At 55.7% G+C, this 50,837-nt stretch carries 53 protein-coding genes and 3 tRNA genes (1 of these 56 cut by a window edge); 17 read left to right on the top strand and 39 right to left on the bottom strand.

Annotated elements, in window-relative coordinates; translation table 11 throughout:
* Positions 1-451: 451 nt before the first annotated feature.
* From rlmB to CQ011_RS12420, 4 genes are all read right to left on the bottom strand, one after another.
* Complete coding sequence (rlmB, locus tag CQ011_RS12435; protein ID WP_096256191.1) at positions 452-1,435, bottom strand: 23S rRNA (guanosine(2251)-2'-O)-methyltransferase RlmB; 984 nt, start codon at positions 1,433-1,435, stop codon at positions 452-454.
* Positions 1,436-1,481: 46 nt separating this feature from the next.
* Complete coding sequence (gene cysS / locus CQ011_RS12430; RefSeq protein ID WP_105678021.1) at positions 1,482-2,933, bottom strand: cysteine--tRNA ligase; 1,452 nt, start codon at positions 2,931-2,933, stop codon at positions 1,482-1,484.
* A gap of 69 nt (positions 2,934-3,002) precedes the next feature.
* Positions 3,003-4,244 (bottom strand): 2-C-methyl-D-erythritol 4-phosphate cytidylyltransferase, encoded by a 1,242-nt coding sequence (gene ispD, locus CQ011_RS12425; RefSeq protein WP_105678020.1) that lies wholly within the window; start codon positions 4,242-4,244, stop codon positions 3,003-3,005.
* 115 nt (positions 4,245-4,359) lie between these two features.
* Positions 4,360-4,845 carry a CarD family transcriptional regulator gene (locus CQ011_RS12420; RefSeq protein WP_096256216.1) on the bottom strand — a complete coding sequence of 162 codons (486 nt, stop codon included), beginning with the start codon at positions 4,843-4,845 and terminating at the stop codon, positions 4,360-4,362.
* A gap of 348 nt (positions 4,846-5,193) precedes the next feature.
* Between CQ011_RS12420 and CQ011_RS12415 the strand changes: the two genes are divergently transcribed.
* Positions 5,194-5,733, top strand: coding sequence for a hypothetical protein (locus CQ011_RS12415; RefSeq protein ID WP_105678019.1), 540 nt, complete (start codon positions 5,194-5,196; stop codon positions 5,731-5,733).
* A gap of 104 nt (positions 5,734-5,837) precedes the next feature.
* On the opposite strand, the gene CQ011_RS12410 is transcribed toward CQ011_RS12415, so the two are convergent.
* Positions 5,838-6,518 (bottom strand): winged helix-turn-helix domain-containing protein, encoded by a 681-nt coding sequence (locus tag CQ011_RS12410; RefSeq protein WP_096256195.1) that lies wholly within the window; start codon positions 6,516-6,518, stop codon positions 5,838-5,840.
* Positions 6,515-7,729, bottom strand: coding sequence for a sensor histidine kinase (locus tag CQ011_RS12405; RefSeq protein WP_181148103.1), 1,215 nt, complete (start codon positions 7,727-7,729; stop codon positions 6,515-6,517). Before CQ011_RS12405 ends, CQ011_RS12410 begins: the two co-directional genes overlap by 4 nt.
* A gap of 192 nt (positions 7,730-7,921) precedes the next feature.
* On the opposite strand from CQ011_RS12405, the gene phoU reads away from it, so the two are divergent.
* Entirely contained in the window at positions 7,922-8,575 is a 654-nt protein-coding gene (gene phoU / locus CQ011_RS12400) for a phosphate signaling complex protein PhoU (RefSeq protein WP_105678018.1), read from the top strand.
* Between the two features lie 385 nt (positions 8,576-8,960).
* On the opposite strand, the gene CQ011_RS12395 is transcribed toward phoU, so the two are convergent.
* From CQ011_RS12395 to CQ011_RS12380, 4 genes are all read right to left on the bottom strand, one after another.
* Complete coding sequence (locus CQ011_RS12395) at positions 8,961-9,263, bottom strand: DUF4193 domain-containing protein (protein WP_105678017.1); 303 nt, start codon at positions 9,261-9,263, stop codon at positions 8,961-8,963.
* A gap of 202 nt (positions 9,264-9,465) precedes the next feature.
* The gene (locus tag CQ011_RS12390) at positions 9,466-10,212 is read right to left on the bottom strand and encodes a phosphoglyceromutase (RefSeq protein WP_105678016.1); all 747 of its coding nucleotides are present in this window, start codon (positions 10,210-10,212) and stop codon (positions 9,466-9,468) included.
* Positions 10,213-10,337: 125 nt separating this feature from the next.
* Positions 10,338-10,649 (bottom strand): DUF2516 family protein, encoded by a 312-nt coding sequence (locus CQ011_RS12385; protein WP_105678015.1) that lies wholly within the window; start codon positions 10,647-10,649, stop codon positions 10,338-10,340.
* Positions 10,650-10,704: 55 nt separating this feature from the next.
* Positions 10,705-11,862 (bottom strand): trans-sulfuration enzyme family protein, encoded by a 1,158-nt coding sequence (locus tag CQ011_RS12380; protein ID WP_105678014.1) that lies wholly within the window; start codon positions 11,860-11,862, stop codon positions 10,705-10,707.
* 145 nt (positions 11,863-12,007) lie between these two features.
* Between CQ011_RS12380 and tmk the strand changes: the two genes are divergently transcribed.
* The 4 genes from tmk to CQ011_RS12360 all read left to right on the top strand — a co-directional run bounded on the left by tmk (position 12,008) and on the right by CQ011_RS12360 (position 15,557).
* The gene (tmk, locus tag CQ011_RS12375; protein ID WP_105678013.1) at positions 12,008-12,661 is read left to right on the top strand and encodes a dTMP kinase; all 654 of its coding nucleotides are present in this window, start codon (positions 12,008-12,010) and stop codon (positions 12,659-12,661) included.
* A complete protein-coding gene (locus CQ011_RS12370; protein ID WP_105678012.1) occupies positions 12,658-13,812 on the top strand; it encodes a DNA polymerase III subunit delta' in 1,155 nt (384 codons plus the stop codon). Before tmk ends, CQ011_RS12370 begins: the two co-directional genes overlap by 4 nt.
* 160 nt (positions 13,813-13,972) lie before the next feature.
* Positions 13,973-15,400, top strand: a complete 1,428-nt coding sequence (locus tag CQ011_RS12365) for an alpha/beta hydrolase (RefSeq protein ID WP_286161184.1) — start codon at positions 13,973-13,975, stop codon at positions 15,398-15,400.
* 85 nt (positions 15,401-15,485) lie between these two features.
* Positions 15,486-15,557 (top strand) — tRNA-Thr (locus tag CQ011_RS12360).
* Positions 15,558-16,157: 600 nt separating this feature from the next.
* On the opposite strand, the gene CQ011_RS12350 is transcribed toward CQ011_RS12360, so the two are convergent.
* The 5 genes from CQ011_RS12350 to CQ011_RS12330 form a co-directional block, all read right to left on the bottom strand.
* The gene (locus tag CQ011_RS12350; RefSeq protein ID WP_105678010.1) at positions 16,158-17,000 is read right to left on the bottom strand and encodes an aldo/keto reductase; all 843 of its coding nucleotides are present in this window, start codon (positions 16,998-17,000) and stop codon (positions 16,158-16,160) included.
* A gap of 59 nt (positions 17,001-17,059) precedes the next feature.
* A complete protein-coding gene (locus tag CQ011_RS12345; protein ID WP_105678009.1) occupies positions 17,060-17,509 on the bottom strand; it encodes a hypothetical protein in 450 nt (149 codons plus the stop codon).
* A gap of 156 nt (positions 17,510-17,665) precedes the next feature.
* Positions 17,666-17,827, bottom strand: coding sequence for a YbdD/YjiX family protein (locus CQ011_RS12340; RefSeq protein ID WP_353616172.1), 162 nt, complete (start codon positions 17,825-17,827; stop codon positions 17,666-17,668).
* 31 nt (positions 17,828-17,858) lie between these two features.
* Positions 17,859-20,093: a carbon starvation CstA family protein gene (locus CQ011_RS12335; RefSeq protein WP_105678007.1), complete on the bottom strand. Its 2,235-nt coding sequence runs from the start codon at positions 20,091-20,093 to the stop codon at positions 17,859-17,861.
* Between the two features lie 111 nt (positions 20,094-20,204).
* Entirely contained in the window at positions 20,205-21,182 is a 978-nt protein-coding gene (locus CQ011_RS12330) for an NAD(P)H-quinone oxidoreductase (RefSeq protein ID WP_105678054.1), read from the bottom strand.
* 62 nt (positions 21,183-21,244) lie between these two features.
* On the opposite strand from CQ011_RS12330, the gene CQ011_RS12325 reads away from it, so the two are divergent.
* Positions 21,245-21,332, top strand: a tRNA-Ser gene (locus CQ011_RS12325).
* A 49-nt stretch (positions 21,333-21,381) separates the two neighbouring features.
* Here the strand turns inward: CQ011_RS12325 and CQ011_RS12320 are convergent.
* A complete protein-coding gene (locus tag CQ011_RS12320; protein ID WP_105678006.1) occupies positions 21,382-23,400 on the bottom strand; it encodes an FAD/NAD(P)-binding protein in 2,019 nt (672 codons plus the stop codon).
* A gap of 129 nt (positions 23,401-23,529) precedes the next feature.
* On the opposite strand from CQ011_RS12320, the gene CQ011_RS12315 reads away from it, so the two are divergent.
* From CQ011_RS12315 to CQ011_RS12310, 3 genes are all read left to right on the top strand, one after another.
* Entirely contained in the window at positions 23,530-24,909 is a 1,380-nt protein-coding gene (locus CQ011_RS12315) for a prolyl oligopeptidase family protein (RefSeq protein ID WP_286161183.1), read from the top strand.
* Between the two features lie 68 nt (positions 24,910-24,977).
* On the top strand, positions 24,978-25,619 hold the full coding sequence (locus CQ011_RS18075; RefSeq protein WP_286161182.1) for a prolyl oligopeptidase family serine peptidase: 642 nt from the start codon (positions 24,978-24,980) through the stop codon (positions 25,617-25,619).
* Positions 25,620-25,682: 63 nt separating this feature from the next.
* A tRNA-Ser gene (locus CQ011_RS12310) sits at positions 25,683-25,774 on the top strand.
* A gap of 132 nt (positions 25,775-25,906) precedes the next feature.
* Here CQ011_RS12310 and CQ011_RS17860 read toward each other — a convergent pair.
* From CQ011_RS17860 to CQ011_RS12300, 3 genes are all read right to left on the bottom strand, one after another.
* Positions 25,907-26,065, bottom strand: a complete 159-nt coding sequence (locus CQ011_RS17860; protein ID WP_181148102.1) for a hypothetical protein — start codon at positions 26,063-26,065, stop codon at positions 25,907-25,909.
* Between the two features lie 92 nt (positions 26,066-26,157).
* On the bottom strand, positions 26,158-27,084 hold the full coding sequence (locus tag CQ011_RS12305) for a heme exporter protein CcmD (RefSeq protein WP_105678005.1): 927 nt from the start codon (positions 27,082-27,084) through the stop codon (positions 26,158-26,160).
* A 30-nt stretch (positions 27,085-27,114) separates the two neighbouring features.
* Complete coding sequence (locus CQ011_RS12300) at positions 27,115-29,235, bottom strand: RecQ family ATP-dependent DNA helicase (RefSeq protein ID WP_105678004.1); 2,121 nt, start codon at positions 29,233-29,235, stop codon at positions 27,115-27,117.
* A gap of 145 nt (positions 29,236-29,380) precedes the next feature.
* Between CQ011_RS12300 and CQ011_RS12295 the strand changes: the two genes are divergently transcribed.
* From CQ011_RS12295 to CQ011_RS12280, 4 genes are all read left to right on the top strand, one after another.
* A complete protein-coding gene (locus tag CQ011_RS12295) occupies positions 29,381-30,805 on the top strand; it encodes a phosphomannomutase/phosphoglucomutase (RefSeq protein ID WP_286161181.1) in 1,425 nt (474 codons plus the stop codon).
* Between the two features lie 12 nt (positions 30,806-30,817).
* Positions 30,818-31,291 (top strand): hypothetical protein, encoded by a 474-nt coding sequence (locus CQ011_RS12290; protein WP_105678002.1) that lies wholly within the window; start codon positions 30,818-30,820, stop codon positions 31,289-31,291.
* Positions 31,292-31,300: 9 nt separating this feature from the next.
* Complete coding sequence (locus tag CQ011_RS12285) at positions 31,301-31,753, top strand: RrF2 family transcriptional regulator (RefSeq protein WP_105678001.1); 453 nt, start codon at positions 31,301-31,303, stop codon at positions 31,751-31,753.
* A gap of 121 nt (positions 31,754-31,874) precedes the next feature.
* Entirely contained in the window at positions 31,875-33,050 is a 1,176-nt protein-coding gene (locus CQ011_RS12280) for a globin domain-containing protein (RefSeq protein ID WP_105678000.1), read from the top strand.
* 72 nt (positions 33,051-33,122) lie between these two features.
* On the opposite strand, the gene CQ011_RS12275 is transcribed toward CQ011_RS12280, so the two are convergent.
* On the bottom strand, positions 33,123-34,094 hold the full coding sequence (locus CQ011_RS12275) for an alpha/beta fold hydrolase (protein ID WP_105677999.1): 972 nt from the start codon (positions 34,092-34,094) through the stop codon (positions 33,123-33,125).
* Positions 34,091-34,618, bottom strand: a complete 528-nt coding sequence (locus CQ011_RS12270) for a PadR family transcriptional regulator (protein ID WP_105677998.1) — start codon at positions 34,616-34,618, stop codon at positions 34,091-34,093. Before CQ011_RS12270 ends, CQ011_RS12275 begins: the two co-directional genes overlap by 4 nt.
* Positions 34,619-34,779: 161 nt before the next feature.
* On the opposite strand from CQ011_RS12270, the gene CQ011_RS12265 reads away from it, so the two are divergent.
* Both CQ011_RS12265 and CQ011_RS12260 read left to right on the top strand, forming a co-directional pair.
* Positions 34,780-35,703: an EamA family transporter gene (locus tag CQ011_RS12265; RefSeq protein WP_105677997.1), complete on the top strand. Its 924-nt coding sequence runs from the start codon at positions 34,780-34,782 to the stop codon at positions 35,701-35,703.
* Positions 35,704-35,733: 30 nt separating this feature from the next.
* A complete protein-coding gene (locus CQ011_RS12260; RefSeq protein ID WP_105677996.1) occupies positions 35,734-36,204 on the top strand; it encodes an MFS transporter in 471 nt (156 codons plus the stop codon).
* Positions 36,205-36,357: 153 nt separating this feature from the next.
* Here CQ011_RS12260 and CQ011_RS12255 read toward each other — a convergent pair whose 3' ends face one another.
* From CQ011_RS12255 to CQ011_RS12230, 7 genes are all read right to left on the bottom strand, one after another.
* Positions 36,358-36,603, bottom strand: coding sequence for a hypothetical protein (locus CQ011_RS12255; protein WP_105677995.1), 246 nt, complete (start codon positions 36,601-36,603; stop codon positions 36,358-36,360).
* A gap of 3 nt (positions 36,604-36,606) precedes the next feature.
* A complete protein-coding gene (locus CQ011_RS12250) occupies positions 36,607-37,656 on the bottom strand; it encodes an N-acetylmuramoyl-L-alanine amidase (RefSeq protein ID WP_105677994.1) in 1,050 nt (349 codons plus the stop codon).
* The gene (locus tag CQ011_RS17855) at positions 37,656-37,829 is read right to left on the bottom strand and encodes a hypothetical protein (RefSeq protein ID WP_181148101.1); all 174 of its coding nucleotides are present in this window, start codon (positions 37,827-37,829) and stop codon (positions 37,656-37,658) included. Before CQ011_RS17855 ends, CQ011_RS12250 begins: the two co-directional genes overlap by 1 nt.
* A 103-nt stretch (positions 37,830-37,932) precedes the next feature.
* On the bottom strand, positions 37,933-38,289 hold the full coding sequence (locus CQ011_RS12245) for a hypothetical protein (protein ID WP_105677993.1): 357 nt from the start codon (positions 38,287-38,289) through the stop codon (positions 37,933-37,935).
* An 83-nt stretch (positions 38,290-38,372) separates the two neighbouring features.
* Positions 38,373-40,355 (bottom strand): hypothetical protein, encoded by a 1,983-nt coding sequence (locus CQ011_RS12240; protein WP_105677992.1) that lies wholly within the window; start codon positions 40,353-40,355, stop codon positions 38,373-38,375.
* A gap of 3 nt (positions 40,356-40,358) precedes the next feature.
* Positions 40,359-42,179, bottom strand: a complete 1,821-nt coding sequence (locus tag CQ011_RS12235; RefSeq protein WP_105677991.1) for an SGNH/GDSL hydrolase family protein — start codon at positions 42,177-42,179, stop codon at positions 40,359-40,361.
* Between the two features lie 3 nt (positions 42,180-42,182).
* On the bottom strand, positions 42,183-42,629 hold the full coding sequence (locus CQ011_RS12230) for a hypothetical protein (protein ID WP_105677990.1): 447 nt from the start codon (positions 42,627-42,629) through the stop codon (positions 42,183-42,185).
* Positions 42,630-42,870: 241 nt separating this feature from the next.
* Here CQ011_RS12230 and CQ011_RS12220 point away from each other — a divergent pair, with 241 nt between their 5' ends.
* Positions 42,871-43,266, top strand: a complete 396-nt coding sequence (locus CQ011_RS12220; RefSeq protein ID WP_146112612.1) for a hypothetical protein — start codon at positions 42,871-42,873, stop codon at positions 43,264-43,266.
* On the opposite strand, the gene CQ011_RS12215 is transcribed toward CQ011_RS12220, so the two are convergent.
* The 11 genes in view from CQ011_RS12215 to CQ011_RS12175 are tightly spaced (at most 56 nt apart) and all read right to left on the bottom strand, a layout consistent with a single transcriptional unit that may run on beyond the window.
* Positions 43,263-44,117 carry a hypothetical protein gene (locus CQ011_RS12215; RefSeq protein ID WP_105677987.1) on the bottom strand — a complete coding sequence of 285 codons (855 nt, stop codon included), beginning with the start codon at positions 44,115-44,117 and terminating at the stop codon, positions 43,263-43,265. The two genes, CQ011_RS12220 and CQ011_RS12215, sit on opposite strands and share 4 nt — an antisense overlap.
* An 18-nt stretch (positions 44,118-44,135) precedes the next feature.
* Positions 44,136-45,203: a hypothetical protein gene (locus CQ011_RS12210; protein WP_105677986.1), complete on the bottom strand. Its 1,068-nt coding sequence runs from the start codon at positions 45,201-45,203 to the stop codon at positions 44,136-44,138.
* Between the two features lie 9 nt (positions 45,204-45,212).
* The gene (locus CQ011_RS12205) at positions 45,213-45,980 is read right to left on the bottom strand and encodes a hypothetical protein (protein WP_105677985.1); all 768 of its coding nucleotides are present in this window, start codon (positions 45,978-45,980) and stop codon (positions 45,213-45,215) included.
* Positions 45,970-47,961, bottom strand: a complete 1,992-nt coding sequence (locus CQ011_RS12200; protein ID WP_105677984.1) for a phage tail tape measure protein — start codon at positions 47,959-47,961, stop codon at positions 45,970-45,972. Before CQ011_RS12200 ends, CQ011_RS12205 begins: the two co-directional genes overlap by 11 nt.
* 18 nt (positions 47,962-47,979) lie before the next feature.
* A complete protein-coding gene (locus tag CQ011_RS17850; protein WP_181148100.1) occupies positions 47,980-48,126 on the bottom strand; it encodes a hypothetical protein in 147 nt (48 codons plus the stop codon).
* A gap of 56 nt (positions 48,127-48,182) precedes the next feature.
* Positions 48,183-48,554 (bottom strand): hypothetical protein, encoded by a 372-nt coding sequence (locus CQ011_RS12195; RefSeq protein WP_105677983.1) that lies wholly within the window; start codon positions 48,552-48,554, stop codon positions 48,183-48,185.
* Positions 48,554-49,135 carry a hypothetical protein gene (locus tag CQ011_RS12190; protein WP_105677982.1) on the bottom strand — a complete coding sequence of 194 codons (582 nt, stop codon included), beginning with the start codon at positions 49,133-49,135 and terminating at the stop codon, positions 48,554-48,556. Before CQ011_RS12190 ends, CQ011_RS12195 begins: the two co-directional genes overlap by 1 nt.
* Positions 49,135-50,160, bottom strand: coding sequence for a phage tail tube protein (locus CQ011_RS12185; RefSeq protein WP_105677981.1), 1,026 nt, complete (start codon positions 50,158-50,160; stop codon positions 49,135-49,137). Before CQ011_RS12185 ends, CQ011_RS12190 begins: the two co-directional genes overlap by 1 nt.
* 2 nt (positions 50,161-50,162) lie before the next feature.
* A complete protein-coding gene (locus CQ011_RS17845) occupies positions 50,163-50,327 on the bottom strand; it encodes a hypothetical protein (protein WP_181148099.1) in 165 nt (54 codons plus the stop codon).
* 9 nt (positions 50,328-50,336) lie between these two features.
* Complete coding sequence (locus CQ011_RS12180; RefSeq protein ID WP_105677980.1) at positions 50,337-50,810, bottom strand: hypothetical protein; 474 nt, start codon at positions 50,808-50,810, stop codon at positions 50,337-50,339.
* Positions 50,807-50,837: the 3' end of a hypothetical protein gene (locus CQ011_RS12175; protein WP_105677979.1), read on the bottom strand. The gene runs 740 nt beyond the window's last position; 31 of the gene's 771 nt are visible here — the last part of the coding sequence; the start codon falls outside the window, past its right edge; its stop codon occupies positions 50,807-50,809. The genes CQ011_RS12180 and CQ011_RS12175 overlap by 4 nt, the downstream gene beginning before the upstream one ends.

Raw genomic sequence — 50,837 nt, 5'->3', positions numbered from 1 at the left:
TTATATATCCACCAAATTAAAAATAATTCGGTATCAACAAACTTGGCACACTATTGAGTTCTCAAACAACAAACACTCTCGACACCACAACCACCAAAACTCGGTGACTGCTTCGCTCCGGAGCAACTTTACAAGCTTACCACCTTGTTGACCGTTGTCAACTGGATGTTTCCGACTTGTTCACGTCCCTTGAATTCGTATCCCTTGCGGGCAATCCGTTCAAGCGGCGCGAGAAGTAACTCTACACGTCTTGCGGGTGAACGCAAAATCGTCCATTACACCGGTTATTCATCGCGAATTTCCCGTAGTTCCGGGAAATTCTTGCGGATAAATCCTTAGAGACTGCCGCAATCAGCAAAAAACAATCTTATGAAGCAGCTCACGCTTAAAGTAGTTGGGCTGGTTTCCCCGCCAAATGACGGGGAAACCAGCCCAACTGTAATTTATGTGCCTACTTGCTTTCGGCGTTACGCAAACGAGAAACCTCGTATAGCGAGATTCCCACAGCCATCGAAGCGTTCAATGACTCCATCGCGGAGTCGATAGGAATCGAAACGATCGCATCGCAGTTTTCGCGAACCAAGCGGGACAGGCCCTTACCTTCGGAACCGACAACGATGCACAGTGGACCGGTGGCTAGTTCCAGATTTGGCAGATCCATGTTGCCGCCGGCGTCCAGGCCAATAACGAAGATTCCGGCAGACTTGATTTCTTTCAAGGCATTGGTCAGGTTGCTGCACTTAGCAACTGGTACTCGTACCGCTGCACCAGCACTGGTCTTCCAAGCCGAAGCGGTCATCCCGACACTGCGACGTTCTGGGATGATCACGCCGTCAGCACCGAAGGCCGAGGCGGAACGAATGATGGCGCCAAGGTTACGTGGATCGGTAATTCCGTCCAAAGCAATGAACAGTGGCTGGGTGCGCTTGTAGCCGCGGGCATAATCCTTCACGGATTTCTGCGCCAGCTGTACAGCGTCCTTGTACTCATATGGCGGGATCTGTAGGGCGAGGCCCTGGTGGATTGCACCGTCGGTCATCCGCTCAAGTTCTACCTTGTTGGCTTCCATCAAGGGGATGCCAAGCTCGTTAGCAAGCTTCAACGACTCACGTACGCGGTCATCAACCTCGATACGAATAGCAACGTGCAACGCCTTCGCCGGAATTCCAGCGCGCAAAGCTTCAACAACCGAGTTACGGCCGGTCACCATTTCCGCGTTCACCTTGATGCGGTCGTTGCGCTTAGCTGCGGTGCGCTTGTTAGCAGCGCGCTCGGCTAGCTCCTTGGTGCGGTAAGCCTTGTGGTAAGGACGATCCTCGGCTTTCGGGGTGGGGCCCTTGCCCTCTAGGGAGCGACGGCCTTTGCCGCCACTGCCCTTAGTTGGGCCCTTTTTGCCCTTGCGAACCGCTCCCGCGCGTTCTTGAGGAGTACTCATTTGATCTGTCCTTTGTTATGAATTCTTATATTGGCCGCGGGTGCGGTTATTTGGTCAGGATCCAGCGGGCACCGTCGGCTGAATCAGCCACGGTAATACCTGCCGAAGCTAGCGCGTCTCGGATTGCATCCGAACGCGCCCAGTCTTTCGCGGCACGCGCTTGGGTTCGCTCCGCTAGTTGCGCTTGAATCAAAGTGTCTAGCGCTTCGGCTTCCGCGCTGTGCGCAGCGTTGGAGCCGCTTCGTGCATCGTCGAGTCCAAGAACTTCGGTCATGGCCAGCACCTGGCCGAGGGATTCGTACACGATTGCGTCATCGTTCGCATCCAGCCCGGCATTTCCGCGGCGCACCGCTTCATGCAATGCGGCCAGCGCCATTGGTACGTTGAGGTCATCATCCATGGCCGCACCGAAAGCTTCGGGCACCGTGGTTGCTTGCACCGAGCTACTGCGGTTTGCAGCCCGGTATTTAGCGTTAGAAATGAACGTATCGATACGCTCTACCGCGGCGGCGGCCTCGGTCAACGAATCTGGGCGGTAATCCAACTGTGAACGGTATTGAGCCTGGCCCAGGAAGTATCGAACAACTCGGGCTTCAGCCAACTGCAACATTTCTTCCGGAGAAATCGTGTTGCCAATGGACTTGCTCATCTTTTCTCCGGCATAGGTGACCATGCCGTTGTGCATCCAGTAGTTGGCAAACCCTTGGCCGGCGGCAGTTGACTGCGCCAACTCATTTTCGTGATGCGGGAAGCGTAGGTCTAGTCCCCCACCATGAATGTCGAAGTGAGTACCCAGATATTTAGCCGCCATGGCCGAGCATTCCAAGTGCCATCCGGGACGTCCTCGTCCCCATGGGCTGGTCCAGGATGCGGTGATGGGGTCGCTTTCCTTGTGCCCCTTCCAGAGGGCGAAGTCACGCGGGTCGCGCTTGCCACGCGGATCTGCGTCGGTTGCAGCCTGCATGTCATCGATTTTCTGTCGGGTCAATGAACCGTAGGCTTCGAAGGAACGCACGTCGAAGTACACATCTCCGGAGTGATCGGTCGCCGGGTAGGCATGCCCCCGGGAGATCAACGTTTCGATCAGCTCATGCATTTCGGTGATATGCCCGGTCGCACGTGGCTCGTAAGTTGGCCTGCGTACCCCAAGTGCCGCATAGGCCTTAGCAAATTCTTGTTCAAAGCGGTAGGCCAGCGCGTACCAAGCTTCGCGTGGCTGATAATGCTGGTCAGCCGTGAAACCCTCGGCAAAGGAGTTCGCCGATTTTTCCAGAATCTTGTCATCGATATCCGTCACGTTACGCACGGTGGTGACGTTATATCCACGGTATTCGAGCCAACGCACCAAGATGTCATAGGCAATAGCGCTACGCACGTGACCTACGTGCGGCATTCCCTGCACGGTTGCGCCACAGTAGTACAGCTTCACTTCGCCGTCGGTTAACGGCTTAAAGTCTCGTACGGACGCAGTCTTGGTGTCATAAAATCGCAGGCTCACATCTTTAAGGTTATCCGAAGAAACTCATGGTTGTGCAGGGATGCGATAAGGAACGCACCGACGTGTTCACTACTGGCCCTCTGAAAGCACCGGATAGACCAGTGCGGTGGCATACGCGGTGACCCCGATTCCTTCGCCTTCGTAGCCCAATCCGTCGCTGGTTGTTGCGGTGACGCTCACCGGAGCACCGAGCACGTCGGAAAGCAATTGGTTAGCTTCTTCGCGGCGGGCAGCGAAGCGTGGACGGCGGGCCACAAACTGTACCGCGACGTTCCCGATTTCGAATCCGGCCTCGCGAACTAGCCGCGCGGCTTCTGCAAGCAGGCTCACACCGCTGGCACCAGCAAATTCTGCTCGATCCACCCCGAAGTGCGTGCCCAGATCACCTATACCGCTGGCGGAGAACAAGGCGTCGCAGGCTGCGTGAGCTACCGCATCCCCATCCGAATGCCCTGATAACCCAATGTCATCCGGGAAGAAAAGCCCAGCGAGCCACATCTGTCGTGTCGGATCGGTGCTGACCGCGTGAACATCGATGCCGTTGCCGATACGTGGGATGACCATATTTTGCTCCAGTTGATTGCGCGGTGCTGTCTCGAACAGTCGGTTGACCGCATCTAGATCCTCAGGATGGGTGACCTTAAGTGAGCGCGCATCGCCGGGAACGACATGTACTTCGATGTCACAAGCCCGAACAATCGACGCATCGTCGGTGACTCGCTCTAAATCTTTAAGACTGTAATGATCTAACCGTGCGTGAGCTTCCAGCAGCGTTTGCGCGGCGAATCCTTGCGGAGTTTGTACCGCACGCAGAGTACTTCGGTCCGGGGTCTGAACCAGGATCTGGCTGTCGGTTTCTGGGTCGTTGGCCACCACACTGATGGTGTCTGTCACCGCCAAGGCAGGGATGACCGCTTGCACTCCGGGCTTACCCAGTTCAGCAAGGATTGACTCATATTGGGCTACGGGTGCGAAGGCTCGGGCGGCGTCATGCACCAGAATATGACTGGCATCCGCGCTCACCTTGGCAAGCCCATTACGCACCGACGCGGCTCGGCTGCTTCCACCGGGGACCGTGCGCACCAGCTGCGGATAACCCGATAGCTTTTCGGTTAGCCGGGTATCTTCCGGAGGTACCACGACGATAATTTCCTTGATCCGTGGAACACAGAGCATGGTGTCTAAGGCGTGCTCGGCTAAAGATTTTCCGCGCACCTGAACTAACGCCTTGGGCATTCCGGCGCCTAGACGGGTTCCCGTCCCTGCTGCCACGAGGATTACTGCTACGGATTGTTCTTGTTGCTCGCTCACGAGGCTCAGCCTATCGCGCAACGCGGAACTGATTAAATGACTAAACCGTGGGTCGCTTTGCGGCGTCCCACGGTTACTTGTCTTTTAGCTTCTGTTGCTACTGACTCAACAAAATTTAGGCGGAAGCCAAAACTTCGTCCAGTAGAACTTCTGCCTTGGTCTCATCCAGATCCTTGGCCAGAGCCAATTCACTGATCAATACCTGACGGGCTTTGGAGAGCATACGCTTTTCGCCTGCGGACAGGCCACGGTCATTCTCGCGACGCCAAAGGTCGCGAACGACCTCTGCCACCTTGATGACATCACCGGAGGCAAGCTTTTCCAAGTTTGCCTTGTAGCGGCGCGACCAGTTGGTCGGCTCTTCAGTAAATTCAGCACGAAGGACATCGAACACATGGTCCAAGCCTTCCTGACCTACCACGTCACGCACGCCAACCAGATCAACGTTCTCAGCTGGAACCTCAATGGTCAGGTCACCCTGAGCCACCTTGAGCTTGAGATACATTTTCTCTTCGCCCTTGATCTTGCGCATTTTGATCTCTTCGATCATTGCCGCGCCGTGGTGCGGGTAGACAACAGTCTCGCCAACCTCAAAAACCATGTGAATAAACCCCTTTCCCACCTCCCAGTCTACCACGGGCAGGCCTGCGAAAATCTTCACTATGGCCCAAATAACCCCGAAAAGACGCGGAAGAACCTCTTCCACTTGCGGGAGAAACGTGGTATGAAGTTAACAGGTTGAGCGGACCACCCCTTTCCCACAAACCGCAACAATCTACTACAACTTGTCGAAATCGATGTGTTGCACGTCGCTAAATCACGTTCTAGGGCGAATTACGGTTAGGCTTAGTACTAGTCGTGGTCTTCGTGTTCCCCTGCGCCTTGGGTGCGGAACACCGAAAACGGCCGCGAATCCGCAACTCATTATTCTCACCGAGGAGTTAGTGCCGTGATCACCGCACGCATGACCGCTGGACGTCGTATTGCTACGTCCCTAGCCGTGGCTGCCCTGGCATTCGGTGTCACCAGCTGTGGCGCCATCAACCAGCAGTCAACTACTGACCACTACAACGCATCCGATGGCATCCATGTTGATGTTGCCAATGCCGAGGTTCGCAACCTGATGTTCGTCGCTAACACCGACGACTCCAAGGCCCGCCTCATCGGCTCGGTAGTCAACGATTCAGATAGCGCAGTCAGCGTGCAGATCAAGGCCGGTTCAGCCGCAGCCGTAAGCATCGACGTTCCTGCCAAGCAGGTCGTGAAGCTGGAAGATGACAAGAACGAAAAGGTCATCTCCTCACTGGGCGTCAAACCAGGTGAGCACGCACAGACTACCTTTACCGCAGCCGGCAAAAACGTTAACTTCAGCGTTCCAGTTGTCGATGGCACCCTTGCCGAATACCGCGACTTCGTTCCGGGCGGTTACGATTCAGCCACTACCGAGCACCTGAAGCCGGTCGAGCACGAGTCAACCTCGGGCCACTAAGCAACTCAAGCAATAAATAAAGGCTTCGGCCTTCGACGATTCCCTGCTTAGAGTGAATCGGTCGAAGACCGAAGCCTTTGCTGTTTCTCGGGTTACTCTGCTGTTTAGGCTACGAACTTATAGCCGAGCCCACGCACGGTAACCAGGTGTTCCGGGATTGCCGGATCCGCCTCAATCTTTGAACGTAGTCGCTTCACATGCACGTCAAGAGTTTTAGTGTCTCCCACATAATCACTGCCCCACACACGGTCGATCAGCTGACCACGAGTCAGCACCCGGCCGGCATTGCGCAGCAACATTTCTAGCAGCTCAAACTCTTTCAAAGGCATAGCCACCTCGGCATTACTCACCGAGACCACATGGCGTTCAACATCCATGCGTACCGGGCCGGCGGTGACCACATTGGTAATCAATTCCTCGGCCTCACCTTGCCGGCGAAGTACCGCACGGATGCGAGCCAGCAGTTCGCGTGAGGAGTATGGCTTGGTGACGTAGTCATCCGCGCCGAGCTCAAGTCCCACCACCTTGTCGATTTCCGAATCCTTGGCGGTGAGCATGATGACAGGGACCTGGCTGGTGGCACGGATCTGCCGAATCACCTCGGTGCCCGGTTGCCCGGGAAGCATCAAGTCAAGCAGCACCAAATCGGCGCCGTGGCGCTCAAAATCGGTGACAGCCACAATACCGTCGTCGGCGATGCGCACCTCAAAACCTTCACGTTCCAACAGGTAGGAAAGTGGGTCTGAGAGCGACTCTTCGTCCTCGACGATCAAAATGCGGGTCATCGGCGTTCTCCTTCACGATCCGCCACACTCGTGGCGCTCGCTTTATCATTCGTCGTATCGGTGGCCAATTCCGAGGGCTCGGCCCCTTCTTCATCCACTATGGGAAGTCTGAGTGTGAACGTGGATCCCTGTCCGGGCTGCGACCACAACGACACTTCGCCGCCATGGTTTGCCAGGACGTGCTTGACGATGCTCAACCCTAGGCCGGTGCCGCCGGTTTGCCTCGAACGTGCACCATCGACCCGGTAGAAACGTTCAAAGACACGTTCCTGTTCCTCGGCGGAGATTCCAGGTCCCTGGTCGGTGACCGAAATCTGTGCGTAGCCATCGCGCTGACGCAATCCAACCCCGACGGTAGTATTTGGCGGCGAGTAGCGGATCGCGTTGTCGATCAGGTTACGCAGGGCAGTCATCAGCAGATCGCCGTCGCCGTGGATTGCCACATCGAGCTTCCCGCCCACGGTAATGCTGATGCCCTTTTCCTCGGCCAGCAGCTTATTGCGATCAACCGCCTCACTGATCACCGCTTCAATCGCCACGTCTTCACCATGCAGGATCGAATCGCTGGACTGTAGCCGGGACAATTCGATAATGTCCTGGACCAAAGCTGCCAAGCGTTTTGATTCCTTTTGCATACGGGTAGAGAAACGACGTACCGCAACCGGGTCATCCGCGCCGTCATTGATCGCCTCGGCCAGCAGCGACATCGCACCGACCGGGGTTTTCAGCTCGTGGGAAACGTTCGCTACAAAGTCGTTACGCATCGCCTCGGTGCGGGTGATGTCGGTGCGATCATCGGCCAGCAGCAGGATGTATTCCTCGCCTAGCGGGGCCACGCGTACATGCACGATTAGTTGTCCCGCGCCTAGGGTGGCACGTTGCAACTCATATTGGCTTTCGGCAATAACCCCATCGGCGCGTACCTGACGCACTAACGTGGCAAGTTCCTCGTGGACCAGTGTGTGTCCGCGTACCAGCCCATAAGCATAGGAAGCGGGGTTGGCACGAACCACGCCGTCCACGTCGTCTAGGATCACAAACGCGCGACCAATGACCGAGAGTACCGAGGCGGCACCTTCGGGCAGTATCGGTTCGTCAACATCGGGAAGCCCGGAGGCACGCCGCTGCGAAAAGCGGTAGGCGGCCAGCCCAACTAGTCCCAAGGCTAAACCGATCAGGCCGGCGAGCAGGGTCGAAATCACTTCGTTCACATTATTAGACTAGCTTCCATGACACGTGGTGGAGGTGCCAAATGACGCTAATTAGCGCTTTTCTGTAGGCTGTTCACCAAACGTTCACTTTCCGTGGGATATTCGTTAATAACCCGCTGGCAAGGTGGAAGCAGACCCTCCGCCATGCCCAAAAACTGGGGCATAGGATTCCGTAACTCGAAAGGACCTTCAATGCGTAAGGTATTTCAGGCAGATCTGCAGCAAATCGGCGAAGAGCTGATCGAAATGTCCCGGTTGGTGGCCATCGCCATGGACCGCGCTTGGGATTCGCTGGCCAACGCCGACGTTGATCTGGCACAGGAAGTCATCGCGGCAGACGCGAAAATCGACTTCCTACAGAATCAGCTCGACGAGCGCGCCATCGACACCCTCGCTTTGCAGGGTCCGGTTGCCTCGGACCTGCGCATGATTGTTGGCTCGTTGCGCATGAGCGCCTCGCTGGAGCGCATGGGCGACCTCGCACGGCACTTAGCTCAGCTAACCCGACTACGCTTCCCTAATCATGCAATCCCGGAGCGGATTTCCGAGACCTTCGCACAGATGGCGGAGGTAGATATTCAGATTGCTAAGGAAGTCGGGCGTCTACTTGATACCCGCGATCTGGCGATCGCTAGGGAAATCATTGAATTGAACCACAAGCTGGACGGGCTGCACGCCAGCGTGTTCACCGTGATCGCTGACGAATCCTGGGATGCCACGGCGCCAACCACCGTAGATGTCTCGTTGACCAGCCGCTACCTTGAACGGTTCGGTGATCACGGGGTATCTGTAGCCCGCAAGGTGACTTACCTAGTAACCGGCGAATGGGATCCAGCTGAGTTCTAAACTCAATTCATTTGGACCATAAAATTTAACGGCGGTGCATGCTTTCGGTTCATTCCGATAGCCTGCACCGCCGTTTGTTTTCCCCGTTGCGCGCTGAAGGGAAAGTGTTTGCAAAAGATGACCAAGGCTCACTTCGAGATATGCGCCCTAAGCTCGTGTAGGTCCATTTCCCAGCCCCGCACCCCACTAGCCACCCCGTTGCCCGCGCAGGGCCTACGCGTCGATGGCACGGCATTGAGCGCAGGAATGGTCGACGCCTAAGCGTGCGACTTCTTAGCCGGCCGATTTAGAGGCTTAAAACGTTAGGGGATGGTGCATCAGTAGACGCACCATCCCCTAACTACTGTTGGGCCACAAGAATGTAGACCAACATCAAGATTGGGTATTACCCTTCGCATTCAACGCAGAAACCTACGTTGCCCTCTTCACGAACTAGCTGTGAGCGGTGACGAATCAAGAAGCACGAGCCACAGATGAACTCGTCTTCCTTCTGCGGAACAACCGTAACGGTTAGTTCCTCGTTGGACAGGTCTGCGCCTGGCAGGTCCATACCGTCGGTGTGATCAGCTTCGTCGAGCTCGCTCACGACGCTCTTGGCGTCTGGTGCGTTTGCGGACTTAACCGCGTCTAGAGAAGCCTTACGCGCCTCGGCAACGTCCGGGCGGACTTCATCGTAATCAGTTGCCACGAATTGCATTCCTAACGTGAGCCATTGAGCCTATTCGAAATAGGAGATTACAGCATACTAATACCAGAAACACAATCGTGTGGCGTTGTTTCGCTCACAGCCTGTCATTCATTTGGATTTTAGGCTTAAGAAACAACGAGACGGACCGGCGCTTTCAAGAAAAATGAAAGCACCGATCCGCCTCGGGAAAATCGAATAAGGACTACTTACGGCCCTGATTCGCTACGGCCTTGATCGCATCGGCAGCAGCATCTGGGTCCAAATAAGTTCCACCAGCGGTGATTGGCTGGAAGTTTTCATCCAGTTCATAAACCAGTGGGATGCCGGTAGGAATATTCAGTCCGGCGATGGCCTCGTCGCTGATTCCGTCCAGGTGTTTAACCAACGCACGCAACGAGTTGCCGTGCGCCGTGACCAAGACGGTTTTCCCTGCGGACAGGTCAGACTTAATCTCGTTTTCCCAGTACGGAAGCATCCGCTCAAGTACGTCCTTGAGGCACTCGGTGCGTGGAGCGTTCTCGCCTAGTTCGGCGTAACGCTCATCGTTTGCCTGGCTGAATTCCGAGGCGTCGTCCAGGGCCGGTGGCGGAGTGTCGTAGCTACGACGCCACTGCATGAACTGCTCTTCGCCGAACTCGGCCAAAGTCTGCGCCTTGTCCTTGCCCTGCAACGCACCGTAGTGACGTTCGTTCAGACGCCAGTCACGGTGTACTGGGATCCACCCGCGACCGGCAGCCTCAAGCGCGAGGTTGGCGGTAGTGATCGCGCGGGTCAGCAGCGAGGTATGCAGTACCTCAGGCTTGTAACCGGCCTCGGTCAGCAGTTCGCCACCACGTGCGGCTTCGGCGCGACCCTTGGCAGTTAGGTTCACGTCGTACCATCCGGTGAACAGGTTCTTTTCGTTCCATTCGCTCTGCCCGTGGCGAAGCAAGATCAAAGTATGGGTCATAGTCTCCATCCTAGCCAATCGCACACAACTACCGCGCGAAAGTTAAGCTGTCGCGCAAAAAAACAACACCCCGAACTTCATCTGGCGAAGTTCGGGGTGCTAAAAGTTTTATCTGCAGGCTTGGCCTAGTTGTACCAGTTGCCGCTCTGGCCACTCACCGCAGGTTTGACGTCAGCGAGGTACACGCAAGCGACACAAGCGGAAATTAGCTGCAGGAACCCGCCACTGCTCGCCGGGCCGGAGATCACGGTAAGTACCGAAATGATCGTGGCGCCACCGGTCAATGCCATCCACCAGCCCTTGGTGCGCTTACCCTCTTGGGTGTAGCGCGCCGCCTGGTGACGTACACAGTCAGCTAATGCCCAGATGGCGATTATGCCAACAACAATGCTGAGCGCATACATCATGTACGCCTCAATTAATAATGCTAAGCCCATGTCTACACTCTACCTTTTGTGCAGGTAGACACGGCAACCACTATTGCGCGAGTCTTCAGATCAGTTCCAAGGCTTGGTGCAGATCTAGCCACAGGTCTTCGACCGCCTCGATGCCTACCGAGAGGCGAATCAAATTGTCCGGAACACTGTCAGGCTCGTTGGCATGGCGGGCTCTGCGTTCGGCCAGAGTTTCTACCCCGCCCAGTGAGGTAGCACCGGTAATCAGCGCAAGCTCATCGATGAGCTTGTCCGCATCTGCGGCAGTTGTACCAACGGTAAAGGAAATCACCGATCCGTAACCGCTCATCTGCTCGGTAGCGCGCTGATGCCCGGGATCTGTGGAGAGCCCCGGATACCGCACGGAGGTCACCTTTGAATGTTCTGCAAGGCGCTCGGCCAAGATCTGACTGTTTGCCTGCGACCGTTCGATTCGCACCGAGAGCGTACGCACTCCACGCAAAGCCAAGAAGACGTCCATTGGCGAGGCGATAGCACCGTGCAAGGTGCGGTGCCCATGGAGTTTATTGCGCAATTGCTCATCGCTGGTAACCACCGCGCCGAGGATCAAATCCGAATGCCCCGAAAGGTACTTAGTCACCGAATGGACCACTAGATCTGCACCCAGGGTCAACGGCTGTTGCAGCAGGGGTGTAGCGAAGGTGTTATCCACAATGCTCAACACTCCTGCACCCTTCGCTGCGGCCAACAGGGCAGGAAGGTCCGCAACTTCCAACATCGGGTTGGTGGGTGATTCCAACCAGAGCACGTCGGCGCCACTGATCGCGCGGAGCACCTCATCGGTATCAGCAACATCAACGGGACGGACTGTGAAACGGCCTGCGGCTTGCAGTTCGGCACTCAAACCCAGTGATCCGTTATACGAATGTTTTGGTAAGACAAGCACGCCGCCCTCGGGGACCAAGGTCAACGCCGCGGAGATAGCCGCCATCCCGGAGGAAAAGACTAACGCCGGATAATCTGCCTGCTCTAGCTGACCTAATACTTCCTCGAAAGGATCCCAGCTGGGGTTCGAGAATCTTGCATACACGCGATCTCCCGCACCAGCCAAACCATGCGAATGATAGGTCGAGGTGAAGGTAATCGGATGATTGACCGGACCATCATTAATGTGCGCAGGGCGTCCCCCGGCGACGATCAGCGTCTTGGGGTCCCATGATGGCGTTGGTGTGGAAAGATCTTGCTGTTGACTCATGAGCACCAGATTACGCCCGTCAACCCTTGCATCGCACAAGCGTTAACGCACGAAGCACAGGATATGACTCGGCTTGTTCGTCACTCTTAGCTCTGTGGCCCGCAAAAGTGCCTTTTTACTCGGTCATGTTAGCTAGGGTAGAGGGGTGAGTATCGATTCGACTGCATCCCAGCGTGGCCTGTTCATCGTCTTTGAAGGCGGCGACGGTGCCGGCAAATCCACTCAAGTGGACATGACCCGCCAGTGGTTGGAAAATCGTGGCTCCCGCGTAGCCACCACCAGGGAGCCAGGTGGCACCCAAATCGGTGAGAAGTTACGTTCTTTAGTGCTTGAGCATGGTCACGGCGAGATTGATTCGCGGACCGAAGCACTGATGTATGCTGCTGCGCGCGCGGCCCACGTGCAACAGCTCATAAAGCCAAAGCTAGACTCCGGGACTCACGTCATCTGCGATCGCTTTGTGGATTCCTCATTGGCCTATCAGGGCATGGGACGAGCGCTCGGCTTTGAAGCCGTCGCCGCCATCAATGATTTTGCTACCTCAGGGCTGAAGCCAGATGTCACGATCATCTTGGATATTTCCGCTGCTGATGGCCGCGCCCGACGAATTGCAGCTACCGACGGAGTGGAGCAGGCCGATCGGCTAGAAGCTGAGCCAGATGAATTTCATGAGCGTATCCGCAACGCATTCTTGGAACTGGCAGCGAAGGACCCGCAGCGCTACTTGATTATTGATGCCACCGGCGGGATTGCGCAGCTCCAAGAGCAAATAACTACGCACCTTGCAGGCTTACTGTGAATCGGCCGGTCTTTGCCGAGCTCGCCGGCCAGCAGCGAGTGGCCGATTCACTGATTGCTGAAGTAGATCAGGGAAATCCGACTCATGCGTGGCTGGTGACCGGCCCACCGGGTTCCGGACGAACCACCGCGGCGCGAGCGTTTGCTGCGGCACTGCAATGCACCCAGACTCCAGCTGGCTGTGGTCAGTGCGAAGCCTGCAAGCAGGTCATGGCCGGCAATCACCCTGATGTGTCTTTTGTGTCGACGAATAAGGTCGCCTACCAGATCGAAGATGTTCGTCATTTGATTACCCGTGCCCAAGAACGCGCGGGAAAAGGTAAGTGGCGCATCATCATCATTGAAGATGCTGACCGGATGACTGAACGAACGACGAATGTTTTGTTGAAGGCCATTGAAGAGCCGCCAGCAATGATGATCTGGATTCTCTGCGCCCCCTCACCTGCTGACGTGCTGGTCACCATTCGTTCTCGCTGTCGAGCAGTTAATCTTTCGGTGCCCTCAGCAGCTGACGTAGCAGACCTCTTAGTTCGACGTGATGGTTTAGACCCGCAGATGGCACAGTTTGCGGCTCGTGTTTCACAATCGCATATCGGCGTAGCGCGTCTGTTGGCTCGTGACGAAAAAGCTCGTGAGCGCCGCGAGAAGGTTGTCACACTGCCGCTGCGACTTTCTACTCTTCCTCAAGCAATGGCTGCCGCCGCGGATATATCGACTCTGGTTAGTGAACAATCCGAGGCCATGACTGGTTCGCAACTCAACGCTCAAATAGCAGAATTACGCCATGCCAATGGGTTGGGTGAAGAGGAAAATATTCCACCTGGGTTGCGTAGCCAGTTTAAATCTTTGGAAGAAAATGCCAAACGTTTCGCCAGGCGTGCCACTTTTGATGCGCTTGACCGAACGCTGATAGATTTGACCACTTTTTTCCGGGATGTACTGAGCTTGCAACTACATTCGGGGATTGAGTTAATCAACGAACATCTTCGAGAGAAGCTAGAGCCTTATGCTGCTTCACAACGCAGCGAAAAGACCCTGGCCCAGCTGGACGCCATTAACGAAACCCGACAGCGACTGGCGGCCAACGTTAATCAACTTATTGCGTTGGAAGCCCTGATGGCTCGGTTGCTCCCTAAACCGGGCCGCCGATAGGCCTGCCGCCACTCATTTCTCACATTCCTTCTACTCAGGAGACGCAACAGTGCCTGCACGCTCTTCATTGCTCCGCTTAGCGTCCGCCGGCGCAGTCCTGTCCCTCGCTTTGGTTTCTTGTGCCGGAGGCGAGCCGACTAACAGCACGTCCGATTCTTCTGTGTCTCAGAATCAACCTAGTGCTTCTCCACAAGACCAAGGCGCCTTAGCCACGTACTACGAGCAGGACATCCATTGGGAGCCCTGCGAAAACGGTGTCGAGTGCGCAACGATCCAGGTCCCTTTGGACTACGCCAACCCCGAGGATCAGAACATTGATCTGGCGCTCAACCGTCGCGTATCCGAGGGCGCAAAGCGTAATCTTCTGATTAACCCCGGTGGCCCAGGCATATCTGGAATGGAAATGCTGACCGAAACGGCACCCTACATTTTTAGCGACAAGGTAAAACGCGAATTTAACACCGTCGGCTTTGACCCTCGTGGAGTGGGCGAAAGCTCCCCGGTTCAGTGCGAGACGGATGAGGAGAAAGACCAGAGCCGGCAAGAGAATTTGCGAGCGTGGGTCCCCGAAGACCGCGAAGAGCTAGTTGAGCAGAGTAAGGATTACGCCAAGGACTGCGCACAAGGCACTGGCGATCTCCTTGGACATGTTGATACCGTCTCCGCAGCCAAGGATTTAGATATCATTCGCGCAGTGTTGGGGAACGAAAAACTAGATTATCTCGGCTTTTCTTATGGCACATTCCTTGGCGCTACCTACGCAGATCTCTTTCCGCAACGTGTGGGTAGTTTTGTTCTAGACGGCGCGATGGATCCAACGATTACTACGGCAGAGCTAGATAAAGAGCAAGCAATTGGCTTTGAAGGAGAAATCGATGCTTGGCTCCAAAGTTGTTTGGACGGCGAGCAGTGTCCCTTCGACGGAACGCTTGAAGAAGCCAAGATGCAGTTGCAGCTCTTCTTTACCCAGATTGAAAATGAGCCGCTAGTATCCAGCGATGGACGAACTGTTCCCATCATCGACTTCGTCAATGGGTTCATCATTCCGCTCTACGACAACTCCAGCTGGCCAATGCTGAGCACCGCCATGACCGAAGCTATGTCCGGCAATGTTGACCCGATCCTGTCCTTTTCAGACCTTTCCAGCAGCCGAGACCAAGATGGGGTGTACACCTCAAACGCGGATGAAGCCTTTGTTGCGATCAATTGCCTTGACCGGCCTATGGATTCGGATCCCGAGACCATGCAGGCACAGGCCACTGAACTTATGCGCGTCGCCCCAACACTTGGCAAATACTTTTCCTACTACGCCCTAAATTGCAAAGAATGGGAATACCCAGCAACTGGTACTCCCCAGAAGCTAGAGGCAAAGGGCTCAGATAAAATCCTTGTCGTTGGTACCACCGAGGATCCAGCCACCCCTTACGAATGGTCAGAATCGCTGTCGAACCAGCTATCTAACGCCACCCTGCTAACTTTTGAAGGGCACGGACACACCGCTTACGGTCGCTCTAATGACTGTATCGATCAGGCGGTGGACGACTACCTGGTCGAGGGCAAAGCCCCCAAAGATGGAACTCGATGCTAAGCATTACAGCTTCACAACAAAGACTCGTTTTGACGATCTCTGACGTACTCAGATAAAGTTACGTGGTGCCTGTTTACAGGTATCGGCCTCCTTAGCTCAGGGGTAGAGCAGCTCCCTCGTAAAGAGCAGGTCGGCGGTTCAAATCCGCCAGGGGGCTCGGCTGAAGAAAAACCCCGGAACCGTGTGAAACACGTGGTTCCGGGGCTTTTTGTCTTTCTTCGTTTAACGACTTCGCGCATGCACCAAATAGATCATCATTGCGATGACTTTGTGCGTGACAACGATTCCAAAAATGAAGGAGACTAAAAAACAGCCGTACCCGGCGACTTCGAAGCAAGAGAGCGCTAAAACATTGCTGCCACCGTCTTCATACGACCGCTGCACGCCAACGGCTTGCAATAGGAATCCGATCACGCTGAGCGCAATCATTAACCAAAAAAGATCAAAGTATCGTTGCCTGGTTTTTTATTTATCAACTTATATCTTTCGAGTAAATAGCTTTGATTAGCTAAATCATAATCGAACTCTGTGTTATACGCTTTGAAATAGGTAGCGATTCAGCATGAATGATGCGCAGGCTCTCTTAGCTGATCCGTTATCGAGGTCGGGTGATGACTGCTCACTTGTTAATGTCGCCAGGTTGAGTGCACCCCGGGTTAGATCGTGGAAACGTCAGCATCACCGTTAAACAAAAAAGCCAAGGCCTGAACTTCTGTGCGAAGTTCAGGCCTTGGTTCAAGGTAGGACAGGTTAGGACTTACTCGAAATCAGAGACCGCAGGGTCCGCGGCGATACGACCCTCTGCACCGCGATCTAAGCCATTGATCGCTGCAAGATCTTCGTCATCAAGCTTCAGCTCAATCGCTTCGAAGTTCTCAATGATCCGTGAATCGGTGACCGACTTAGGAATCACTACGTTACCCAAGGCGAGGTGCCAGGCGATTACTACCTGCGCTGCGCTGGCCTGATGTTTCTGGGCGATCTCAACAATGACTGGGTCCGTGAGCAATTCCCCGCCATGGCCAAGAGGAGACCATGACTCGTGCGCGATGCCATGCTTAGCTTCATACACACGAAGTTCGGTTTGCGGGAAGTACGGGTGAGTTTCCACCTGGTTTATCACCGGACGCACGCCGGTCTGCTCGTAGAGTTCTTCTAACGCTTCAACGGTGAAGTTGCAGACTCCGATGGAGGTAGCTTTTTCGTCCTTCTGAAGCTGGATCAGAGCCTTCCACGTGTCCACGTAAGTGCCACGCTTTGGCTGTAACCAGTGAATCAGGTACAGATCAACATAATCCAACCCCAACCGCTCTAAAGAAGCCTCGGCTGCGGCGATCGTTTTGTCGTAACCCTGATCAGAGTTCCAGACCTTGGTAGTTACGAAGATTTCACTACGCGGGATGCCACTGCTGGCAATAGCCCGTCCGACGCCTTCTTCGTTTCCGTAGATACGTGCGGTGTCAATGTGTCGGTATCCGGCATTTAATGCCTTGCCTACGGCAACTTCAGCTTCAGCGTCTGCAACCTTCCAGACGCCATAGCCGATCTGGTCGATGCAGTTACCATCATGGAAATTAGTTTGTGGAACAGTTTGGATCATGCAACTAATTTAGTGCATGAATCTGGATGGACGGGTGACCGGCACCACGATTTTCTCTTTTACTTGACGTCAGCAAGCAATTTAGCCGCCTGCGAAACATCATCTTTAACGATTTGGGCTCTGTGCTCGACAGGCTTCAAATTAGTTTCTTCGCCATCTTTAGTTTGCATACGCATCATCGCAATCACCTGGGCCGTGGTTGCCAAGTCATTGGCTGACTTTGTCAGTGCTCGGTGTACTTGAGATGTCGTCTGCGGGATGTGCTCATCATCGCTGGGAGTCAGCTTCTGCGCATCGATGCACAGCTGGCGCACCTGCGGAAGCAAATCGGCTAGTTCGTTAGCGCGCACGACAACTTCGTTGTACAAGTCGTTGTCTTCGATTCCTTCTAGAACCTGAAAAACACGGTCCAAAGAGCGCACAAACCTATCGTGGGCACGCCGCCAGACGCCTTGCCCAAGATCACGGCTAATTGCACGTTGATCGCGTAAACGCGAGAAAAAACCCATCACACTCTTTTTGCTAGGTTGCTACCCAATAAACTAGTACCAGACTACCGGCCACCGCCAAATCTTCCCGGTCGATTGCATGGCGTGACGCTAAAGGAGCCTTGGAATTCGAATTACTTCGAGTTCCAAGGCTCCTTTACTAAAGTGACTTACCGGTTAGCAGCAACGCCCTTGCGGGTTGTGCTCCTGCCAGTTGGTGTAGTCAATCCAGAACTCACGTTCCGACATCGGCTCAGCGTCCGGATGGGTTTTAGCCAGATGCTCAAGATACTGCCGGTACTTATCAGCACCCAGCACACCTTCCATAAAGCGCGCCACCTGATCCAGCCTTACGCGAAGCCCGAGCATGCTAGTGCCCACCACGATTTACGGTCTGCTCTGGAGCAACATTTTTCCACTGAGCTTCAAGAGCCTTTTCAGCCTGCGAGGAAATAATTCCCTGTGGTGCGAAGATCTTTGAATCTACATATGGATCCTCGGTGTTAACGCCACCACCTCGTTGCTTGGCCTTGATGGTTTCAACAACGGCAGCGGCGATCACGATCACCGTGAGCACCAGGAAGATGACCGAAAGCCAGCCTTGGACGCCGGTGTTATAGACAACGGCTTCCATGGCTTCGATGTTCTTAGCCGAGCCAAAGGAGGTCTCACCATTAGCCAAGGCGTCCTTGAACGCATTGTGGCTGGCGAAGTAGCCCACCTTGGTATCTGGGGAGAAAATCTTTTGCCAGGAGGCAACAAAAGTAACCACGACGGTGAAGACCAATGGAAGCACAATGACCCAGAGGTGCTTGAAATTGCCACGCTTGGCAACAATCGTCATTACCACTGCCAAGGCGATCGCAGCGAGCAACTGGTTAGCGATACCGAACAGTGGGAAGAACGTATTGATGCCTCCCAGCGGGTCAGTCACTCCGAGGATGAGAATATATCCCCACCCGGCCACCATAATTAACGTACATAACCAGGCTCCAGGACGCCACGACGTGTCCTTGAACTTAGGAATGAAGTTACCAATGGTGTCTTGCAGCATGAAGCGAGCTACACGTGTGCCCGCATCTACAGCGGTCAAAATGAATAGCGCTTCAAACATGATGGCGAAGTGGTACCAGAAGCCCATCATGGATACGCCACCGAACCACTGATTCATGATCACGGCAATGCCCACGGCGAGCGTTGGCGCGCCACCGGTGCGCGAAACCACCGATGGTTCTCCCACATTTGCTGCGAGTTCGGTCAGTTGGCTTGGAATCAAATCGACACCGGCCAGCCCCAAGGAATTTACGAACGCAACGGCGGTCTCGACGGTGCCACCAGTAGCAGCTGCAGAGGAGTTCATAGCGAAGTAAATTCCACGGTCAATGGAGATCGCGGCGACCAGCGCCATGATGGCCACCATCGATTCCATGAGCATGCCGCCGTAACCGAGGAAGCGCGTCTGGCGCTCTTTTTCGACCAGCTTCGGGGTGGTTCCTGAGGCGATCAACGCGTGGAATCCGGAGAGCGCGCCACAGGCAATAGTGACAAACAAGAACGGGAACAAGGAACCAGAGACTACCGGCCCATCCGAACGCGAAGCGTACTCGGAGAATGCGGGAACGCTGATCTCTGGGCGGACCACAATGATCGCCGCAGCCAACAGGCCGATCACACCGATCTTCATGAAGGTGGACAGGTAGTCGCGCGGTGCGAGCAACAGCCAGACTGGAAGAACCGCTGCGATGACACCGTAAATGATGATCGCCCAAGCGATGGTGGTTCGTTCTAGGTGGAAGAATTCAGCTCCCCATGCCGATTCGGCGATCCAACGGCCAGAGATGATGGCAAACATCAGCAAGGCAAAACCGATAATCGAAATCTCTAGGATCTTGCCTGGCCGAATAAATCGTAGGTAGATGCCCATGAACAGTGCGATAGGGATCGTTAGACCTACGGAGTAGACGCCCCAAGCTGATTCGCCCAATGCGTTCACCACCACCAGTGCCAAAATTGCCACGATGATGATCATGATCGCCAGCGTCGCAATGAGTGCAGCGGTACCACCAATCAGCCCCAGCTCTTCGCGGGCCATCTGACCCAGCGAACGCCCGCCGCGACGCATGGAGAAGAACAAGACTAGGTAGTCCTGCACGGCGCCGGCAAGAATAACGCCCAAGATAATCCAGATGGTTCCCGGCAGGTAACCCATCTGAGCAGCAAGGATCGGGCCAACCAATGGCCCAGCACCTGCGATCGCTGCGAAGTGGTGTCCGAAGAGCACTCGGCGGTCGGTCGGGACAAAGTCACGACCATTGTTTACGTATTCGCCTGGTGTGGCTCGGAAGTCATCTGGCTTGGCAATTTTGCGTTCGATGTACTTCGCGTAGAAACGGTAGGCAATCAGGTACGTCGCTACCGCCGCAAAGACGAACCAGATTGCATTGATGGTCTCGCCGCGGGAGAAGGCGAGCATGGACCAGGCCACGGCGCCAATCAAAGCGATAACAACCCAGATCGCGATGCGTAGCGGGGTCCAACGCTTATCCTCGCGCTCAGCGACCTCTGGGTCCACACCTGCCGGCGGGAGTGCTTGTTGGGTACTCATAAAAGAGTAACCTCCTCGGTAAGTTTAAAGTGATGATGCTGACCCGCTCTTGTGGAGCGGGTCACGTGGTAATACCACAGAGTTACTTTACGCGAAGAGGGTATTAGTAAATCAAGCTCTAACTACAATTTTCCCCACATGTTTACCTGAATCAAAATATTCATGTGCAGAAACAACGTCTTGGAAATCGAATATTTTGCTGACATTCAAGCTCAGTTTTCCTGAGTCCAACAGTGGTGCGATACGTCGCGTAGTTTCGGCTACGATAGCGGTTTTTTCCGCTGCCGGCCGGGCCCGAAGCGTGGTACCGATGACACGAGCACGCTTACCCATGAGGGCGCGCAGATCCAGCTCGGCTTTCGCCCCACCCTGCAAGCCAATGATCACCAATCGTCCACCGACGGCGAGCGCCTTAACATTCATAGCTAAGTATTTAGCTCCCACCACGTCAAGGATGAGGTCCACACCCCGCGAGTCTGTCAGTTCACGCACGCGTTCGAGAACATCTTCCTCACGATAGTTGATGCCTTCGTCAGCTCCCAAGGCCTTGCAGTAGGCGATTTTCTCATCCGAGGAGGCGGTAACGATTACCGTAGCCCCGGCAGCTTTAGCTAACTGAATAGCCATCGAGCCGATGCCTCCGGAACCACCGTGGATAAGTAGCGTCTGGGATTCTTTGAGCTCACCTTCAAGGAAAATATTAGAAACTACGGTGCAGGCTACTTCTGGTAATCCGGCAGCCTCGGTGAGATCCAACTGCTCCGGCACTGGCAGCACATGAGAGGCATCCACGCTCACGTACTGGGCATATCCGCCACTGGCCAACAACGCCGCTACATGGTCACCTTCTGCGAATCCGGTAACTTTCTTTCCGACCCCGGCGATAATGCCAGAAACTTCGAGTCCTGGAATATCGCTTTCCCCTGGTGGCGGTGGGTAGACACCCTTGCGTTGTTGCACATCAGCACGGTTCAATCCGAACGCGGCCACCTTGATCAATACCTCGTGATCAGCGGCCTCTGGAATAGGGCGCGTTTGGCTTTCAAGCACCTCCGGACCACCTGCGCTAGCGTAAATATAGGACTTCATCGTGTTGCTCATCTGAGTCGATTCCTCTCTTGGCCTGTTCATAGCGTATAATTTTTCGGGTTGGATGGTTGTCCGAGCGGCCTAAGGAGCTGGTCTTGAAAACCAGTGTGCGGTAACCCCGTACCAAGAGTTCAAATCTCTTACCATCCGCGTAACAGTCTGGGCTGGTAGATCAATTGATCTACCAGCCCAGACTTTCTTATTTAGCGCTTTCTGCCAAGAGCTCTTCCAAGTTGACTCCGGCCATACGCGCGATTTCAATGACTATTTGTTCCGCATCGTGCAAGGTTTGCGCCGCAGGATCTGTGGTGTCTCCGGCCTGGGCCGCAATGGCGGTGCCCCATTGTGCCGATGATAGTTGCAACCCGAGAACAAAGACTCCGCGGTGGGCTAAGCCCTGCGCGTTGACGAGTCGATATGGCTCCCCAACTACATCAAATCCGGACCCTGTCATCTGTTCACCTTCGGCATTGCGCCAGGTATGGGCACGTGCAACCTTTTCCGTTAGAAGTTGAGTAATCAGCGCGGTGCTGTTTTGCAACACCCGGTTGGCTGGCATCATTGCTTCACATAACACTTTGGCCTCGTAGACGTCAGTGTCGACCCATGGTGAGGAGGCAGTGAATTTACCGCTCAGATCATCAAAACCAAATTCTGGCTCCGGCCCAATGAAGTGCACCAGTGAGGCGCGCGACAGCGCCAGCAGCTGTTCGATCCGTTCGAGGGGCGGCCCGGAGGACAACCCCTCGACTAGTGGTTCGAAGTGAGCCTGTACCTCTTCGATTCGCGATTGTTCGTCCAAGATCCCCTTAATGACCAAATCCTTGATCACCATGCGTCCTGCGTTCATCGTCATGATCGCCCGTGACAGTGGGTCTGCCAGTCCCCCGGTGCTATACCGAGCGTTGCCAGCCAGATACTCTCGCACCGCATGTTGATAATCTTCGTGAGAGCCAAAACCAATCTGGTCAAATGGTCGAGCTAATGAAGGAATATCTAGCCAGCGTAACTGCGCGACCTGCTCAATGTAGGTCCGTAATTCGCTGAGCCAGACTTGGTTTCCTTCGTGGTGCTCGGCTTCGAGGATATCTTCCAACCCAGTAAGGAATGAAGTGGCGTTCTCCATCGGGTGGGTGGCTTCGACACTCGCACATTGTGAGTAATACGCCCACAGAATGTCGCGGTGCAGCTGCGGCCAGATATGCCGCGAGAAGCTCAAGGCGGCTTCTGGGTTTGAGCGGCGCGCTTCGACGACCTTGCTAATCAGATCCTCGGCATGGAAAAAGCGCAAGCTGATTTCGGCTGGAATGAATTCATCCACTACAGGCTTGCCCCAATACGGCGTTCCGCGACGCGAAGCTGCAATGAGTTGTGGCTCTTGTCCCGAGGCAATATATTCAAAGCGTTGCCCGGGCTCATCACTGACTTCTTTGAAGATTCCGCCACGGCCTAGAGTCAGCTCTGCCATTCCGTCGAAGAAGTTAAGTCCCATGCCACGAAGGAGTGCAGGCTGCCCTGCTTGGAAATTCGAGTAGTCAACGTCAGCCGGCACGGCGGGGGCCAGATAGATAGCTTCTGCCTGTTCCGCAGCACGTTGTAACTGCTTTTGCCAAGGGTTCAATTCAGAGCTTTGGTGACCTAGAGCCAGGACTACCGTATCTACTGTTATTTGTTCCGTACCGTGATTGGCAGGACCCGAAACCTTGTACTCGACTTGGTATCCAATACCTTGCGGGCGAACCGCGGTAACTTCGGCACGAACGTAATTCACCACGATGTTGGGGTGTGCGTCCAATACCTGAACGCAGGAGTCATATACGTGCTCTAGGTAGCATCCGTAGATTGCTCGTGGCGGATAAGTGCCGCGGTGAGTGTTGCGTAAGGTTGCGGCTTCCCATTCATCCAGTGGATGTCCGTCGCCATGGTTGTCAACGAACTGCTGGAAGCTAAGTCCAGGCTCGGACACGACTCGCTCTGGAGCCACCGTAGGGAATGAGGCGGGTGTATTCATCAGAAAGTGTGGAGACTGTTTAGGGCTCCATACGTGTCCTGAACCCGGACGGTACGGATCAAATACGGTCACGCGCATCATCGTTGCCAGTTCAGGCACTTTGATGGCCAGTTTGGCAAGGCGTTCAATGACGCTGGTACCGCGCGGGCCGGCACCAATGATAGCGATGTTGTACTGCGGCTGGGTTTCTTCCGACAAGATGCTCACCTTCCAAGATTATTACCTCCTAGCAAATTCTTGTGCCTGCTCCGAGGTCATCTCTGTAGCATCGGCTCGGAACCTGCCGCCGACAACGTGACTGGTTCACTTCCGTGGTCCAATGCATAGACTGTGTTTATGACTTCAATCTCCTCCGATTCTCTGGCAACGACAGATCAATACGCATGGCTCGAGGGCATCCATGATGCTGCCGCCTTAGCTTGGGTGCGTACCCAAACTCAGCGAACGGAGGCTGAACTTCACAATGAAGACTATGCCCGCAGTGTTGAGGCTATCCGTAAGGTTTTAGACTCGACGGATCGCATTGCGATGGTTACCAAACGTGGCGACTTCTACTACAACTTTTGGCGTGATGCCGAGCATCGGTTAGGAATCTGGCGTCGCACCACATGGGACTCCTACCGCAGCGAGAACCCTGTGTGGGAGCTACTGCTCGATATGGATCAGTACGCCACTGCCCAAGGTGCACAGTGGCATTTCGCTGGGTCTTCATTCCTGCGCCCCGCACCTGGTGATCCCCACCGTAAAGCGTTGATTAGGCTGAGCCCCGATGGTGGAGATCAGGTGAGAATTCGTGAATTCGACCTCGAAAATCTACGCTTCATCGAGGACGGCTTTGACCTTGCAGTAGCTAAAACCTCGGCTAGCTGGATCAACGAAGACACCTTACTTGTCACCTCGGCCACCGATGAATCCAATACGACACGCTCCACCTACGCTTCCACAGCTCGCAAGCTAACCCGCGGTACATCGTTAACTGACGCCGACGTTGTTTTTGAAGTTGATCAGGAACATGTGGCGGCGTTTTGTTATTACGACTCAACTCCGGGTTTTGAACGTATTGTCACCACGGATGCCATCGACTTTTACAACGCCCACACCGGCATTATTGTCGACGGAACCCACCATCAAATTGAGGTGCCCACCGATGTTCAGGTCAGTTTGCACCGCCAATGGGTGCTCTTTGCTCCGCAGACCGATTGGACCCATCAGGGCCAGCTGATCCCGGCAGGTTCCCTAGCGTTGAGTCAGCTTACTGATTTCTTAGACGATGGACGTATTGCACAAGTGGTGTTCGCCCCAGATGCAAAGACTTCTCTACAAGGTCTGGACTTCACCGCTAACTACTTACTCGTCTCGGTGCTCCATGATGTCGCCGCCCAGATTCTAGTCTTTGACCTGCACAATAATTTTGCGCAGTCCACGCTGCCTGTGGAGGACCCGATGCTCAGCGTATCGGTGAGCGCCGTGGATGATGAGGATACGGCAACGGCCGACGATTACTGGATGACTATTACTGGTTTCACCACCCCGACCACGCTGCTACGAGGTTCGGTCGGCGAACCGGCTACTGTGCTGAAGCGTTCACCAGAACGATTTGATGCGAGCGGCTTCGACGTGACCCAACATTTTGCGCATTCAAAGGATGGTACGCGTGTGCCATATTTCCAGATAGCCGATGCACAGCTAGAACTCGACGGCGAAATTCGGTATTGATGGATGGCTACGGAGGCTTCCAACACAGCATGACTCCGGGGTACTCCCCTGCTATGGGAGTTGGCTGGTTGAGCAAACGCTCCGCCAACGGGCGGCGTCCAGTTTTTGTCATGACGAATATTCGCGGCGGCGGGGAATATGGGCCTGGGTGGCACCGGGCGGCCTTACGCGAAAAGCGACACCGTGCCTATGAGGACTTTGCTGCCATTGCCGAAGACCTAGTGACCCGCGGTGTAACCAAACGTGAACGTCTCGCGGCCACCGGCCGCTCCAACGGTGGGTTGTTGATGGGCAATATGATCACCGGCTACCCACAGCTGTTTGGTGCTATTTCCTGCGGGGTACCACTGCTAGATATGCGTCGCTATACCCAGCTGGCTGCCGGGCATTCGTGGATTGCTGAGTACGGAGACCCAGAGATTCCCGAAGACTGGGAGTTTGTGCGTACCTTTTCCCCGCTACACCGTTTGACTGATCAACCGCACCCCATTGAGGACTACCCTGCATCGCTGATCTGGACTACCACCACCGATGACCGGGTGGGCCCTTCACAAGCGCGCAAGATGGCCGCAAAGATGATGGACCTAGGAATCTCCAATGTTCGTTACCATGAGCCAGAGACTGGCGGGCACGCCGGATCCACAGACAATGATTCCACGGCGAGGATGTTAGCTACTAGCTACGAATTCCTGTGGCGACAGGTACGTTAACACCCTCGTTTTGGAACACTCGGCTATGTTCAGGTAGGCTAGATTCTGCTGGAAACAGCGGATGGATACGTGCCAGAGCGGCCGAATGGGCTTCACTGCTAATGAAGTGTCGGGGTTAAACTCGACCGGGAGTTCGAATCTCCCCGTGTCCGCCAAAACCCCCTAGGAAACTAGGGGGTTTTACTTTTTCTATTGGCAGTTCACCGAAGATGGTTCCGGGATGCGGTTTAACGCATAAACCCCTAAACTCGGGCATTTATTGCCATCAGTTCAGGGGTTTTCAAACCTTATTTCAGACCGCGTTCCACATCATGAGCGACCTCTTTGATGCGTTCTTCCGCTTCGCGCAGTTTCCGCGCTACGTCAGCATTATGTTGTTCGTTCAGATGTTCATCATCACCGATGGGCGCTACAGTCTGGTCCGTATTCTTATTACTCGGTTCCATGGTCAGGTTCCTTTCGTGAGCGAAGACAGAAGGCCGGTAGTCCCTTACGATAACCAACTGTCCTTACCGAAGCAACGTTCCAGTAGCGAGACTTAGTCTTTGCGTTTCACGAAGGTGCGCAGCATATTTTGCACGATATCTTCGGGTAGTTGCGTGTGCCGCACGATAATCTCTGACATCCGTTCTAGATCAGTATCGGCGATGGCATCAAAGAGTGCTTCACGTTCTTGTTCGGGAAGATCTGCTGCGTCGAAGTGCACAGGACCTTCTGGACCTTGACCTTCAAAGCGGAAATCTGCAACGTTTCCGTGCGAACTTTGTCCCGCCATCGGTGAGGTCGAGATCATTCGTTCGAGGTCTTCAACCGGCAGTCCGGTGTGTCCATGAAGGATTTGCGCGGCACCGGAGAAGTTCTCGTCACGCAGCATCGAAAAGAGTTGATCGTATTCGTTCGGAGGCAACTGTTCACTGGAGAACTCATGCGACTCTCCCTCAACTTCAAATGCCATCTTAAAATGCGTGGCATTCTGTTCCTGCTCCGAACCGAACTGGTTACTCCACTCTTCGGGTACCACCCAAAGGTCATCAGATTTTTCCAGGTCAACGTCCGGCGCTACAGCACCAGAAGTCGCTACGCCTGAGTCGTCATCAGAATCGGCGATCTGTGCTTCGAGTTTGTCACGAAGCGCCTGTATCTCTGCTTCGTCTACCGGCAGTTCCTTGGCCGGAGCAGTCTGTGGGTAAGCATCAAGGCTACGCACGGCAATCACGCAGTTCTTGACGGTGTCACCGGTGACGGCACGGTAGTTCTGGACTGCACCCATGACGTCGCCTTTAGCGAGGTTACGGTAAATCGCTTTGCGAGAGGTGTCATCCAACTTCGCATTTGCTTCCTGCGCGGCCTCACGATTGATGGCTTGTGAAATCTGTGCCGTATTTTTCTTTCGGACAGACTGAAGCCAGAGGTATCCGAGGGCAACAACAGCAATAGCGACAACGAGCCAGATGACGATCTCCATATCTCCAGACTACTTTGTTTAACTGTGCGATTAGCCTGCTATGCCCAGAGTGAAAGGCAAAACACCCGGTGCCCCAGCAATCCGTACTGCCCGACCAGCCATTGCCAAGGACCAACGCGAGTCAGCCAAATCGTCAACGAGCATCACCGGTCCCGGTGCAGTAGCCAGCATTTGATCGATTTGTGCAGGGATTTCAAATGCATCAGCCACCGCGGCGATACGGAAGGCAGAGTTGCCGCCAGGACCACCCTGTGGAGGAGCCCCACGGTACTCAAGCTGGCCCAAATAGCGCAGCTGGCCAATCTGTGCCAGTCCCTGCGCCAGCGAAGTAATCAGCTGTGGGCGCTTAGTTGAAGGCATAGCCAACACTGCTACCGGTCGTTGCTCCCAGTTCCATTCGGCCAGCACCTTGGTGCAGGCTTCAAGCATCGCCGGGTCAACCGGCTTATCCACCGGGTCACCGAATAGTTGACGCAGTCTGTTGCCCCATCCCAAATCGGTCAGTCGCGCCAACGCACGGCCGGTGGATAATTGCTCATCTACCGGGATCTTCCCCTTGAGCGAATGACCCAGACGTTGTAACCCTGACGGATAGAGTTTGCGAGGTTCAATCTGGACGCCAGCCCGAACCAGAGCTGCTTGAGCGTTGTCTTTTGACTCGTCTGGAATGTGGTCATCGAACCATGTGCCGGCACAATTGTCGCAACGTCCGCAGGGTGCCGACTTTGGGTCATCCAATGCTTTCGTAAGAAATTCCATGCGACAGCCACGAGTATTCTCATAATCGATCATCAGTGTCTGTTCGTGCACCCTGCTCTGTGCCACACGCTTGTAGCGTTCTGCATCGTAGGCCCAAGGCATGTCGGTGCGCATCCAACCGCCGGCTACACGTTCCACTGCCCCATCAACGGCCAAGACCTTCAACAGCAGCTCTAACGGCGACCTACGCAGATTAACTGCGCTTTCAAGTGCCGGAACACTCATTGCGCCGTCGGTTTGTCCCAGTGCCTCCAGTACTTGATTCGCGCGTTGCTGATCAGGCATGGAACTGGTGGCGAAGTACTCCCAGATTTCGGAATCATCTTGTCCTGGCAGCAACAGAACGTCGGCATCGATACTTCCACGACCCGCACGGCCTACCTGCTGGTAGTAGGCCACTGGTGAACTAGGCGCTCCGACATGGATCACAAATCCCAGGTCTGGCTTATCAAATCCCATCCCTAACGCACTAGTGGCAATCAAGGCTTTTACTTCATTGGCTTTCAGCGCTTGTTCTAGCTTTTCGCGTTCTTCTAGGTCGGTACGTCCGGTATAGGCGGCGACCGGATGACCGGCATCGCGGAGCAATCGTGCGATATCTTCCGCCGCTGAGACGGTCAACGTGTAAATAATGCCCGAACCATGGAAATCATTGATATGGCTGAGCAACCACGCCAATTGCATACGTGGCGAGGGCAAACGCAGCACGCCTAACCGCAATGAATCTCGGGCAAGCGTGCCACGTAAGGTGAAGACTTCCTGCGTTCCGCCGGAGAGCTGCTCGGCAACGTCTTGCACTACGCGTGTGTTCGCCGTTGCGGTGGTGGCGAGCACCGGAAGTCCCTGCGGCAGGCGATTTATCAAATCGCGGATGCGTCGGTAGTCGGGACGGAAATCGTGACCCCAATCGGAGATGCAATGCGCTTCATCGATCACCAAAAGTCCCAGACGCTTCATCAACATTGGAAGCTGGTGCTCACGGAAAGAGGGATTGTTCAGTCTTTCTGGAGAAACCAGTAATACGTCAATTTCATCGCGTTCCAGCTTTGAAAGAATGTCGCGCCATTCAAGCACGTTGGCAGAGTTGATGGCAGCCGCCCGCACCCCGGCACGTTCGGCCGCGGCCACCTGATCTCGCATTAGAGCTAGCAACGGAGACACAATGAGGGTCGGTCCATAGCCTTGCTGGCGGAGCAACAACGACGAAATGAAATACACCGCGGATTTGCCCCAGCCGGTACGTTGCACCACCAGCGCACGACGGCGTTCTTGGACTAGCGCGCTAATCGCTTCAAACTGGCCGTCGTGAAACTGCGCTTCTGGGTGCTGAACCAGGGCACGCAACTTCTGCAGCGCGAGATTCTTCAGATCATTGTGCTCGTTGGCTTCCATGCTCATAGTATTTCAGCATCCGCCGACGTTTGGCTTGCCTCACGGCACGCATTGGGGACAACTGCGGGCAAGTGTAAGCCATTTCCCATGTACTAACTGGCCATTCGCCACCATCTCGCAGCAGCAAACCGGTAGTCTGAATGCTGTGAGTGAAGAAATTGACCTGAACCAGAGTTTCAAGGCCTATGACGTGCGAGGCGTAGTTGGCGAAAGCATCAACGCCGAAGCAGTCGAGGCCATTGGCGCCGCTTTTGTCGACGTGTTGTCCCTGGCCGGGAAGGACGTCCTAGTTGGTGGCGATATGCGCCCCACCAGCACAACCTTCGCGCAGGCGTTCGCCCGCGGCGCCACCTACCGTGGCGCGAATGTGGTGATGCTAGGACTAATTTCCACCGACGAACTTTATTTTGCTTCTGGCAAACACAATGCTGCCGGGGTGGTGTTTACCGCCAGCCACAACCCTGCCCAGTACAACGGCATTAAGATGTCAAAGGCTGGCGCCCGTCCAGTCTCCTCGGACACCGGACTATTTGATATTCGCGACCTGGCTCAGCAGTACCTCGATGAGGGTTTGCCGGTCTCTGGCGACGGTGAGCAAGGGCGCATCAGCGAGCGCGACGTCTTGGCTGACTATGCAGCCTACCTGCGTGAATTAGTTGACTTATCTACCATTCGTCCGCTGAAGCTTGTAGTGGATGCGGGCAACGGCATGGGTGGACTAACCACTCCTGCGGTGCTTGGCGATACTGTACTACCCGGATTACCGCTGGATATTGTGCCGTTGTATTTTGAACTCGATGGCACCTTCCCAAATCACCCGGCGAATCCGCTGGAACCAGAAAATCTCAAAGATTTGCAGGCCGCAGTGCTGGCTCATGGGGCAGACCTGGGTCTGGCATTTGATGGGGACGCGGATCGTTGCTTCGTAATCGATGAACGTGGTTTGCCGTTGTCACCAAGTGCGATTACCGCGTTGGTTGCGGTGCGTGAAATCGCTCGGGTACAGGCCGAGGGCGAGGAACATCCGGTGATCATCCACAACTTGATCACCTCCAAGGCAGTGCCTGAATTTGTTGAAAAGTCTGGTGGCGTGGCGGTGATGACCCGCGTGGGTCATTCATTTATCAAGGCAGAAATGGCCGTCCAGGGCGCGGTGTTCGGTGGTGAGCATTCTGCACACTATTACTTCCGTGATTTTTACAATGCGGATACCGGCATGCTTGCTGCGATGCATGTGCTGGCCGCCCTCGGTGGTCAAGATCTTCCGTTGTCGGAATTGGGCCGTGAATTTGAGCCGTACGTTGCTACCGGTGAGATCAACTCCGAGGTTGAAGATAAGGCTGGGGCAACCGCCCGGGTAGTGAAGCATTTTGCTGATCAGCCGGTGGATGTCACGACCTTGGATGGCACCACCTTTACTGCCAAGGATGGTAGCTGGTGGATCAACTTGCGTCCGTCAAATACCGAACCATTCCTACGCTTTAACGGCGAAGGCGCCACGGCACAGATTATCGAACCAATTCGCGATACGGTTTTAGCAATCGTGCGTGAAGCAAATATCACCAACTAAGGGGTTAGCACCGTGAATCTCGAAGATCTCGACGAGTCCGTTAAGGACGCATTGAACAAAGTTTTGGGCACCGCACTAGGTGTGGCCCGCGAACAGCTTGAGGAACAGGGCGTTTTCCTGCCTTTCGCCATCGCTTTGGAACCTCAGGAAGCCGATGGCGAGCCTGAACTGCGTTTGATCGCCGTTCCACCCACGGACAATCCTGAAGATCCGGATGCTGACATTGATACCGAGGCGATGGCTGCAGATCTAGTACAGGTCCTGAACGAGCAAGGCGCTCACTTCGAAGCGATTGCTATCGCCTCGGACGTCTTGCTCGAAGCCGATGACCGCGACGCCATCCATGTGGTCGCTGAGCACAAGGTCGGTGCCGCGCTAGCGATCGTCCAGCCGTACTCGATGCCAGCCGAGCCTGGTGGCGATTGGACCTTCGAAGAGCCTTCGGCGGAGTCCGCCGAATCTATCTGGGCCAACGCACAGCAGTAGACTGGGTTTATGAAACTCAGTGCTTTCGCCGACGTGTGCCTACGAACCGTGATGGTTCTAGGCGCACCCGGCGTCGGCCAATTGACCAGTCGTGAGATTTCCGAACTGGTCGGTGTCCCCTACAACCATGTGGCCAAGGCAGTCGTAGAATTACGTACCTTGGGGCTCTTGGAGGTCACTCGCGGTCGCCATGGTGGTGCGCAAATCACCGAACGTGGTTTAGCCTATTCGGTCGGTGCACTCTTGCGCTCGCTGGACTGGCGCGAAGATGTGGTTGACTGCACAGCCCATGACGCAGTGGGTAATTGTCCGCTCTCGGCAGGATGCCGTTTACGTTCGGCATTAAAGAGCGCCAGGGAAGCTTTTTACGCTTCACTAGACCCTTTATCAGTCACAGATATTTGTGAGAACTCTCCAGCAATCAAGCTGTTACCTTTCCCCACCGTGCGTCATAACGCGTAATCAACGCGTAAAGTCTCGATAATCGGGTCCTCGATTTGCAATCTTCTTCTACGGGGCGTAGAACTTAACTCATAATCTTGCATTTCAAATACAAGATAAATTCACCCTCCAAGGAGACAAGATGCTTTCAACCCAGTCCCGCCCAGTCATCGAAGCGACTCTGCCGATCATTGGCGCTCGCATCTCCAGCATTACCCCCAACTTCTATGACCGTCTCTTTGCCGCTCATCCACAGCTGCTCGACGGAACCTTCTCCCGCTCGAACCAGAAAAACGGAACCCAGCAGCAAGCTTTGGCCGGTTCCATCGCGGTGTTCGCCACCCACCTGATCAATTCCCCAGAAACTCTGCCGGAAACGATGTTGGCACGCATTGCCCACAAGCACACCTCACTAGGTGTCGTCGAAGAGCAGTACCCCATCGTGTACGAGCACCTCTTCGCCGCCATCGCCGAAGACCTAGGCGACGCGCTGACCCAAGAGATCGCAGATGCCTGGAGCGAGGTCTACTGGCTGATGGCTCACGCACTGATCAAGATCGAAAAGGGTCTCTACTCACAGCAGGCAAACGACGTCATTTACAGCCAGTGGAAGCTCGCCGAGCGTACCGAAGAGGCCAATAATTCGGTCACCTTCAGCTTCGAACCAGCCGACGCCATTGTCGCTTCCACCGCCAAGGCAGGACAGTTCGTTTCGGTTCGCATGCCGATGACCGATGGTCTGCGCCAGGTACGCCAGTACACCCTCAGCGGGGATGTGGAGAACACCGCACGCCGTACCGTCACCGTGAAGCTTGATGTGGATGGCGAGTTCACTCCGGTCATGCACAATTCGCTGAAGGTTGGCGACATCGTTGAACTTTCAAACCCCTACGGTGACCTGACCATCGATGAGTCCGGCGCACCATTGGTGATCGCTACCGCAGGTATCGGTTGCACGCCAAGTGCCGCAGCATTGAGCACCATGGCAGCGAAGGGCTCCACCCGCAAGGTCACCGTATTGCACGCCGACCAGGAATACGCTGCCTGGCCACTACGTGAGCAAATGATCGAGTCGCTGAGCAAGTTGCCACAGGCCAAGCTGAGCACCTGGTTCGAACGCGGCGAACTGCCAGATCACATCGAGGCCAAGTCCGGTTACATGGATCTGAGCGATAGCCTGAGCGTCGACAGCCACGTCTACCTGTGTGGCCCACTGCCGTTCATGCACGCGGTACGCGGCCAGGCTCTAGCAGCCGGTGTCCCTGCCGAGCACATCCACTATGAGGTCTTCGGGCCAGATGTATGGCTAGCAGCCTAACCACAAACTAGCTAAGCGCGATGCAGATTCAAGTTATGGGGGAATCTGCATCGCGCTTAGCTGCATTAAAGGCTATTTATTTTTGTTTGGTTTCGGTAGTTCCGGCTTAGCCTGGGGAACCGCAGGTTGCGGATCTACCTGACGTAGCTTAGCTTCAGCAGTATCTAACTTCGTCGCTTTAGCTGGCTTCTCCGGTTTTGCCGCCTGTGGGTCTACTAAAATCTGATGAATGCTCGCATCGCTGATCCACCGCCGCACTACCGAATTGAACAGTAGCGGGTTTTCAATATTCCACTGGTGATGCATGCCCGGCACAACCCGAGTGACCGCCTGCGGAAGTCCCTGGCGCAAAGCCTCGAAAGACTTCTGCACATGTTTAGGTTCCTTGCCACCGGCCAACGCCAGCACCGGCCCACGATAGTTTGTCAGTTTGTCGGGGAGTCCGCCGGGATCCAGGTCATCCATGATGGCACGTAAATTCTCTGACTTCAGCAGTACACCATGTTCGGCGAACAACTCACGTTCGTCATCCACCATGCCATAGGCGCCTGCTTGGAATCGCCAGTACCATTCACTGCCAATGAGTTTCAGCGCCATCCGGTTCATTGCGCGCGCGGCTGCCGGTACACCGGTGACCGGAGTACCTGTCAGCAACAAGGATTCGACCAGTTCTGGATGTCGCGCCGCCACATGCAGGGCGATTACCCCGCCTAAGGAAATACCTACGAGGTGCACCCCACCTTCGGAGACCTCATCGGCGATAAGCGCTGCGACGTCATCGGCGGCCGAGTCTAAACCCTGCCAAGTCTCTTCGCTGCGCGCACCGAAAGCGGGAAGATGCAAGGTCAGCACGTTGAAGTCGCCAAAGGCTAGAACCTGCGGATCCCAGCTCCAATTACCAACGTTTCCGCCATGCAAAAAAACCAGCGTTTGGGCGGGTTTATCTCTCCCGGAGGGACGACGTGCTGGATGTAGTTCGGGATAGTCGGTTGCGTCCCTGCTGAACTTCTTGGCGGTGGAACCGGCGTCTTTGCCTGGTGTCATGGCAGATGCTCCATTACTGCGTCAAGCCATTCCAGCTCGGCGGCCTGCTGTCGAATTGCATGGTCCAAGGTGGCGGCCATGAGGAAGCTGCGACGGTCCGCGGCTGCTCGCATGTCGATGCCTTCACGTTGGGAGAGATAGTCATCTAAAACTGCCTGCGTTTTGACCCGGCGTTCGCTCAGTAGCTGATCAATATCTTCGCGGGGTAGTTCGGCCGCGAAAAATACCTGACCCATGAAGGGATCCCGCTCGGTGCCTTGTGCCGCACCGTCGGAGAGCCATCCAACTAGCGCCTGCCGACCGGCGTCGGTGATGTGATGCTCTTGACGGTCAGGATAGTTTGACTGCGCCACAGTGGTCACCGTCGCGTAGCCCTTATCAACTAGCTGAGCCAACGTGCGGTAGATCTGCGCTTTGTCTGCGTTCCAGAAGTGATTAATGGAGGAGTCAAAATGTTTCTTGAGCTCATAACCAGTCATCGGTGCCAAACAGAGCAACCCTAGGATCAATCGTGCCAAAACCATGGATTCATCTTTTCATATTTAGTTGATTTTGCACCCACTTACTTGGCCGTAGCCACGAACTGAACCCAGATTGTGACAATTTTCCGCCGTATTCTTGGCTAACTGACCTGCATACACTTCAATCAGAGAGTTCCGCAAACTCGAAAAGGTCGCCTCACTCCATGAATTCTCAGCCCGCACAACAAATTGCCACCCTCCCACCAGCAGGTGGGCGAGCAGCATTATTTGTGCTGGTTGGTTCCCTCGGGGTGCAAAGCTCTTCAGCAATCTCGGCTTCCATGTTTGATTCTCTAGGTTCCCCCGCAGTCAGCTCGTTACGTCTGGTTTTAGCGGCTGCGGTCTTATGGATTTTCTTGCGGCCAACCTTGCGCGGAAGGAACCGTGCGAATTGGTCCGCAATCATTTTTTACGGCGTCGTGATGGCCGCGATGAACCTGCTACTTTATAAGGCAATCGAACACCTACCGCTAGGGATTGCCGTGACGCTGGACTTCCTGGGTCCGGCGGTAGTCGCTTTGGTGTTCTCTCGGCGCTTACGTGAAGCCGCCTGGGCATTGCTCGCCCTGGCCGGAGTGATTCTCATAGCCGGACCCGGAGGTCACTTTAATGCGGTGGGCTTTGCCTTTGGACTCGGTGCGGGACTTTGCTTTGCGCTCTACACACTGCTGGCAGAAAAAGTAGGTAAAGCCGATGATTCTTCGGTCAGTTCTTTAGCATTGTCCGTGTCCATTGCCGCGCTGGTTTCACTTCCATTTGGTATCCCTAAGGTGGCGGAAGTTTCCGCGCCGCAATGGGGCTTATTGGCGCTGAGCGGCGTGATAGGTGTAGCAATCCCCTACCTGGTCGATACGTTGGCGGCCCGAATTTCCTCGGCTCGTGTGGTGGGCACCTTATTTGCCATCGATCCTGCCATGGGCACACTCCTTGGGTGGCTGTTCCTTGGCGAGCGGCTGGGTTGGTTGTCGTTACTCGGCATTCTTTGCGTAGCGCTAGCCGGCGCCGGGGTAACCTGGTTTGCGGCCAAACCAGCGGGACCGTTACAAGAGGTACCCGCCGATCATCAGCCGACTTATCCAGAGAACTAAAAACGCTGGTCAGACTCATAGACTAGGTTCATGCCTTCAGCACCCGAACGTTCGCGGCTCACTCCCCCACTCTTTGCGCTCCTGATCATTCTTGGCACCACCGGTCCGCTAGCCACGGACATGTATCTTCCGTCATTTCCAGAAATGACCGCTGAGTTCTCCGCCTCTGCCTCCGCCATCCAGCTCACACTGACATTCTTCTTAGTTGGTATGGGCATGGGCCAATTCTTATGGGGTGCACTCTCGGATCGATTAGGTCGAGCTCGACCTTTGCGTTGGGGCACGATCTTATTTGTGCTTGCCTCGGTGGCCGCCGCGCTCGCTCCGACGTTGGAAACATTGAGTATTGCACGTGCGTTGCAGGGGTTTGGTGGGGCTGCCGGAGTGGTAATTTCTAAGGCGATCGTGGCCGATACGACCAAGGGCGTGCAGACCGCAAAAATCTTCAGCATCCTGATGACCATTGGAGCGGTTGCCCCAGCAAAAGGGTCTTACCCATAGACAGCCGTTAACGCAGAAAAGCGCCCCGATCATTTTCCCCTCGTGAGGAAAATGATCGGGGCGTTCTCTACGGGGTGCCAGACTCCCGGGGAGCGGCCGCTTCCGGGAGTCCAGCGGTGCGGTGGTCGTCACCCCTGCCACCGCGCAGGGGGTCTATTCGGTTGGCGGTTCGACGTTGGCTCGTGCCAGGGCAGCGGCAACCAAGCCGACCACACCGCCGAGGATGCCAACTACCGTGACGGTGAGCGTGATGAAGCTCTGCACGTCATCGAGAGTGATGATCTGCAGAGTCACCAACGTCGCCACGATCAGCGCCGCCACCACGATCGCTCCGGTGTAGAGCTTCTTGCGGGTTGCCGAGTCGCTAAGCCCGGACCCCTGTGCTTCGTACTTTCCCATGTTCTAGCTTCCGTTCTGAGTGTTCATGTAACGCTGGAACCCGTAAATGGTCCAGCCTTCAGGGTCACCGTCGAGCTTCAACGGCACACCCTCAGTGGTTTTGTTGTAGAAGCCTCGGGCCTTGAGGAATCGCTGCAGCTCATACCAGAACCAGTAGCCGTCTCCGCCGTCAACCTTGAGCTTGGTGCCCTTCGGGTATCCACCTCGGGCGTGCTGCATGACCTTGTAGTAACCGTTGGACTGTAGCCACTCCATGCCGTCTTTGACGCTGAGCTTTCCCCAGTCACCGTCCCATCGCTGGTTGTAACGGACACCGATCTTGATCGCTTCCATGAGGATCTGGAAAGCTCCGACAGTGATCTGACCGAAGCCCTTATCGAGCACCAGGTCTTCGTAGTCAGTTGGGAAGATAGTGGAACCGTCGGGCAACTTGTCGTTCCACTGCTTCTTGACCTTCGGCTTAGGCTTCGGCTTGGTGTTTGGTTTCGGCGCCGGTTTTGGCTTAGCAGTCACCTTCCCGCCACGCAGTACTGCCTGTGTCTGCTCGCGCATATCGTCCATCGTGTAACCGTTGATGTCGATCTTGCGGCCCCGCGGTAACGCGTATTCGGAGTGACCGCACACGTACGACGCATCGTCCTCGTTGATAGCATCCAAGAGCGCAGCGTTCACCGATGGGTAGGCGTCGCGCATGGCATCGGTCCAGTCACTGGCGTTCGCTGCCTCCGCCTCGATGCCGAAGAACTTACTGTTTCCAGTGTGGCCCTTCCACGAGCCGTAACCTCCATGGTTCGCACGTCCAGCAGCCACAACTACTGCGGTGCCCTTGCGGTCCAAGTAAACGTTGCACAGCGGACCAGGTAGCCCCGGCCGGCCGTTGGTCACCACACGCAACGATGGACGAGACTTGGAACCTTTCGGCCCTGCCGTCCAGTGATCCATGACCCCCTTCGGGTTGAAGCTGGAAGATCCACGAGTAGACCAGCCCTTCACGTATTCGACTTTCAAACCTCGGGCTTCAAGGTGGCGGACAAGAGTTGTTATGCGTGGCATTAGTTTCCTTCTTCCTCGCCAGAACCGGCGGCAACGGTGGCGGGTTCTTCGTCGGAGGCGTGGTCGATCATGTTGCCGAAGCGCTTCACGTCCCAGTCCAAGGTCTGGTCATCATCCGGGATGTCCTGCGCGGTGACAGCTTTGCCAGCTTCCGCGTCTTTGATTCCGCTCATGGGTTGTTCCTGCCTTTCGGGCATAGAAAAACCCAGACACCGCGAGTGCCTGGGTAAAGAAAAGCCTTGACCGGTTTGGTCAAGGCTTGATGCTCGTGTTCAGTTATTCAGTGGGTGGCTTGTGTTCTTTGGGCTTCGTATACCGTTCGTGAAGCTCTGCAATCTTGTCTGATTGGTCATCGAGCTGTTCGCCCTGCTTCGCTTGCTTTTCCTCGACCCGCTTCACGGCATCTTTCAAACTGGATCCATGATTCGTTTTTACCTCGTGCTCGATGTGGGCTACACGCACCATGAGACCCGGTCTTCCAGGGATACCGGGCCGATCCGGTTCGCCCACCACGTCGTCAACGAAATGGCTCAATTTCCGGACGACAGGCCATGCAACTTTGATCAGCCAGCCGAGTAGCCCAGCGAAGATAATTATCACGGTGACTATGAGAGATGGAAGCCATTCAGGCATGGCAGCTCCTAAAAGTTTTTGAGTGATGATGGTGCGCTCACAGGGAGCATAAAAATGCGCCCCCTGTGATCGCTTGGTTAGTTCTAAACGGCGGTCACTTCACGGCTGTTAAGCCCGCCTGTTGATGTTAGCGTGATGGTGGTAGTACTCTTTGGGACGCTGAAGCACAAGCGAGCCTTGCCGCCCGCCACGACCGTTTGCGTCACCGAGGCATTCAGCCCGCCAGCGTCACTTGTCGCCGTCAAAGTGACCTGCCCACCGGCAGATGACACCCCCGAAAGCATGACCTGAGATCCCCGCAAGTACTCATGCAATGGAGCTAATTCCAACACAGTCGTATCATCAACCCATGCAGATTCCTTTGACAGTTTCATCCTCATTTCCGACGTGTCAGCCCACGAGAAACCAGACACAGTGAGCACTTCGATCTGCCCGGCATCACGTTGTTCCGCTAGCCATTCCAGCATCGTTACCACAGCGGCATCAGTGATTCCGTTGTTGATGAACGAAGGGTGCATGTATATATGAGTACCAAGCCCAGTGCCAGATAGTGATTGGATCCGATTCCTGGTTTCAGTGGCCCACGAACTGGAATCCCAGCCGATCCGCCCTACCCCATCGACTGGCTCGCCCAACATCGGAACGCCCTGCCCAGGCAAGATCCCGGTAACGACGGGGAAGTTGTCAATGATGATTCGGCCAGCAGGGTGCTCCCACCAGTTTTTGTACGGCACACCAGCGTTGAAGCCTTGGTATTGGGTTCCGCTAACGCCGGGCATAATGTATGCGTCCGCAACACATTCAGGGCAACCATCCTCAATGAGCTGGATTGGCCCCAAAATTTTGTCTCGCAGTGCAGTCGTGTTCGTCAATGCGAACCCCACATCGCCGTGGTCTCGGGAGTGGTGGCAAAGCTCCACGCCACTATTCAGTGAGTACGCTTGCAGCTCGGCGTATGACACACCCAGAGATTCTCCTGAACCGAGGGTGCTGGTATTCACGGCAACCGAGCATGGAAGTCCTAGGCGCTTCAAATGAGGTAGGACAAAATCTCGGAAGTTGGCAAAGCCATGATCAAAGGACAAGGCCACAGGTGTCGCCCCAGACGTTCCGACGCGTCCACCACGACGAAGCTTAGATTCCTGGCGCATCAAACCTCGTTTGTGCCCGAATGGGTACGCTGCGGAGAGGAGTGGTGCTTGGCTATCTTCTACCCAGTCTGATAGGACCCCTTCTTGGGTGAACGATTTCACGAATTGGCGCGGGAGCTCACCTTGCGCATAGGGTAATAGCGTCAGCTTGTGCACGGTACGGTGTGCGGTGAGCGACGTCCACGACGTTTCGACCTTTAGCGCGAACGGCTTGCCTTGTGCGGCGTCGGGTTTACCCACGATGCTGGTTGCGATTGTTGGGGTTGAAGCGACATAGTCACCCGGAACAGTCAGCGTAGAAATGTTTTCACCCTGCACCAACGGTTCAGGAATACTTGTCATCGGCACCCAAGCGCCGAAGCCTGTCCCGTTGTTAGCGCCCGCCCGTTCAACGACACGAGGTTGGTTGAATCCGTTGTTCATCTGGTAGCGCTGGGTGATTCCCGAACCGCCGTTGGGGAGTACTTCCACGGAGCCAGCGCCGGGAACGCGTGGCCCATTGACTAGCGTTCCTGCCACTGAACTACTGATCAGGTACTTATTGGGGGTCGTCAGAGTGTTCATGTCAACCACTCCTGACAGCGTTACTCCGTGTTGAAGCTCCTGAATCTTCGGGTTCGCGTTTACAGCCGCCGCCGCAGCATCTACGACTACTTGGCTTGATGCGATATAATCAGCGACAATTGGCTGGACTAGCGGAGTTGCTTGCGTGGTGATGCGTGAGTCGATAGCAGTACCCGTTTGAGTACCATTGATCTGCGCGGCGACGTTAGCGTCAGTTACCAGCGCGTCAGTTGGCAACTGATCTACAGGGACTTTCCCCTCAGTAAGCCCAGCGAAGTTTCCCGCTAGGCGTGCTTCCAGTGGCGCTGGGAAGCGATAGTTTTCGTCTATTGGTACGAGGCGGTCAGCCATTGCTTATCCTCCTATGAGGTAGAACCCCTCCGGGTCTTTGACGAGTTTGTCTTGTTTGAGGTTCAACGCTGCCGACTGAGGACCGGACACAGGCTTGTCTGCGTCCGGCGTGTTATTCACACTTCCAAGGCCGATAGTCGTGGGGTTCAGGGTTGCCCACTCAGTGGTTGTGCCCGCGGAGTTCTTACGGATGTACTGGAATGCGGCACCCCCAGAAGGAACACCAGGACCTGCCGGTCCCGGATCTCCTTGAGGCCCATCAGAAAGTGAACTCCACGACGTTCCATTGGAGTAGTACGGCTTATTCTCTGAAACAACGAAGATGATCAGACCACGGTTAGAAGCAGAGGCTCCCGGCAACGTTGATACTGTTGCCGCTGTAGCGATAGCCGCGCCTCCACCACCGGCCCCACGCGCTACCGCGTTCGCATACTGCGCATACCCGGCATAGTTCAGGTGAATATTCGTGGGGCTTTCACGCCACTTCGCATCCAACACTCCACCCGAAGCATCAGTCAGCGCGGCTGCCGCGTCAACGGTCATCAACGCGCCACCTGGAACCTGGTCGATCATGTACTGGTTCCACGCCTTGCGGTTCACTTCAAAGGAATCTGAACCGTTTAGACGTGGAAGTACAGTGACATTGATGATCTCCGTACACACAACCTGTCGGATAGTGTCCAGCGAGGTTTCCATCTGAGCTTTCATCTGCGAGACGTTAGACCCAGCAAGACCGTTAGAGCCCATCGCGTTGTATAGGACTTCCGGCTTTCGAATGCCCGAGAACGTCACGTACTTGTTGAGCCCAAACTTTAGGGACGAAGCCCACTCTGAATAGCCAGTTCCTGAGTACGCGTAGATCTGCGCGAACGCACCATTCGCGTGAGCGTGACGCTTAGCCCACGAATCGTAGACAGGCAGATCAGCTGAAACACCAGCAGTGAGTGAATCGCCGAAGTACGCGTACTGCGGTACGTGCTCATCAACGTCAAACGCAATCCACACGTCCAACGGAACTGACTGAGTTTTCGTGAGAGGGTGGCCGTCAGTGTTGATCGCAGCAGACCCACCACTGGTAAGAAAACCTCCACCAACCGACGCATGGTTATTCTGCGCGGGACTCTTGTAACCGTACGAAAGGACATACTCCTGCCCAGGCACAAGCTCGTAAGTCTGCCAGAGAGAAGACCATTGCGAACCTGCCTCGCTTGAAACGAACGAACTAGACACCGGGAACTTATCGCCCGCGAACTGCCCAGTAGGTCGCCCCTCCGCATTGACGGCACCTTTACCAATGGTCACTCCCGTAAAGTTCAGGGAGCCCGGATAGGCGGTAGTGGTTCGGTCGTTGTAGTTGCGAATGTAGACTCGCCAGCGTCGAACGTTAGCTGGCACCCGGAACGGAATGCGGACACCCACATCAGAATCAGAATTGACCGTTGCCGATCCTGCCAAGGTGAGAGGTTCAGCTACTCGCTTCGACCCCTTGCGGAGTGTTTCAACCCAATCAGTGATGTAAGTACTGCTACTGCCTACGGAGCGCTGCCACTCGCGCCCATCGTCTGAGTTTCGCCACACAAGGATTGCTGCTGCCGACCCTAGAGGCCAGATGGAAACGTTGCCAGCTTTCGCACCAGATGGTGAACCTATGGTTGCTGTCGCTGCACCATCTGTCGCTACACGGTACGAGCCTTCATAGGTTCCGCCGTAAGCGTTGAGAAGATTCGACGGAGCAGATTGCCCGGCCTGGAACCCACCCATTGGTCCGGTGTCACCCTTATCGCCCTTGCCGCCTTTGAGGTCGGCTATTTCTACCCATGCCACGGCTTACTCCCACCTGTAAAGTTTGTTGGTTGATGGCTTGAACCACCACTGGCCTTTGCGTTCTGCTGGCGCGGTTTCGCCCACCCAGACCACGAATGGGTTTGATGCTTGCCCTGTGCCGGTCGTGTCCAAAAGTTCATCGAATGTGCCACCATCACTAGGAACACGGATGCGTAGGCCGAAGTCCCAGAACGTTCCTTCGGTTTCGTTCCAAACGATGCCTACGTCATACCAAGAGTCGTTCGCGAAGACAGTGTTAGCAGTGAGGTTTACCGACCAGTTACCGTCAGTACCTGGCGTTACTGGCCACTCCATCGTGTTGACCACGTGGCTTTTGCTGAACCCCACCACACCAACGTTTGGTGCGTTGAGACGGAAAACGAGTTTCCCAATGAAAGAGTTCAGCGTTCCACCGGCGATACTTCTTAGTCCGCCTGTTACTTTCGGCATCCTGCCCCCTTGTTAAATGCGAAACCCACCGGCTAAGCGGTGGGTGGGATGAGTTTGAGTTGAGCGGATGCTCGGGCTTGTCTGAGGTGCGCGGACGAGAGTGCGGCGCTGAGATCGGCGAGCATGTAGTTGGCGATCTGGAGCTCGGTGCGGAGGGACGCGTTCTCGGTTTCGAGTTCTGTTACGCGATTGTTAGGTGGCTCGTCTGCCATTTGATCGGCCTTTCGAATAATCTGGGGGTATGCGACCCACAACTTTGACTGCTCTAGCTGCCTGCGCCCTCATGCTCGTGGGATGCTCGGCCACTGCGTCAGCCCCGGAACCGGCGGAGACACCCTCGGCGAGCGCAGTGCAGTCGATCTCGCAACGGAGCATCAGTGATGAGCCTCTGATCGGTGCGTTGCCGGAAGATCTTGGTGTGACCCCCGAGGAATACGCTTTTGCTTTCTACGTCAACAGCCAAGCCGAAGGGGCAGCGGTGGAAGTTCCGACTGTCAAGGAGTCAGTCATAGCGCTCCATGAATTCTGTTCGTCGGGTGTTCCCTTTGCGCTTTACGAAGATGAGACGCTGAATGTGAATTTGGCCGACGAAGCCAGCGCGCTTACTTGCGAAGCTATGGCGAACCCTCAGCGCTAGACGATTCGCTTGACGTTGCCATTCGTGTCAATTCCCAACGGGATTAGCTCGGATGCTGGTGCGGTAGGTGTAGAAGAAATCTTCAACGCTCCGAGCAAACTTGCGACACCTCCGAATAAGCTAAGAACGGTCGTTCCGTTACTTATCGATGTACCCGTAGGCATTATGGACATCTGTCCGAACCCAGTGCTTGTCAGGCCTATGCCTCCTCCACCTGGGAGGAACATATCCCCGCCCGGAGTTTGAAGTGGGAACCCCGAGTCTGGATCGATGATGAAGTCACCGAATGTTGCTTTGCCCGTTGGCTCTATCTGTGTGACACCAGATTTGAATAACCCTCCATCCTCGATGTTCAAGTCGTTACGCACATGCAGTGTGCCGTCAGCTTCGATCCCGAACGTTCCGAAGTCTGCGCTGCCGTCTGGTCGGAGTTCGAAGAGTCCGGCCTGCATGGTGCCGTCGGACGCGATACCCAGAGCACCGAACTTCGCGGACCCGTCAGGGTAGATGATCGAATCGCCAGCCTTGAACTGTCCACCGGAGATGATCTCAAAGTTGCCGGCCACATCGGTCGGACCCACCAGGTGGTTGATACCAGTCAAGTTGTTGGTCCCGCTGAAGTTGTTCGTGCCCGACCCGTTCAGCGTTCCAGTTACATCAACAACCCCGGACGCATTCATCCGACCGATCAGGTTAAGGATTCCCTCGATATCCACACGAGAGCCGTCAAGCCAGCGAGTCGAACCACGCTCAACCGCCGTCCGCGACAGCGGAGTCTGCACGGCGAGCGCGCCTTGGTTCTTGACGAACTTCTTGAAGCTACCTGAGTTGAGGTTGGGCTTTCGTGCCATGGGCGGTCACCTCACTTTTTATTGAAGTTCGAGTTTGATCCAGTCGCTGGTGACGTTGCCGGAGTACTTGATAATTTCGGAGGTGTGCCAGCCGTCTGGTATTCGGGGGTCATCAATGCTGTACCAGCGAACGAGTGTGCCGGGTTTGAGATCCCACATGTTGCCGAAGCGTGCCGAATCAGCGCGGATGCTGAAATCGATCTGACTGATGAGCTTGCGTGCGGCGAGAGCGGAGTTGGCGTTCTTCTGCAGCTGGGTGGCGTCTTTGATGTTCTTGAACTGATCGATGGCTTCGAGGGCGATCGGGCCGGTGCGGGATGCTGTGGCGACGAGCATGTCGATGCCGGAGCCTTCGCCGATGGCTATCTGGTGTGTGGCCTTGGTTCGTCCGGAGCGTTTGTAGCTGACTCCTTTCAGGTCTGTTTTTGGTGCTGCGAGGTTGACCTCGATGGTTTGTGCTTCTGGGCTGAGGTCGCCGGTTCGCATGGTCCAGCGTAGGGAGCCATCGGGCGCCCACTCTGGTCGGAAGTCGATGTCTGGTCCGTCGTCGAGATCCATGATTTCGGTGATCGCGTCGAGTGCGGTGTCGAGGTTGTACCCGTTGTAGGTGCGCGTTTCTCCGCCGGTGTAGTCGTCTTCGTAGCGGATCGGGATGTTGCGTCCGACTCCGGTGGTAGCCAGTTGGATGAGGCGTTTTGCGATGGTGTCGTAGGACAGGCCCGAGTATGTTTTCTTCCAGCTGGGGATGGAAGACGTGCGGTCTTCGGAGATGAGGCGGAGGTCGAAGATAGACCAGATGTCATCGTGGGTGATAGTGAGGGACTGATTGTCCTTGGTGTAGTTGTCATCCCAGATGAGTCCGGCATAGGTGACTACACCGCCGTCTTCTACGACGATGAACCGCTCCATGGGTTCGAGTAGCCCTGCTTTCATGTGAGCTTTGGTGGCTACATCGTTGACGTTGAATCCTGCGGTGTGGCTTGCTCCGGCGTTGGGTGCTCTCGACCAGGGACAGTCGGTGGGACTGATGAGTGCTTTGTCAGCGAAGTTAGTGGCTGAGACGCTCCATACTCGTGTTCCCTTCATCGGGTCTCCTTACATGTAGGTGTCGGTCACTTCGATCTCTAGTACACCGGTGCCCGTGGTCAGTGGTGCGAGTGCAACATTTTGGGCTAGGCCCGGGGCGATGGTGTTCCACTGGTAGTCGTTGAGACCACCGGTAGCCACTGCCCCGTTGATGCGGAGGATTCCTGTCGAGAGATCCAGAGTGTGGGTCTGTGAGGAAGTCAGCGGCGCTGTCACTGAGACGGTCTTCCCACCCTTGGTGATCCGATACCCGCCAGGCATGTTCCCGCTGATCGTGAAGATCGGTGTCGCCGGGTAAGTGCCGCGCTGGTACACCCCGACCGAGGAACCGCCGGCTGTAGCGGTGAACACCTCGGAGTTACCGAACTTCCGAGGGTCAACGGCTTTCACCTGGATCGAATATTCGAGCAGCTTGTAAGCGGTCCAGTCCATGTTGTCGTTATCCACGAGCTTCACCCGCGCCCACTGGGCTATGCCATCGGCTCGTACCGTCATGATCTGTGACCCACCGGAGAGCAGAGACGAAAGAATGTCCGCCCCTGCCCACCGGTCTGCCGGAGACTTCGCAACGAAGGCACCCTTGATCGTGATGTACCGGGATTCGAAGTGATCGACGGAATCAAAGTCACCGTCATCGTTTGGCCGTGCCTCATCCCGGGTCTTGCGAGACGGGGCTTTCCACCAACCGTCAATATCGTCTACTTCGAAGTACCCGTTGCGGTGGGATGGATTATTCAGTTCCATCCCACCGATGATGAGGCTGAGATCATGCGCCAAGGATCAGCCCTTCCTTTCTAGCTTCGTTCCGGAACTTCGGCCACAGCTTCTGGAACAACTCTTCGGAGTCACCACCCTGCACCTGGTATACCGGTGCAAAGGTCACTGACTTCGAAGTAGGAGGCTGAGCCGAAGATATCGGGGCGGTGGCCGCGGCGAAGTTCACCGGGCCACCCTCGTCGGGCACATTGACAAGGTTCGCCATCTGGTTATCGATCGCCGGTGCCACGTCCTCCACACCAACCAGCACGCCCTCGCCGATGTTCTCGCCGAAATCAGCGAACACACGCGACGGGGAATGAATGCCGAGCGCCGCTTTGAACGGGCCAACAATCCAACCAGGCAGCAGGTCGAGGAAGAAGTTACCGATCGTTCCAGCCAGCGATGAGATACCGTCGATCAGGCCTTGCACGATATTCTTGCCAGCGTTGAACAGCCAGTCCCCTGCGCCCTTGAGCACACCGAGGATCATGTCCGGTAAACCGACGAAGAACGCGACCAGATTGGCGCCCATCTCCTGAGCACCGGTCACGAAGCCCTGCCATAGGCCGACGAGGAATGCACCGATCGCGCCCCACATAGCGTTCCAACCAGCAGCGAAACCAGTGATGAGCTCCATCAGCCAGTTGATAAATCCGCCCCATACCTCGGTACCCCATGCGACGATGGTGTCCCAGTTGGCGACGAGCAACGCGATCGCGGCGATCAGTAGGAGAATACCTGCGATGATCCACGTGATCGGTGACGCCCACATGACCGCGTTCACTATGCCCTGCACAATGGCAAACGCACCCATGGCCAGCACGAGCGGACCAAGGATCGGCGCGAACTGCTTCAGACCTTCGAGCAGTGGTTCGAGGATCGGCAGAGCACCAGAGACGATACCTCCGAAAGTTTCTTCGACCGTGCGCCCCAGCTGCTTGAGCTGTGCGCCGGGTCCTTCGCTGACTGCGCTACTCAGCTCCTCGGCCTTACCTGCGGTGTCGCCCATCCCGCCATCAGCGGCGGTGAGTGCATTGAGGAATCCGGGGATCTCGTTCTTGCCGATATCTTCGAGCGGAGTGCCGAACAAAGCGATCGCGGCCGACGCTTGCTGGCCAGGATCTTTGATGCCTTGAAGACCAGTGATGATCTCCTGCGAGGCCTGCTTAGCAGCGTCTCCCCCACCGAGCAGATCCTTAGCTGTTTGTTTACCAGACAGGCCGAGTGCTTCCAGCGCGGACTGTGCACCCTTGTCCTCTAGATCCGATGCACGGATCATGAACTCCTTGAGTGCGTCACCGGTCTTATCCATCTGGATCTTGCCGCCCTGGGCAGCGTCGGCGATCAACCCCATAGCGTTCGGACCGTCAATGCCGAGTGCTTCGAAGTCCTTGGCGTACTCCTCCATGACCGGGAGCAGTTCGCCACGCATGGCCTTGGGTACCTTCTGCGAGGCGGCCGCCATCAGATCGAACGCCTCAGCGCTATCCTTGGCCAGCCCGGTGGAAACCATGACACCAGCAGACGCAGCGGTCTCGGTGACATCGGTACCGAGAGCCTTGGACAAAGCCATTGCCTGACCGGTGATATCTTCCAACGCGGCCGAACCAGCATCACGCATACCAGGGAAGGAAGACATCACGGTTTCTACCGCGTCGCCTACCTCCTGTAGCGATTCGCCGAAGGCCTCGGAGTACAGGCCACCGGTTGCGGATGCTGCGGCTTCTGCCTGCCCTGCATCCAGCCCGAGGTTAGCGGTGAGCCCCTTGCTGACCGACCCCTTCTCGATCGCGAACTGGAAACCCTTGGCGAGGGCAGCACCAGATATTGCACCAGCGGCTGCTCCCGCGCGGGGGTCCATCATCCCGGCGAAGGCCTTCTTGCCAGCGGACTTGAGCTTTCCACCCATGGTGTCTGCGGACTTCACTACATCGTCGAATGCCTTATCGACCTTGTCAGCATTGCCAATAATGTCGAACATGAGCTTCTGGACAGCCATCAGCTACCCTCCTTCCAATTACCGGCGACGACCCGAACGAGGCGAACGCTTCTTCTCGCGAGCCTTTTTCTGCTGCTCGCTCCAGTTTTCGGCGTTCTTGACGTACAGCACCCACATGTCATAACGCATCTCCCATACGTTCAGCGGGGTGATGCCCGGCCACACGTGAGAGATCGTGGGAATCCATTTGAAGACGCTCTGCTCGATGTCTTCAATATGGTCTAGTCCTCGACCGGAGTTCCTTCGTCCGGAGCGGAAGCCGTCGGGGTTTCTTTTGGGTCTGCGCTCGACTTCTCCTCGTCATCCACGACGAAACCCATCTCGCTCATCGGGAAGTCCGTGGCTTCATCAAAGTCGAGGTACTCGCCGGCAGCGCGACGGCACAAGAAGATCATGGCCCGCAACGCCTGGATGCCGTCTTCGGACTCGATCAGATCGAAATGCGACTCGGCTTTCTCCATCCCACGGAACACCTCCATGATGCGTTTGACGCCCATACCGGATTTGACCTTCAAGACATACAAATCACCGAGGGTGGCTTTGGAGATGCCCTCGCGTAGTTCGTATTCTTTTCCTTGGATGACGAGTTTCATTAACCTTTTCCGTTCAATGCGTCGTTGATAGCCTTAGCGGCTTGCTCATGCGCCAACTTGGCGCCCTTCTCGATTGGCTTCCACCAGTAGGGCATGCCGTACTGGGTGACGTACTGGCCCTCGCCAAACGTTGGGTGCCGGAACAGTTTCTTGTTCCACACCTTCGACATGTTGTATTTGCTACCGGACTTGTCCATCGTCTTATCGGCGACAATGCGAATACCGGAGCGCTTCTTGCCGGCCACCACACGAGTCTTCAGTTGAGCCTTGATCCGGTCACGGAGCTGAGTGGAACGCTGACGAGATGCTTCCTGCGCCTCGTACACGTTCACCGCGCGTAGGTAGCCCTTACGCCCGTCGCGAGGCTTGACCCTAACGATTTTCTTGCCGGCACGCTTGGCTATGCCAGGTACCGGTCCGGAGAGCGCTTGGCGCTGATCGGCAATGATGCCGTCGCCCACCGTGCGCAGGTTCCGGCGAAGGTTTCTCAGCATCGCCGGACCCTGTTCGTCACGCACCCGGTCAAGAGTCGCGCGCAAGTTCTTCATGTCGAACTCAATGACCGGGTCGTTACCGCTCATTAGAACGAAGTGTCGGTAGAACGGTAGACCGCGTAGATCGGCTCCACACCGGCCAGCAGACCGTCGAGTGAGGTGAAGTCCACAGACTGCGTGATCGGCTCCCCACCGTTGGATGCTGGGAGCTGGCCGTCCAATTTCACCGAGGACAAGAAGATCTGCAATGTCGAGCGAACCCCAGTGGAGATCTCCGCACCGGCTTCGAACGTCAGCACGATCTGCAATGCTTCCTGATTCAAGAACGCGTCACGCAGCATGTTGCTGTCGTACTCGGCGACCATCGAACCGGTAGCTTCCACCAGACCGACCTCGGGGCGACGGCCACGCTTACCTGCGGAACCGAAGGTGAAACCGCCCTCATCAATTCCGTTACCCACCGACAGTGAGAACTCGGTGATGTTCGCGGCCGGGGTACCGCCCACGGCGAGCGCGGTGCTGGTTGGTGGGGTGACGGTGCCGCCGATGTTGATGGAGCCGTGCACGAAGGTGAACAGTTCCATGTCTGCTGGGTAGACGGTGGGGACGTAGGCGGTGTCGGTGACGATTTCGCGTGCGTTCCAGGTGGTGGTGAGTTTGACGATTTCACCTTGGGCTGCGCTGAACTCGGAGGATTCGACGACTGCGCCGTGGAAGGTGTGTGGCTGGATTGCTCCGCCGCCGATGAGCGGTACGCCCTTCTGGATGGTGTAGGAAGGTAGCGCGGTTTTGGTGAGGGTGTGGACTTGCTGGGTGGCTGGTCCTGCGTCTACCTGAGCGCTGGTGGTGTCGCCGAAGATCGCGTGGAGGAACACTCCGAGGCCTTTGGTGGTGGCTTCGATCTCGATGTCACCGCCGGACATTTCTTTGCCCAGGGCGCGGCGTGCGGTTCGTGGGGTGCGGGACCCTACACGGAGTCCTTCGCCTTGGACGAATTCCGGATTCCATGCGAGGGATTCGGAGATGAATTCTGGGAACTGCTGTGGTGTTGCTGGGACACCGTAGGCGGACTCGAGGCCGAAGCCGAGTGAGCAGTCTAGCTGTGTGGTCATGGTCAGTTACCTCCAACCTGTTCGAAGTTCTGATCTTGTGCGAGTAGCTTGTCTGCTGCCGCTTTGGGGATGCTGACCGTTTCGCCGTACTTGACGATCTGGCCGAGTAGGGGAACGTCGAGGTCTCCCAGTGGTGAGATGTTGCGGATCTTGATGTTCTGAGCCATGGGGTTCTCCTAGCCTCGGACTCGGTTGCGTGCGGTGAAGGTGGCGGTCATGTCTACGCCACGGCCGGCATGCAGGTATTCGGCGGGGGTTTGCCCGTCTGTTTGCACTGAGGTGAGTAGGCAGTGGCGGACGGTGCCGTTCAGTGTGGTGTCTTCCATCCGGACGTGACGTTCGATGATGCTGAGCAGTTCGAACGCACGTTCTTGTGATGGGAGTTCTTGAGTGTCATCGCCACCGAAGAGACAGGAGAACACGACGTCCACGGTGAGGGTTTCTTCGCGGCTTCGGTTGGGTCCCATGGTGGCGAAGTCCTGCTGTATTTCTAAGCTGGTGACTGCCACGATCTCGTCTGGTGTGAAGCTCCCTGGGGTGCCTGGACAAACCAGCACATCTTGAGTGGCGGGATCGTCCGCGTAGAGATCGCGGATCTTCTCATAGAGTGCTCTCTTGAACGCCATGCCAGCGGTGAAGGTAGTACTCACGCGAACCCTCCGATCTGCTCGTGCGGG

Source organism: Arthrobacter sp. MYb213, from assembly GCF_002979915.1.
In the GTDB taxonomy this organism is placed as follows: domain Bacteria; phylum Actinomycetota; class Actinomycetes; order Actinomycetales; family Micrococcaceae; genus Glutamicibacter.
The sequence above is the reverse complement of the archived record's forward strand: the minus strand, read 5'-3'. Positions and strand labels throughout refer to the sequence as shown.

Bases quoted from the DNA above. Each gene is read 5' to 3' on its own strand.
- rlmB (WP_096256191.1), bottom strand. From the start codon at position 1,435: ATGAGTACTCCTCAAGAACGCGCGGGAGCGGTTCGCAAGGGCAAAAAG.
- CQ011_RS12420 (WP_096256216.1), bottom strand. From the start codon at position 4,845: ATGGTTTTTGAGGTTGGCGAGACTGTTGTCTACCCGCACCACGGCGCG.
- CQ011_RS12410 (WP_096256195.1), bottom strand. From the start codon at position 6,518: ATGACCCGCATTTTGATCGTCGAGGACGAAGAGTCGCTCTCAGACCCA.
- phoU (WP_105678018.1), top strand. From the start codon at position 7,922: ATGCGTAAGGTATTTCAGGCAGATCTGCAGCAAATCGGCGAAGAGCTG.
- CQ011_RS12390 (WP_105678016.1), bottom strand. From the start codon at position 10,212: ATGACCCATACTTTGATCTTGCTTCGCCACGGGCAGAGCGAATGGAAC.
- CQ011_RS12385 (WP_105678015.1), bottom strand. From the start codon at position 10,649: ATGGGCTTAGCATTATTAATTGAGGCGTACATGATGTATGCGCTCAGC.
- CQ011_RS12380 (WP_105678014.1), bottom strand. From the start codon at position 11,862: ATGAGTCAACAGCAAGATCTTTCCACACCAACGCCATCATGGGACCCC.
- CQ011_RS12350 (WP_105678010.1), bottom strand. From the start codon at position 17,000: ATGATCCAAACTGTTCCACAAACTAATTTCCATGATGGTAACTGCATC.
- CQ011_RS12345 (WP_105678009.1), bottom strand. From the start codon at position 17,509: ATGGGTTTTTTCTCGCGTTTACGCGATCAACGTGCAATTAGCCGTGAT.
- CQ011_RS12335 (WP_105678007.1), bottom strand. From the start codon at position 20,093: ATGAGTACCCAACAAGCACTCCCGCCGGCAGGTGTGGACCCAGAGGTC.
- CQ011_RS12330 (WP_105678054.1), bottom strand. From the start codon at position 21,182: ATGAAGTCCTATATTTACGCTAGCGCAGGTGGTCCGGAGGTGCTTGAA.
- CQ011_RS12315 (WP_286161183.1), top strand. From the start codon at position 23,530: ATGACTTCAATCTCCTCCGATTCTCTGGCAACGACAGATCAATACGCA.
- CQ011_RS17860 (WP_181148102.1), bottom strand. From the start codon at position 26,065: ATGGAACCGAGTAATAAGAATACGGACCAGACTGTAGCGCCCATCGGT.
- CQ011_RS12305 (WP_105678005.1), bottom strand. From the start codon at position 27,084: ATGGAGATCGTCATCTGGCTCGTTGTCGCTATTGCTGTTGTTGCCCTC.
- CQ011_RS12300 (WP_105678004.1), bottom strand. From the start codon at position 29,235: ATGGAAGCCAACGAGCACAATGATCTGAAGAATCTCGCGCTGCAGAAG.
- CQ011_RS12285 (WP_105678001.1), top strand. From the start codon at position 31,301: ATGAAACTCAGTGCTTTCGCCGACGTGTGCCTACGAACCGTGATGGTT.
- CQ011_RS12280 (WP_105678000.1), top strand. From the start codon at position 31,875: ATGCTTTCAACCCAGTCCCGCCCAGTCATCGAAGCGACTCTGCCGATC.
- CQ011_RS12275 (WP_105677999.1), bottom strand. From the start codon at position 34,094: ATGACACCAGGCAAAGACGCCGGTTCCACCGCCAAGAAGTTCAGCAGG.
- CQ011_RS12270 (WP_105677998.1), bottom strand. From the start codon at position 34,618: ATGGTTTTGGCACGATTGATCCTAGGGTTGCTCTGTTTGGCACCGATG.
- CQ011_RS12265 (WP_105677997.1), top strand. From the start codon at position 34,780: ATGAATTCTCAGCCCGCACAACAAATTGCCACCCTCCCACCAGCAGGT.
- CQ011_RS12260 (WP_105677996.1), top strand. From the start codon at position 35,734: ATGCCTTCAGCACCCGAACGTTCGCGGCTCACTCCCCCACTCTTTGCG.
- CQ011_RS12255 (WP_105677995.1), bottom strand. From the start codon at position 36,603: ATGGGAAAGTACGAAGCACAGGGGTCCGGGCTTAGCGACTCGGCAACC.
- CQ011_RS12250 (WP_105677994.1), bottom strand. From the start codon at position 37,656: ATGCCACGCATAACAACTCTTGTCCGCCACCTTGAAGCCCGAGGTTTG.
- CQ011_RS17855 (WP_181148101.1), bottom strand. From the start codon at position 37,829: ATGAGCGGAATCAAAGACGCGGAAGCTGGCAAAGCTGTCACCGCGCAG.
- CQ011_RS12245 (WP_105677993.1), bottom strand. From the start codon at position 38,289: ATGCCTGAATGGCTTCCATCTCTCATAGTCACCGTGATAATTATCTTC.
- CQ011_RS12240 (WP_105677992.1), bottom strand. From the start codon at position 40,355: ATGGCTGACCGCCTCGTACCAATAGACGAAAACTATCGCTTCCCAGCG.
- CQ011_RS12230 (WP_105677990.1), bottom strand. From the start codon at position 42,629: ATGCCGAAAGTAACAGGCGGACTAAGAAGTATCGCCGGTGGAACGCTG.
- CQ011_RS12220 (WP_146112612.1), top strand. From the start codon at position 42,871: ATGCGACCCACAACTTTGACTGCTCTAGCTGCCTGCGCCCTCATGCTC.
- CQ011_RS12215 (WP_105677987.1), bottom strand. From the start codon at position 44,117: ATGGCACGAAAGCCCAACCTCAACTCAGGTAGCTTCAAGAAGTTCGTC.
- CQ011_RS12210 (WP_105677986.1), bottom strand. From the start codon at position 45,203: ATGAAGGGAACACGAGTATGGAGCGTCTCAGCCACTAACTTCGCTGAC.
- CQ011_RS12200 (WP_105677984.1), bottom strand. From the start codon at position 47,961: ATGGCTGTCCAGAAGCTCATGTTCGACATTATTGGCAATGCTGACAAG.
- CQ011_RS12195 (WP_105677983.1), bottom strand. From the start codon at position 48,554: ATGAAACTCGTCATCCAAGGAAAAGAATACGAACTACGCGAGGGCATC.
- CQ011_RS12190 (WP_105677982.1), bottom strand. From the start codon at position 49,135: ATGAGCGGTAACGACCCGGTCATTGAGTTCGACATGAAGAACTTGCGC.
- CQ011_RS12185 (WP_105677981.1), bottom strand. From the start codon at position 50,160: ATGACCACACAGCTAGACTGCTCACTCGGCTTCGGCCTCGAGTCCGCC.
- CQ011_RS17845 (WP_181148099.1), bottom strand. From the start codon at position 50,327: ATGGCTCAGAACATCAAGATCCGCAACATCTCACCACTGGGAGACCTC.